This window comes from Pandoraea terrigena (assembly GCF_902459705.1).
Taxonomy (GTDB): Bacteria; Pseudomonadota; Gammaproteobacteria; order Burkholderiales; family Burkholderiaceae; genus Pandoraea; species Pandoraea terrigena.
The window spans coordinates 1-55,905 of sequence record NZ_CABPRU010000010.1 but is presented as its reverse complement, the minus strand read 5'-3'; the positions used below and the strand labels follow the sequence as shown (position 1 = coordinate 55,905).

Here is a 55,905-nt window from a genome sequence, read left to right as displayed (position 1 = left end):
TCCAGGACGGAGCGCACACGCAGGCGCTGCATGTGGCGTGCGTGCTGGACCGGGCGCTGCCTGCGTGAATGCCGTTTTTTTCGAACGCCTTTCAACGCCTTCAAAGGAATGTGATGCCCGATTCGGACAATACGCTTTCGACGTCTTCGCGCGCTGCCTCAGGGCAGCTTGCGGTGCCGCCGGTCGCCGGTGTGGGCGATTCGCTCGCTCGGGTGGCCACGCCGTCCTTGCTGCTCGATCTCGACGCCTTCGATGCGAACGTCGCCCGCATGGCGAGCGCGGCGACCGCGCGCGGGGTGGCGGTGCGTCCGCACGCCAAGGCGCACAAGTGCGTCACGATCGCCCAGGCACAGATGGCTGCGGGCGCCGTGGGCATCTGCTGCCAGAAGGTGACGGAGGCGATTCCGTTCGTCAATGCGGGCATTGGCAGCATCCACATCAGCAACGAGTTCGTTGGCGAGGCACGTGTGGCGCTGGCCGTGGCGATGGCGTCGCGCGTGACGCTCTCGGTGTGTGTGGACGACGTCCGTCAGGTGGCGCCGCTCGGCAAGGCGGCGCAGCGCGCCGGCGTGCGTATCGCCGTCCTGCCCGAGGTCGACGTCGGGCAGGGGCGTTGCGGTGTCGATTCGACGGACGCGGTCGGCAAGCTGATCGACGCGATCGATCATTACGAAGGGCTGCGCTTCGGTGGGTTGCAGGCGTATCACGGTAGCGCGCAGCACGTCGATCGCTGGGACGCGCGCCGTGACACGGCACGGCTTGCCGCCGATCGCGCGGCGGCCTATGTGCGCTTTCTGGAGGCGCGCGGCATTACGTGTCCGGTGGTGACTGGCGGCGGCACCGGCACGGCCGAGTTCGATATCGAGAGCGGCGTCTATACGGAAATTCAGCCGGGCTCGTACGTGTTTCTCGACGGTCATTACGGCGCGCTCGAATGGCGCGACGACTGGCGCTTTCGTCATGGCCTGTTTCTCGCGTCGACGGTCATGAGCACGGCGCGTGCCGGCTTCATCGTGTGCGATGCGGGACTCAAGAGCGTGGCAACCGATTCCGGGCTGCCGCGCTTCTGGTTGTCGCAACAGGCGAGCCAGCCGCATTACCGCACGGCGTCGGATGAGCATGGCGTGCTCGCGCTGGCGTCGCCCGACGAGGACGGCGCCGCTTGGCTCGGTGAATCGATCCTGCTTGTGCCGGGGCATTGCGATCCGACGGTCAATCTTTACGACCGTTATGTCGCCGTGCGCCACGGTCGGGTCGAGGCGCTGTGGCCCATCGAGGCGCGCGGACTGAGTCAGTGAAGGGTGCGTGGCGGCACGCCAGATCGGGATGGATAGCGACACGCCGCATCCGTGCAAAATATTTTGGGGCGGGGGCTTCCCAACTTTTGAAAACCACGCTATAGTCTCACTTCTTCGCCGTACGGGGGTATAGCTCAGCTGGGAGAGCGCTTGCATGGCATGCAAGAGGTCAGCGGTTCGATCCCGCTTACCTCCACCAAAACGGAAGACTTTATGTCCCCTTCGTCTAGAGGCCTAGGACATCACCCTTTCACGGTGAGTACAGGGGTTCGAATCCCCTAGGGGACGCCAGATTTGTCGGCGTGACTCTCGGAGCGTTCCGAAAGCACGACGTTCAATCGGTTGTCGACAAACGCGCTTGGCTTCACTGCCAAGCGCGTTTTGTTTTTTCTGCGACGAAATTCTCTCCTCGGCACCGCATGGCAGGCGGCATCCTGTGCCGCATATTCCCATGCATCCCGTTTAGCGCACCGGCGAACTCGCTGCTTTGCCCACGACGGTTTTCCACGGCCGCACGCGCCACGCCTTCACCAGACCATTCACGACATACGGATCGGCTTTTGCGAACGCTTCGGCCGCTGCGGGAGATTCGCCTTCGAAGAGCAATGCCGCCGCGTCTACGGGGGATTCGAGCGCGCCGGCGAGCAGCAGCTCACCGTGATCGGCAGCTTGCCAGGCGAGCGCCAAATGGGCGTCGCGGTATTGCGCGCGACGCTCGAGATAATCGTCGACGAGGTCGTAAGTGAGTAGGTAATGCATGGGGCTGCCTCCTTCGAATTCGCTGGGGTATCGACGGCGTACCGCTGCATCATCGGTAAAACGCCGACGGTGGTACGCCAAAATGCCGCTTGAACATGGCGGCAAATGCGCTCTGGCTTGCGTAGCCGTGGTCGAGCGCGACATTCACGATTTTCTCACCGCGCGCGAGCGCTTCCAGGGCCTGGAGCAGGCGAGCCTGCTGACGCCAGCGGCCGAACGTCATGCCCGTCTCCCGGGCGAAGCGTCGCTGGAAGGTTTTCGCCGACAGGCCGGCGTCGCGAGCCCAGTCGTCGATGATCGCGTCGTCGCACGGGGCCTGCATCAGGCGGTCGCATGTGCGGGCCAAACGTGTGTCGCGCGGCCACGGAAGATACAGCGGGAGAACCGGCAGGGCGATCAGTTCGTCGAGCAGCAGACGCATGAGGCGCGCATCGCGCGAGTCGTTCACGTAATCGGTCGGCACATGAATGGCCGCGAGAATCAGCTCGCGCATGAGCGGCGTGATTTCCACCACGCAACTCTCATCGGGTAAAGGTTCCGTGCCGGGCTCGACGAACACCGTGCGCATCTTGACGTTGCCGCTCATCTGCACCGTATGTTCCAGCCCGGCCGCAAGCCAGACGCCGCGCGTGGGCGGCACCACCCAGCGACCCGATGCGGACGCGATGATCATCACGCCCTCGATGGCGTAGAGCAGTTGCGCGCGGCGATGAAAATGCGATGCGATGAACTCGTTGTGCGCATAGTCGACCGCCATCGCCGCCATCGGCATGGGCGTATTTTCGAAGCGAAGGTGGTCGGTCAAGCCGGCATCCCGAGGCTGAGGGACGGTGTTCATGAGTGTCCTTTTCAAGACAGATTTGGGAATTTTAGCGTGAGACGTCCCATTGAGATATGCCCGACGATGACGTTTCCTTTTCATACTTGCGGAAAATCGTCATGGGGTACTTCCTGTATCCGCTGGGCGCCATGCTGTTGTGGGCCGGCAATGTCATCGTCTCGAAGCTCTCGGCAACGGCCATCGCGCCGTCGGCCATCACGTTCTACCGGCTGGTGCTGGCGCTTGCCGTCATGACGCCATTCGTCATTCGACCGCTGGCGCGCAACTGGGTGCACATTCGCCCTCAACTGGCCAAACTCGGCTTCCTCGGTTTCCTGAGCATGTCGTTCTATCAGAGCCTGTCGTATCTGGCGGCGCACAGCACGACGGCGACGAACATGGCCATCGTGACGGCCCTCGCGCCGCTGCTCACCTTGCTGTGGAGTGTTGTGCTGCTGCGCGAGCCGCCAACGCTGGGCATGCTCGTCGGTGGCCTGCTGTCACTGGCGGGACTGGTGTATCTGATCGGGCAGGGGCATCCGTCGCAACTGCTCGACGGCGGCGTGCATCTGGGCGATGTGCTCATGTTGATCGCGTCGGCATCCTACGGGCTGTACAGCGTGTTGCTGCGACGCTGGCATGTGGCCGTGCCGCCGGCGCAGTCGACTTACGTGCAGGCATGGGCAGCACTCGTGACGATGATTCCGATGCTTGTGCTCGTGCCCGCTGGCCAGGCACAGCTCAACACCGCCACGATGCCGCTGGTGCTGTACGCGGGGCTAGGGGCGTCGATTTTGCTGCCGATCCTCTGGATTCAGGGCATTCGGCATCTGGGGCCGAATCGGTGCAGCATGTTCATCAACGTACTGCCTGTCATGACGGCGGCGATTGCGGTGGTGTTGCTGGGTGAGCGTTTGCACACGTTCCACCTGATCGGCGGCGGTGTAGCACTTGCCGGGGTGTTCGTTGCGCAGCGCTGGCAGCGCCCGCTGCCGGGCTTCGGCACGGCCCCTGAGGCGGCGTAAGCCCGCTGCCGCGCGGCGATGCTGCGACAGCGAGGCAAGGGGGGCGTTACGACCCAGGCACCGCGATCCCGTAAGTGCTCACTATGCGATGGTCCTGCTCTGCTGCGCAGAACGCTTCCCAGAGCAGGCCGTTGCAGTCGGTGCTGCTGGAATACTCGGGGACACAGTCGTCTTCGAAACCGACGTGCCGCAGCGCTCCGGCGTGCGTGGGCGACTGGTTGATCGAGAAATTCAGCAGGTCGGTACGCCACATGGCATAGGCGCCGGGCACGACAACCGCAGGCGGTTGGCCGAGACGCGTCGAATAGTCGTGAATGGATTCATCGAGATCGCGCACGGCGAGCGCGATGTGAAAGCGTTTCATGGGGGCTCCTGACATGGGCTTGGCAATGCATCGATGCAAGGCGATGTGAGCGCCCGCTCGCGATGCGAACTATCGAAGTCGATCAGGTCGGTCAGATCGACGAGGCCTATCCTAGATGTCGTCAGGATGTTCTGCCAGACGACCGGTTATCCCGGTATCCGGCGTAACTGGCTGGCGCAGATGGCCAACCGGCTTCGCCGGAGTCGTGCTGGAATCGAGCCGGATTCGTAACAGGCGGAAGGTGTGACGCGAGCGGGTGCTTACTGGGGCCGCTCGAAGTCGTTCTCGACCCACGCGCGGGCGCTGTTGCGCGAGAGCTTGAACGTGGGCGGCACCTTGACCGACGCGAGCGTGTCGCCAAAGCGGTCGATGGCGCTCAGCATGGCGTACGGATCGTAGTCGTCGGGCACGATGTCGAGCGTGACGTCGATGTCGCCGTCGGGACCGTCGACGCTCACGCGTTTGTGCAACTGGGCGCGCAACTGCTGTTCGTGACGACGCAGCACCTCGGCGGCCGTTTTCACCAGCGTGTGGAACGCCCCCACATCGAGTGGCTTCGGGTTCTTCTTGTCGCGCCCCATGGTCCAGGGGCCGACGAGCGCCGGTTCCGATTCGCCGTCCTTGTACATGGCGACGGCCCAGCCGTCGTCTTCCTCGTTCTTGACGACCTTGGCCGTCCACCCGTCGTCGCGCCACAGGCGGGCATCGTGGACGGCGTCGTGGCTATCGGTGGGCGTGTCGGTCGGATGAAGGTCGGCGGGGATGGCAGTCACTGTCGGAGATGGGGCTTGGGAAAGGGCGGACATTTGTGCGACGCCCGTCGAAACGCACGGGCGAAGGGGGCGATTTTACCGCGTCCGACTGGGACACGGACACGCGCCCTGTGCTGCGTAGGCGAACGCGTCGTGCTGGCCTCGCCCGGTCATTCGTTGGCGAGCGCCAGCGCGACGAGCAACACCACGGGGAGCAGCACACACCAGAAGCCCGCGCCATGATACGCAAAGCCGCCGAAAACGGCCCCGACCGCGAACGCTGCCAGCGCGGGGATCATCTTGCGCAGGCGCGTTCGGGCGGCGTTATCGTCGCTGCAATGGCCGCTCGCCAGCTCGACGATGTCGATCACGATCTGCGTGGTATTGCCGGTCATGATCGTGGTGGGGGCCAGATCGGCGAGGACGAGGCGCCCCACGGCATTCTGGATGGCGAGTGCGGCCACGCCGAACATGCCCGACAGAATCGCCAGCGGCGCATCCGCCGAGACGACGGGTTGCGCGGCCAGGCCGACGACCATGAACCCGAGCAGCAGCAACGTTTGGACAACGAGTAGCGGCCGCAGCGGCCGGCGCTCGGTTCGCGAGAAGCGCTGCACCACGAGCTTCACGAGGGCGACGACGATGACGAATACGGGCAGTGCCAGCAGTTTGGCCAGTACGCCGATATGGGTGCTCGCGACCAGTTGCACGCCGATCATCACGAAGTTGCCGGTCACGTGCGCGGTGAATAGTCCGAACAGCGCGATGAAGCCCACGACGTCGATGTAGCCCGCCACGAAAGCGAGCGTCATGCCGATGGCGGCGGGTTTCGCGAAGTGGCTTACCCACGCGCGTGCGGCAGTGGCAGCCTCGGTCGGCGTGGGGATGTGGCGGGGGGTACCCATGGCAGCTCCTCTGTCGACTTGCGTGGCAGGTTTTGCGCATCCGGGGCGGCTTGCGTGGCAAGCGCAGCCGGGCTCGGGGTGCGGGTGAAGCATATCACCGCCTGATAATGGCCGGCCCCGGCGACGATCGCGGTTCCGTCAGCGTGGGGCATCGGAGTGCCCGGCGAGAATGATTCGGGGCTGATAGCATGTGTCGTCGCACGCTACGTGCATGCTCACCGTCACGCCAATCTTCGAGGAGCTTTCCGATGTCGATCTCTCTCTACCGTGCCACCGTTCCGGTCTATCTGCGCGGCCTGTCCGTCATGGCCGATTACCTTCAGACGGCGCGCGCCCATTGCGAGGCCAATTCGCTCGACCCGGCGACGATTCTCCAAGCGAAGCTCGCGCCCGATATGCTCGACTTCGTGGCGCAAGTGCAGCGCGTGAGCGACACGGCGAAGTTCGCGGTTGCGCGGATCGCCGGTGGAGAGTCGCCGAAGTTCGATGACAACGAGACGACGTTCGACCAATTGCGTGATCGCATCGCCAACACAGAGGCGTATATTGCCAGTGTTCACGAAGATCGTTTCGTCGGGGCCGAGTCGCGACCGATCACGCTGAAGTTCAAGGACCATCAGACGACGATGGACGCGGTTGACTATCTGCTGAAGTTCGCGTTGCCGAACTTCTATTTCCATGTGACGACCACGCACGATATTCTGCGCGCCCAGGGCGTGGCAGTCGGCAAGACGGATTATCTCGGCCCGTACGAGATGGAGAAAATCTGAGCGGTACTTGCGGGTCGGTGGCACCTGCGAGACATGCGTTGGCGCGGGCCATGTGAGGCTCCCGCGTCAACGCGTGGCGACGCATTGCTGCACGCGCCCCTCGCCCGTCATGGCTGGCGCGGCTCCATCATCGCGAGCACCGTGCGCGCCGCCTCGTCCGACGAGGCCGGGTTCTGGCCCGTGACCAGCCGGCCGTCGCCGACCACATGCGATTGCCAGTTGCCGCCCTTCTCGTACAGGCCCCCCAGACGCTTGAGCTCGTCTTCGACCAGGAACGGCACCACGTGGGTGAGACCGACTGCGGCCTCTTCCTCATTGGTGAATCCAGTCACACGGCGTCCCCGCACAAGCGGCTCGCCTTGCGCGTCGCGTACCTGACGCAGCACGCCCGGCGCGTGGCAGACGAAGCCGATGGGCTTGCCTGCGCGCTCGAAGGCTTCGATCAGACGGATGGAGTTCGGGTCTTGCGCCAGATCCCACAGCGGGCCATGGCCACCTGGATAGAAGACGGCGTCGTAGTCGGTGGCATCGATGTCGGCCAGCCGGAGGGTGTTCGCCAGCGCGCGCTGCGCGACCGGGTCTTCGCGGAAGCGTCGCGTCGCGTCGGTCTGCGCATCGGGTTCGTCGCTCTTCGGATCGAGCGGCGGCTGGCCGCCGGCGGGGGACGCCAGCGTGAGCACCAGTCCCTCGTCAATGAACACATAGTATGGCGAGGCGAATTCTTCGAGCCAGAAGCCGGTCTTCCTGCCCGTGTCGCCGAGGCGGTCGTGCGAGGTCAGTACCATCAGGATGTTCATGAAACGTCTCCTTGTCGAGTCGGCCATGCGGCCAATTCTACCCGTCATGCGACGCGCCCGCAGGCACCGGCTGCCGCGGGCCGCGTTCGCTCCCGAGGCAGGGGCTACGCGTCTCATGTGAGCGGAATTCACAAAAACCCATCATCGAATTCGATTTGCGCGGCGCCGGGTGTCCGCTATGCTGGTGCGGATGCGGGCATCGCCCGAAGCCATTCGATACACACACGACCCCACGACCCGGCGGCGGTGGCCGCCCTCAGGAGCAAGACATGCAATTGATTGGAATGCTGGATTCCCCCTACGTGCGTCGCACGGCAATCTGCCTGAAGTTGCTCGGACTGCCGTACGAACATCATGCGCTGTCCGTGTTTCGAACGTTTGACGCGTTCGCCGAGATCAACCCGGTCGTGAAGGCCCCGACGCTCGTGACCGACGACGGTACGGTGCTCATGGACTCCACGCTCATCCTGCAATATCTCGAGACACTGGTCGATCCGGCGCAGCGGCTCGTACCGAGTGATCCGGCCGAGCGTCTGCGCGCGTTGCGCCTCACGGGGCTGGCCTTGGCGGCGTGCGAAAAGTCGGTGCAACTGGTGTACGAGCGCGAACTGCGCCCGAGCGAAAAGCGGCACGCGCCGTGGACCGATCGCGTGCGCAAACAGGTGCATGCGGCGTTTCACGCGCTGGAGGTCGAGCTGGCGCAAGTGCCTATCGTGGCGACGCCGGACCAGATCGGTGAGCATGGCGTGGCGATTGCCGTGGCGTGGCAGTTCCATCACCTGCTGGTGCCAGAGCTCGACTTTACCGACGAGTTTCCGGAAATCGCCAGCTTTTGCGCGCAGGCCGAAGCGCTCCCGGCGTTTCTCGAGACGCCGCCGACCTGACGCGACAATGGCGCGCGCCCAGTGCCGGACGGCGCCGCGTCCGGCAGGCGAGGTCAGTTCTTGAGCCGGTAACCGGTCTTGAACATCCACGCGACGACGCCGAGGAAGACGGCGAGGAACACGAGCGTCATGCCGAGGCTCACACCGACGCTCACGTCCGCGAGTCCGTAGAAGCTCCAGCGAAAACCGCTGATGAGATACACGACCGGATTGAACAGGGTGACCGCGCGCCAGAACGGCGGCAGGATGTGCGTCGAGTAGAAGCTGCCGCCGAGAAACGTGAGCGGCGTGATGATGAGCAGCGGCACGAGTTGCAGCTTCTCGAAACCGTCGGCCCAGATGCCGATGATGAAGCCGAGCAGGCTGAACGTCACGGCGGTGAGCACCAGAAACAGCACCATCCAGATCGGATGCTCGATGCGCAGCGGCACGAACAGCGCGGCCGTGCCGAGCATGATCACACCGAGAACGATCGACTTGGTGGCTGCCGCGCCCACGTAGGCGATCACGATCTCCATGTACGACACGGGCGCGGAGAGTATTTCGTAGATCGTGCCGGTAAAGCGCGGGAAATAGATACCGAACGACGCATTCGTCACGCTCTGCGTAAGCAGCGAGAGCATGATGAGGCCCGGCACGATGAACGCGCCGTAAGGCACGCCCTCGATCTCGGGAATGCGCGAACCGATGGCCGCACCGAATACCACGAAGTACAGCGAGGTCGAGATGACCGGCGAGATGATGCTCTGCATCAGCGTGCGACGCGTGCGAGCCATCTCGAAGTTGTAGATCGCCCTGACGGCATGGAAATTCATGGCGCGGCTCATCCTTCTTTCCTGTGCACGAGCGAGACGAAGATGTCTTCGAGCGAGCTTTGCGTCGTATGTAGATCCTTCACCGAGATGCCGGCGCGTTCCATGTCGCGCAGCAGGGCGGCGATGGACGTTTGCTCGATGTTGGCGTCGTAGGTGAAGACGAGTTCGGTGCCATTGTTGTCGAGCGCGAGGCCGTAGGCGGCGAGCGCATCGGGAACGGCGGACAGCGGCTCGGCCAGTTGCAGCGCGAGTTGCTTGCTGCCCATGTGCCGCATCAATTCGGTCTTCTCCTGCACGAGGGTGATCTCGCCGCCGGTGATGATGCCCACCCGATCGGCCATCTCCTCGGCCTCTTCGATGTAGTGCGTGGTGAGGATCACGGTCACGCCGGTTTCGCGCAACGAATTCACGAGACGCCACATGTCGCGGCGCAGCTCGACATCGACGCCGGCGGTCGGCTCGTCGAGGAACAACACGCGCGGCTCGTGCGAGAGCGCCTTGGCGATCAGCACGCGTCGCTTCATGCCGCCCGAGAGCTGCATGAGGCGGCTGTCCTTCTTCTCCCACAGCGAAAGCGAACGCAGCACCTTTTCGATGTACGCCGGGTTTGCCGGCTTGCCGAACAGGCCCCGCGAGAACGAGACGGTGGCCCACACCGACTCGAAGGCGTCTGTGGTCAACTCCTGCGGGACCAGGCCGATGGCTTCACGCGCGGCACGGTAGTCCGTGACGATATCGTGACCGTCGACGGTGACCGTGCCCGAGGTGGGGCGCACGATGCCGCAAATGGTGCTGATGAGGGTCGTTTTGCCGGCGCCGTTCGGGCCGAGCAGGGCGAAGATCTCGCCGCGCCGAATTTCCAGATTGATGTTCTTGAGCGCCTGGAAACCCGTTGCGTACGTCTTCGACAGATTCTGGATTGAGATCACGGATGGCATGGCGGCGACGATAGCACAGGCGTGCTGAACTTGTTGGACACACCGCGCGGGCGCAAGACAGTGGGCACCGGATCGTCGTTGACGCCGATGCCCGCCCGCAGCCATGATGCGAGCGGCCGGACGAGCGCCCGGCGCGCCCCAATGCTTTAGTCTCCCGGCATCTCCTTCGGCACGATCACCATCCAGTTCATGCCGAAGCGATCCTTGACCATGCCAAAGGTCTTCGCGTAGAAGGTCTCGCCGAGCGGCATATTCACCTCGCCGCCATCGGCCAGCCCATGGAAAGCCTTCTCCGCCGCCGCTACCTCGGTGAAGTCGACCGACAGCGAAAAGCCGTCGAACTTGGGCTTGCCACTCACCCTGCCGTCCGAGGCCATCACCATCGATTCGCCGAGGGTGAATTCACCATGCATGATCTTGTCCTCGCTGCCAGGCGGCAGCATCCCTTCCGGGCACGGCTCCGGGCTTTCGCCGTAGCGCATGAGCATGCCGCGCTTTGCACCCAGCACTTTCTCGTAGAACGCAATGGCTTCTTCGCAACGACCTTCGAAAAACAAATAGGAATGGACTTGCATGGAACGCTCCTGTTGATTCTGGAAAAGGGGCATGACGACGCCCTGGCAGAGAAGACTTACGGCGCGAACGTCATGGGCACCGACGCGTGCTCGTGTACCACGCGCCAGCGACCTTGCGACTTGCGATAGCCCACGGTAGCCCGCACGGTGGCGCCGTGCGTCTGGCCGTCCGGGCCGGTGTTGCGAACGACATTCACGCTGTGGCTGAACGCCAGATCCCCGGCGTGCACGAGGTGCCACTGCGTGACTTCGAAATGGATCGGCCCGACCGTGTGGCCGAACCAACCCTCGAGCAGACGGCGGTATGCCTGGGTGCCGCGATGCTCGGTCGGCGGCATCACGTCGAACACGACGACCTGCGGGTCATAGTGCTCGAGCAGGGTGCCGACCGTCTTGTTGCGCACGGCGTCAAGCCACGCCGACTGGATTGCACGAATGGCGGCTTCGTCGCCGTGCGCGGGATACGTCTCAACCATAGTGCCTCCTGATGTGCAATGAGTGACTTTTGATGGGGAACGACGACAACCACAGCGACGACATGGCCATGCCGCCCGGCACATCGAGGAATGATGCGCCGCAACTTGTCTTTGTGGACAGTGTACACAAACAATAGCAGACATAATGGACACTGTCCACAAGGAGCTGTAATGACGGAACAGGCAACATCGACGGGGCCGGCGCGCGCGACATATCGACATGGCGACCTGCGCCGGGCATTGCTGGAAGCCGGGATCGCGCTGGCGCGCGAGGGCGGGCCCGATGCGGTGGTGTTGCGTGAGGCAACGCGTCGCGCCGGGGTGGTACCCAATGCGGCCTACCGGCACTTCGCGAATCGCCAGGATTTGCTCGGCGCGGTGCGCTCGGCGGCGTTGGCCGAACTGGCGGTGGCCATCGAGCATGAGCTGGCGGCGCTGGAAACGGCGACGCTCAGCGCCATCGAGCGCGCACGGGCCGGACTGCGCGCGGTCGGCATCGGTTATCTGCACTTCGCCCGCGCACAGCCGGGACTGTTCCGCACGGCCTTTTCTCCGTCGGAGAATGTGCGCTCGGCGGCCGATCCAGCCAAGGCGGGGGAGAGCGGCCTGAATCCGTTTGAGTTGCTGGGGGCGTCGCTGGACGGCATGGTCGCGGCCGGCATCATCGACGCTGCGCAACGACCTGGCGCGGAGTATCTCGCCTGGGCGGCCGTGCACGGGTTGTCGGTGCTGGTCATCGATGGCCCGCTGCGTCATCTGCCCGACGATCAGGTCGACGGGTTGGGGCAGCGGCTTGTCGGGATGGTCGAGCGGGGCCTGTCGCACGCGCGCTAGCGCCGGTGGGGCACTGGCGGCATCGGCGGCACCGACAGTCGCTGCGCGCGGGGTTGGTCGAGCGTCGTCAACCCGTCTCAACTCACCTCGTCGTCAGACGCGGCGTCATCAAATCGGCGAGCCAGTTCATGAACACCTGAGCGCGCCGGGGCAGATGACGTCGGTTCGCGTACAGCAACGTGACGGCCAGCGGCTCCGCTTGGTACTCCGGCAGTACGGCTTGCAGCGACCCGTCGGCCAGCCGCTCGCGCACGCCGCTCTCGGGTGCCTGAATCAATCCGAGTCCGGCGAGGCATGCCGCTTGATAGGCATCGGCATTGTTTACGGTCAGCACGCCCTCCATCGGCCACTGCGTATAGCGTTCGCCGTCGAAGTATTCCCAGCCCACGGGGCGAGACCCAAGCGTCGTCGTGTAGTGGATCAGTCGATGCGAGCGCAGATCGCCGAGCGAGCGCGGCACGCCGTAGCGCACCAGGTACTCCGGGCTCGCGACGTTGACCTGCCGCATGTCGCCGAGCGGTCGCGCGATCAGCGTCGAGTCGGCGATGGTGCCCACGCGCAGTACGCAGTCGAATCCCTCGCGCACGAGATCGACTCGCCGGTCGGTGCTCGACAGTTCCAAGCGCAGGGCCGGGTGTTGCGCCAGAAAGCCAGGCAATTGCGGGATGACTGTCGTACGCGCGAGCGTCGCGGGCAAATCGACGCGCAGGCGACCCGTGAGCGCTTCGTCGCGCGCAACGAACATCGTCTCCCACTCTTCCATGTCGGCGAGCAGATCCTGGCATCGCTCGAGGCACGCCTGTCCGTCCTGCGTGAGTTGTACGCGTCGCGTGGTCCGATGCAGCAGGCGCGTGCCCAGCTTGGCCTCCAGCTGTTTGATGGCGTTGGATACGCTGGCGCGAGGCAGGCCAAGACCGTCAGCGGCCTGCGTGAAACTGCCAGTCTGCGTAATACGCACGAAGATGCGCATGGCGTCGAGCTGATGCATGGTGGGAGAGGGTCGATCCAAAGGTCGATTGTTATTGGAATTTGATCAGTGTAATCAAATTAGCCTGGTTTATTGGTGAAACGCATTGCAATAACCTGTTGAACATACCGCGGCACCTAAAGCGCTCCGTCTGGGGCAGTTGGTGACGGACATCGACTGGCTCACGCGAGCGCCGGCCGCTGCGGTCCAAGGCGACCGGCGAGGTCGTCGATCGGATTCAACGGGGCATTGTCAACGGGCAGGGCCCAACGCTTTCAGGAGATACACCATGACTCGCAAGATCGTTCTCATCACCGGTGGCAGCCGCGGCCTGGGCCGCGCTTCGGCGCTCGCCGCCGCACGTCGCGGTATCGACGTCATCCTCACCTATCGGCGCCAGCGCGCGGAAGCCGACGCGGTCGTGGCCGAGATCGGCAAGCTGGGCGCCAACGCCGTCGCCCTTCCGCTCGACGTGTCGGATGCGTCGCAGTTCGGACCGTTCGCGGCGCAGATCAGGCGCGTGCTGGGCGACCTCTGGCAGCGCGACACGTTCGACTTCCTCGTCAACAACGCCGGAACGGGCTTGCATGCGTCGTTTGCCGAGACGACCGAAGCGCAGTTCGACGAACTCGTGCGGCTGCATCTGAAGGGGCCGTATTTCCTGACGCAGACCTTGCTGCCGCTGATCGCGGACGGCGGGCGCATCCTGAACGTCTCGAGCGGCCTGGCGCGTTTCTCGCTGCCTGGCGCGTCCGCCTACGCGATGATGAAGGGCGGTATCGAGGTGTTCTCGCGCTATCTGGCCAAGGAACTGGGGGCGCGCGGCATTCGGGCCAATACGGTGGCGCCGGGCGCCATCGCGACAGACTTCAACGGCGGCACGGTACGTGACAACCAGGGCGTCCATCAGATGATCGCGGCGAACACGGCGCTGGGGCGCGTGGGCGAGGCCGAGGACATCGGCGGCATGGTGGCGGCGCTGCTGGCCGACGAGACGGGCTGGATCAACGCGCAGCGCATCGAGGCGTCGGGCGGCATGTTCATCTGATGGCTTCAGCGAAGCCTTAGTGCGCGGGGCGGCGTGAGCGCATCGAACCGGACCAGGCCACGGCGCCGACGATGCACATGCCGCCCGCGGCCATCTTGAGCGTGGGCGACGTGCCGAACAGTGCCCATGCGAAGGCAATGGCATAGACGGGTTCGAGCGCGATGACCACTGCCGCCCGACTGGCCTTGACCGTGCGCAGCGCGTGGATGAACAGCGTATACGCGAGAGCGGTGCACACGACGCCGAGGCACGCCAGCCATCCCCATTGGACCACCGGGAGCGACAGCGCCTCGCGCCAGGCGAAGGGGCCGAGCACGAGCAGGATGCCGAAGCATTGCCACCAACTGGCCTGCAATGGCGACGCCTGCGCGCCCTGCACGCGATTGGACAAGGCGATGACAGCGTAAATGGCGCCGGAGAGCACCCCCCAAGCGAGGCCGACGGTTGCCCCGGCGCGCCAGTCGAACGCCGGGGTGACGAGCGCCAGTCCGATGCACACGAGCGCGATGACGCCCCCGTCGCCCAGCGTGGGCCGCTCGCGGCGCAATGGCCATTCGAGCAGGATCACGAACGCCGGGAAGCAGGCGAAGCCGAGCGTGCCGACGGCAACGCCGCCGGCTTTGATCGCCAGGAAGAACGCGAGCCAATGCGCGGCGAGGAGCACGCCCGCGACGATCAAGCGCAACGCGGCGTCGGGCGAAAGCCCCCGCCACGGTGCGCCGCCCGAGACCCGCGCGGCACTGCGCATGCCCGCCAGGCCCGCGAGGGCAATGACGCTCAGCGCAAGCCATGCGAAGAGGCCGCGACCGAAGACGATCATGGTGCTGCTCGCGGCAATGTGCTCGCCAAACAGCGCCGAGGCTCCGAACAGCATGGCCGCGACATGCAGCGCGATCTGCTGGCCGGCCCCGCCGTGCGGTGGCTGGGCGATGTCGGATGCCGCGGGTTTGCCGGTGACGGCGGCCTCAGGCATCGCTGGAGCGATCGGGCACCGGGACGGCCGTGGTGTACAGGACCTGCTTGAGCGCGAAGCTCGAACGAATGTTGCGGATGCCCGGGATGCGGGACAGACGATCGGTAATGAGCGTCTCATAGGCGCTCATGTCGCTGACCATCACGCGCAGCAGGTAATCGGCGTCGCCCGACATCAGGTAACACTCCATGACGTTCGGCAACGCGGTGACGGCCGCTTCGAAGGCGTCCAGGCCGTCGCGATGCTGGTTTTCGAGCGTGACGTGGATGAAAACGTTGATGTGCAACCCGAGCCGGGACGGGTCGAGCAGCGTGACGCGCTGGCGGATGTAGCCCGCCGCTTCGAGCGCCTTCACGCGCGCCAGGCACGGTGATGGCGAGAGGTTCACGCGCGAGGCGAGTTCCACGTTGGTGAGGCGGGCGTCGGCTTGCAGCTCCCGCAAAATCTTCAAATCAATGGCGTCGAGGTCCATACCACATTGCGCGCGCGCCCCGGATGAGGGTCGGCGTTCCAGTCGATTAGCCGCTCGGTCGGCGACAGTGCCGCAATACTAGCCTATTTGATACCGTTTCCAATGCGCTGGCCAGGCCGCCGTCCCGAAACCGCCGCCGCTTGGTTCGCCCCGCGGGTTCTTTCTGCAACATTCCTGTCATGTAAGGGACGGAAATGTTGTATTTCTGCGTTGCCGCCCGCCGCCATCTTCAACACGTGTTGACGATACGCGAACGTTTGCTAATATTCCGATTTTTGAATGAGAATGTTAACGATTCTCATTAAATATAAATATTTCAAAAATGTCACTCGGAATTTCAAGTATGACCTTCGCTCACCATCACCGCGCCTCGGGGAAGGCTGGCCGCGTTGCGGCGGGCAACACAGTCGTTCCTCGCAGCCACCTCGCGCCACTCGCGTTGGCCACGCTGTTGACCTTTGCCGTCACCCCGGCCGTCGCCCAGTCGCTGGCGGCTACGTCCACCGTGCCGGCCCCGTCGGCCGATGAGACGACAAGCGACGCTGTTGCGCAAACCACGCTCCAGGCCACGACGGTGACCCGCTCGGCCCTGCGCGAAACGCCGCAGAACCTCAAGCAGCCGGTGCAATCCGGCGCGCTCGGCTCGCGCAGCCAGCTCGATACGCCGTTCTCGACGACGGTGGTCAGTCAGGAGCAGCTCGAACAACGTCAACCCGCCAAGCTCGGCGACGTGTTCTCGACCGACGCCTCCGTGACCGACGGCAGCAACGCTTTTGACGCGTGGGCCGGTTACATCTACGTGCGCGGCATGCCGATCGATTGGCAATACGGCTTCAAGCTCGACGGCATGCCCGTGATGACCTACGGCGTGACGATGCCGTACGAGCAGTTCGAGCGCGTGGAACTGCTCAAGGGGTTGTCCGGCTTCATGTACGGCTTCGTTGCCCCGGGCGGCGTGGTGAACTACGTGACGAAGAAGCCGACGGACGAGCGCATCGCCAGCGTCGACGTGGGTTTTCATTCGGATGGCATCTGGCGCGAGCACGTCGATCTCGGCGGCCGTGCCGGGCCGAACGACATGTTCGGCGCCCGCCTGAACTACACGCATGAAGAGGGTCGCACCTATTCTGACGGCAATCTGAATCGCGACACGGTGTCGCTCGCGCTCGACGCCCGCCTCACCCCCGATCTCACGTGGAACTTCGGCGCCATGTATCAGGACCGTCGGGCGACGGGCACAACGCCCTCGCTCTCGACGGCGTCCTTCCAGGGCAATCAGTTGCCGGGGCCGATCAATGTGTCGAGCGCGAATCTCCAGACGCAGGCCACGCATCTGAACACCATCACGCAGTTCTACACGACCGGCCTGCAGTATCAGGTGAATCCGGACTGGAAGGTCTCGGCCAACTTCGCGTACAACAAGTCGACGCGCGACCGTAACGAAGCCACGCTCTACTTGCTCAACGGCGCGGGCGACTTTCGCGGCTTGAACGATCTGGGCGACGAGATCAACACGTTCCACGCGTGGCAGGTGACGGCCGAGGGCAAGGTTCGCACTGGGCCTTTCGCACATCAACTGACGTTCGGCTACGCATCGCAGTATCAGACGAACGACTACACGTATCTCTACAGTCCGGTCACCGCCAACGCGTATGTTCCGTTCTCGACATACTCCGGCAATCTGTACCAGGGCACGTCGTATCAGTTCTTCGGCGACGGCTCGACGCTCAAGGCGCAACGTTCCAGCGCCATCGAGCAACGCTCGGTCTTTGCCTCGGACACGGTGCAGATCACGGACCGTCTATCGGTGCTTGGTGGCGTGCGCTTCACGAACTACAACCAGACGAACGCGCAGGGCATCTCGACTTACTCGACGAACGGCGTGTTCACGCCAACGCTCGCCGTGATGTACAAGCTCGCAGCAAACACGACGGCGTACGCGAGCTATGTGGAAGCGCTCGAGGCCGGCGAAGTGGTAGGGTCGACCTACGCCAACGCGGGCGCGGTGCTCAATCCGTTCAAGAGCCGTCAGTACGAGGTCGGCGTGAAGACGGAACAGGACACCTGGAGTACGACGGCGGCGCTCTTCCGCATCGAGCGTGGTGCGGTGTATACGAATAGCGCCAACGCGCGCGTGTCGGACGGCCAGTCCATCTATCAGGGGATCGAGCTGGCGGGCTCGGTGAAGCTGGGGCCGCGGTGGACGCTCGGCGCCAGCGCCATGGCGCTCGATAGCTGGTACGCCCGTACGAACGGGTTCGACGGCAACCGGGTGGGCGGCGCACCGCGCTTCGTGCTCTCGGGCAACGTCGAGTACAAGGTGCCATACGTGCCGGGCCTCTCGGTTGGGGGCGACATCCGCTACAACGGCCGCACGGCGCTCAATCCGCAGAATTCGCTGACCGTCTCGGGCTACACGCTGATCAACCTCGGCGCGACCTACCGCACACGCGTCGCCGGCAAGGACGTGACACTGCGCGCGGCGGTGAGCAACCTGACCAACCGCAAGTACTGGGAGTATCAGTACGACAACTACATCAAGCCGGCCGACCCGCGCATGGTCAGCCTGAACGCGAAGATCGACTTCTGATCGACGTCGGGCATCCGGCGATATCCGGCTAGTCACGGAAACAGCGGCTCGCGAGATCCGCTGTTTTTTCGTTTGGGCGTCACACCTGGCAGGACGTGGGTTGCGCGTCGGCTATGCCCTTCATTGAAAAAATCCATCGAGCGATTCGACAGAATGGCTTGATTATCTATCTACCGATAGATAGAATGCGTTTCATGGATCACACAAACACATCGCCAACGACACCGACCGTCAAGGAGCAACTGCTCGAGCATGCGCAGCGGTTCCTGATGACGCGAGGGTATAACGGCTTTAGCTATCGAGACCTGGCTGAGCAAGTCGGCGTCAAGACGTCGAGCATTCACTATTACTTCCCGGCCAAGGAAAACCTTGTGCTTGAAGCGATCAAGGCTTACGACGCGTTGATCAATGAAGGGCTGGCCGGTATCGACGAGGCGCTGCCGCCTGCGCAGAAGCTGGCGTTGTATGCGCGAGGGTTCGGGCGCATTGCGGCCGATGGGCATCGGATCTGCCTGTGCGGCATGCTGGCGGCGGATATCGAGACGTTGCCGGAGACGGTTCGTGAAGCGGTGCAGCGTTTTTTCGCGTACCACGAAGGGTGGCTGGGACGTGTGCTGGCGCAGGGCGTGGCAGACGGCTCGCTGAGGCTGAGGTCGTCCCCCGACGCCACTGCGCGCGCGCTGTTTGCGGGGTTTCAGGGCAGCGTGATGGCTTCCCGGCTGTTTCGGGCGCCGTCGCGCCTGGAAGATGTGGTGGCGTCGGTTTGCGGCGTCGCTTGAGTTGACGCTGGCGCCATGCGCCAGCGAACGCGTGTCAGAGGGATCGTCCGGCCGGAAGGTCACGCCGTGAAGGCGTGCCGGGCCGGGACGGTCGAAGTTCGAAATGAAATTTTCTACTTACCAGGAGTTCGTCATGTCGATCGAAAAAGTGCTGTATACCGCCCATGCCACCGCCACCGGAGGCCGCGATGGCCGTGCCGTGTCGTCCGACGGCGTGCTCGACGTCAAGCTGGTCGTACCCAAGGAAATGGGCGGCCCCGGCGTTGGCGGCACGAATCCGGAGCAACTGTTTGCCGCCGGTTACTCAGCTTGCTTCCTGGGCGCGTTGAAGTTCGTGGCGGGCAAGGAAAAGGTTGCCCTGCCGGCCGACACGAAGATCGACGGTAGCGTGGGTATTGGACAGATCCCGACCGGCTTCGGCATTCAGGCCGAACTGAAGATCAGCGTGCCGGGCGTGGACCGCGCTACGGTCGAAGCGTTGGTGCAGAAGGCGCACATCGTGTGCCCGTATTCAAACGCCACGCGCGGCAACATCGACGTGACGCTGACGGTGGTCTGAGCGAGGCGACGTCCCGACCGCACGCGGGAGAACCACGCTGGATAAGACAAGGGCAGCCTTCGGGCTGCCCTTGTCGTTGTGCAACGTGCCTGGCGGCACCCGTCACTTCGTCTTCACTTCGACCTTGATGCCGTCGGGCAGCACGGTGATCGCGCCCGGCTCGACGTCGCGTCCGCCGTAGCGCAACTGTTCGGGTTTGAACGTGTAGATCGGATACTGATTGAGCACCTGCTGGGCGAGCGAGCCGCCGATCGCCGTCAATTGCTGACCGTATGCCGGGGGCATGCCGTTCACTTCCACATGCTCGACGCTCGGGTTGTCGAGCAGCACGGCACGTTTGACCGGGTCGTATTTCAGCGCGCTCGACAGGCTCAGTACGCCGGAGAGCGGCTGGCCTTGCAGCAGGACGTTCTGCAATTGCGCGTCGACCTGCGTCATGACGCGATTGGCCTGCGGGTTGAAGCCGATTTTTGGGTGCGTCAGTTCGACGGACAGCAGTTGGCCGTAGTTGAGCGTTGTCGGGAAGCGTTTGCCCAGGGCGGCTTCGATGTCCTGACGTGTCATCGTGTACTCGCCGGTCCAGATGTTGTACGCGGCGTTGGCCGGGCGCATGAGCGGGGCAAGCGTCAGGCCGAGCAAGCCTGCCGCCGCCAGGCGAAGTGCGTCGCGGCGGGAGGTCACGAAAGTGTCCGGAGCCAGGGGGATATCGGTGCGATCGGTGCGCCGGGACAAGCGATGAGCGTTCATGTTACTTAGGTCCGGGGACGGGCACGGCGTGGCCGCGCCTGCATCGTCGATGGAGATGTGACCCTGGCGCGGCAAAATCGTTCTGCGTACGGCGCAGACTGGCGCGGATGTTGTCGGTGTGGGCCCACACGCATTCATCGATGTGCCACCGAGGGACCGCTTGCCCGTTCAATAATGCGGCGGGATTTCGTGACGCGGATTGCCGTCGCTCCCGCCCTGGCCGTGCGACTGCATCTGCTGGTACAGCGCCTTGATCTGCTTTTGCAGCAAATCGAGCTGCTGCGCCTGGCGTGTGACGATGTTGTTGAGGGTTTCGAGCAGATCTTCCTGAAACGCCGTCTTGACTTCGAGATCGACGACGCGTGCTTCCAACGATTCCATGAGCTTCTCCGGTAGACGCGGCATTGTAGGCCACCCGGCGGCTCGCCAGAAGGCGCCGCCCGCGACATGACGCATCCGATGCGCGACGGGCATAATCGCACGATGAAAACCTTCCTGCTGTATGTCGTCACGGCGGTGGCGGAAATCGTCGGCTGCTATCTGCCCTGGCTGTGGCTCAAACACGGCCGCAGCGCATGGCTGCTCGTGCCGGGGGCGGTATCGCTTGCGCTTTTTGCATGGCTGCTCACGCTGCATCCGTCGGCGGCCGGCCGCGTGTATGCGGCCTACGGCGGCGTCTATATCAGTGTGGCGATCGTATGGTTGTGGCTCGTGGACGGGATGCGCCCGACGCCGTGGGACATCGCCGGCGTGGCCGTCGCGCTCGCGGGCATGAGCCTGATCGCCTTCCAGCCGCGCTAGCCGAATCCGTTGCCCATGCTGCCCGAGTTGCCGCGTTCGCCCTAGCTGCGACCGCCGCTGCCGCCCGTCTCGCGCTCGCCGGACAGCAATCCATCGAGCGCACGCCGTTCGTTCATGGTGCTGGCGTAGTGATTGCGCTTCTCTTCATACATCAACAAATCAGCCCGCTGGGTCGTGGCTTCGAGCCGCTCGCCGGCTTCGCATGTCGCCATCCCCATCGAGAATGAGAGCGCCGTGCCGGGGTAGAACGAGTTGTTCAACTCCACAAGCTGGCGAATGCTCTCGATCATGGCCGCACCGCTCGTGGCATCGGTGGAGGGCAGCAGCATGGCGAATTCATCGCCGCCGACACGCGCTGCGATCTGCGGGGCGACGACCGCTTTGCTCAACACCTCGCCCGCGCGCCGCAGCAGCGCGTCGCCGGCCGCGTGACCGAGCTGGTCGTTCACCGCCTTCAGACCATTGAGGTCGGCGACGATCACCGTCACCGGATAGGGCCCCTTGCGCTCAAGCCGGTTGAGCTCGTCGACGTAGAACGAGCGGTTGCGCAGCTTGGTCAGTACGTCGTGCTTGCCGAGAAATTCGAGATACGACTCGGCCTTCTTGCGGGCGGTGATGTCGGTGAGCGCCACGAGCACCAGGTCCCAGCACGCTTCGTGGCCGGGCAGCACCGCAAATTGCAGATGGACGTTGATTTCGTTGCCATCGAGCGCGTAGTTGACGACTTCGCGCTGCTGGAACAGCTTGTTCTCCCACAGGTCGATCAACTGTTCGCGGAAATTGTGCCGCATGTCGTCGCGGAACACCTCGGGCAGGCGGGCGAGCAGCGTGGCCTTGTCGGTCGCGACGAACATCGCCAGCGTGTGGCGGTTCACGTCGAGGACATGGATCTCGCTCATGCAGCGCTCGATGAATTCGGGGTGAACGTCGGTGAAGGTGCGAAAGTCCGTGATGCCGCGTGCGCGGGCGTCGTCGAGCAACAATTTGATGGTGCTGAAGTCCTCGACCCATAGCGAGACCGGCGAGTATTCGAACAGCCCTCGCGCGTATTGCTCGCCCATCGTCACGCGCGCGCGGGCATGTTCGAGTTCGGTCACGTCTTCGAGCGAGATCAGCACGCGCTCCAGCGTGGCCTCGTGCCCGGGCAGGACCGAGCCGTTCAGGAGCACATCGAGACGCCGGCCGTCGAGCGTGTAGTTGACTGTCTTGCTGGTGAAGTACGTGCGGCCGTCCCACAACTGGCAAAGCTCCTCGATGTGCGTCTTGAGCATGTCGTCGCGGAAGATGCGGGGCAGGCCCGCCACGAGCGCGTCGAGCGACGCGGCGTTGAACATCGACAATGTCCGTCGATTGACCTTGATGACGCGAATGCGTCGCGAGCAAGCGGCAACGTGCGCCGGGTCGGACTTGAAGTGCGCGCGCAGGTCGACGACCCCTTGCGCACGCCAGTCGTCGAACAACTGCTTCACACCGCTGAAGTCCTCGAGCCAGAGCGAAACGGGCGCGAGGTCGAACATTAGGGCGTCATCGTTGGCGGCGCTGGCCGCGAGCACGTCGGGACGCGGCGAGGAGGACGGCTGGGAAGGTACGACGGGCGTGGCGTCCGGCATGAGGCACCTGGTGTCGGCGAAGTCGATTCAGCCCGCCATTTTACGGGCAAACGCGTGCCACGCGACGGTGAGTCGGATTACAGCAACGGCGCGCCGGTATCGCGTTTGACTTCGCGCAACGACAGCATCGACTCGATCGACGAGACGCCGGGCAGGGCGCGCAGCACATCGCGCGTGAACATGCCGTAATCGTCGAGATCGGTGGCAACCACCTCCAGCAGGTAATCGGCGCTGCCGGAAATGTTGTGGCACGACACAATGCGGTCGATGGCCTGGACTTCGCGCTCGAACCGCTCGGACAGCGCACGGTCATGGACCGCGAAGCGCACGTGGACAAAGGCCGTCACGCCCAACCCCAGCGCGCGGTGTGAGAGTTCAGCCCGATACCCGGTGATATAGCCCTCGGCTTCGAGTCGTTTCAGGCGTCGCGCACACGGTGTTTCGGACAGCGACACACGTTCGGCCAGCCGGGCGTTGGAGATGCGGCCATCGCGTTGGACGATGGAGAGAATCGCCCGATCGATGGCGTCGAGTTCGTTCATTGTGAGTATCCCGCTACGAAAGCTGCTGCAAAGATGGCATTCCACCACGATCTACGGTTTCCGAAAAGTGTTGCCCTCATCTTTATGGATTAGGGGGAATGTCGCTGGAACGATTCTCGAGAACGATAAATTCAGACGTCTTTTGAATTATAATAGGGTAATAATCTAAAAATTTGCGATTCTATGAGTGAAAAGCGCCATGTATCGCTTGTAGAATGGCGAGATCATGAGGACCGTTCCGGTCGTTCCGTCCATCAGGAGAAAATCATGGTTTCGCTGCAGTTGCTCACCGTCTTTGTCGGCGCGCTGGTCGTTGTCTACGCTTTGCCGGGCCCGGACATGGCGCTCGTCATGCAAACGAGCATGACGCGAGGGGTGCGACACGGTTTGGCAACGGCGGGCGGATTGGCGTTGGCGCGCGCCGGGCATGTGACGCTCTCGGCCTGCGGCGTGGCGGCGCTGCTGCGTGCGGCGCCGTGGCTCTTCGAGACGGTGCGCGTCGCGGGCGCGATCTACCTCGCGTGGGTGGCGATCCAGATCTGGCGCTCTCCCGCGTTCGGCATCCAGGCGGCGGTGGCGCCCACCGACGCCGCACCGCCGCTGTCGCATGCCGTGCGGCGTGGTGTGCTCTCGAGCGTGCTCAATCCGAAGGCGCTGCTGTTCTGTTCGGTGCTGCTGCCGCAATTCGTGCGCACCGAAGCAGGTCCGGTGTGGACGCAGGTACTGGAACTTGGCGTGCTGCTGCTGGCCGTCGGCGCGATCTTCGACGTGACGCTTGCCTTCGGCGCTGCCCGCATCGCGGGTTGGCTGCGCCGCCGTCCGCTGGCGCAAAAAGTCCAGCGCTGGTCGTTCGGTGCGGCGCTCATGGCGTTTGCCGTGCGCCTGTCGCTGGATTGAAAGGCCAGGCGGAATACCGCCGCACGTTTCCCTGCCTCCCAACGCACCAACCCGGTGCGTTTCGCCGCGGCACGGCAAATGAAGGTGCGACACAACGTCGCACCTGTTGAAATCTAAGAACCTTCCCGAATTGCTGCATTGCACAGCGTTTACCGCCAAACAGGTGCCGATCTGCTTGGAAAACGTCGCGCGCGTATGCGTGAAGGCAGCGCGACACATTGTCGCGCCGGTGCGCGCGCGATGTCCTGCCTAATTAAACTTCGGCATAATGCCGCACCGTGATGGAAGTAAAAGACAAGAAGTCGGACAGTGACCTGAGGTCTGCGGGGCGGCAACCCGCCCCGGTTCCCGTCTTTTCGATGACACAGTCGTCGTAGTTCGGCCGGTGCAATATCGGCGCGACGACTGCTCCCGTCTCACCTTAACCCTTGCCATCCTCCTGCGACCCTGCATCAGGCCGGTAAGCCCGTGTTGCGCCGTTCGCTGGCCAACTCAACCCTGTCGTGTGACATGAAGAAACACAGAAACCCGCGATTGCTTAGGCTCCTCGCCCTGTGCTCGCCGCTGCTTTTGGCTGGCTGCGACATGGCCGTTCTCAACCCCAAGGGGCAGATCGGAGAAGAGACCAAATCCCTCATTCTCACGGCCACCTGGCTGATGCTGATCGTTGTGATTCCGGTCATCCTGATGACGCTGTGGTTTGCGTGGAAGTATCGCGCGAGCAACAAGGCGGCCCGCTACGAACCGAACTGGTCGCACTCCACGGCCATCGAGATCGTGGTCTGGCTCGTGCCGATCATCATCATTGTGATCCTCGCGCGCATCACCTGGGTCAGCACCCACGAACTCGATCCTTACAAGCCGCTGCAAAGCGACGTGAAGCCGATCACGGTCGAAGTGGTGTCGATGAACTACAAGTGGTTGTTCATCTACCCGGAGCAAGGGATTGCGTCGATCAACGAGTTGGCCGTTCCGGTCGATACCCCCGTGAATTTCAAGATCACGTCGGAATCGATCATGAACTCGTTCTTCATTCCGCAATTGGGTAGCCAGGTCTACTCGATGGCCGGCATGCAGACCAAGCTGCACTTGATCGCCAACCACGTCGGCGCCTACGACGGCATCTCGGCGAACTACAGCGGCGGCGGTTTCTCGGGCATGCGGTTCAAGACGCTGGCGATGAGCGACAACGACTTCCAGCAATGGGTGACGAAGGTGCGCGAGTCGAAGAAGGTGCTCGACCACGACGCCTATGCATCGCTTGTGCCGATGAGCGAGAACACGCCTGTCACGTACTACAGCTCGGTCGACGCGAACCTGTTCCAGTCGATCGTGCACGCCCCGATGGCGACCGGCATGGCCCAGCAGCACGAAGGCCATGAGAACCACGGTGACGTGGACATGAAGGGCATGGACATGAAGGGTGCGGGCACCGACGCCGCGACGGCACCGGCCGCCGCTGCGATCGGGCACAACGGTCAGTCGATGACCATGGCCATGGACAACGCCGGTGCGCACGCGATGCACGCCGGTGCGTCTGCGCACGCGCATAAGGAGTAAACAACAATGTCAACGCTGTTTGGCAAACTGACTCTCGAAGCCATTCCGTACCACGAGCCGATCATCGTCGGCGCGGTCGGCATGATGGTGCTGGGGGGGCTGGGCATCATTGGGCTGCTCACCTACTTCGGCAAGTGGAAGTACCTGTGGAGCGAGTGGGTGACGTCGGTCGATCACAAGAAGATCGGCGTCATGTACGTGCTCGTCGCGCTTGTCATGCTGCTGCGCGGCTTCGCCGACGCCATGATGATGCGTACGCAACTCATGGTTGCGCACAACTCGCCGGGCATTCTGCCGCCGGAGCACTACGACCAGATCTTCACCGCCCACGGCGTGATCATGATCTTCTTCGTGGCAATGCCGTTCATGACAGGTCTCGTCAACCTCGTGGTGCCCCTGCAGATCGGTGCCCGCGACGTGGCGTTCCCGTTCCTGAACACGCTCTCGTTCTGGCTGTTCGTGGCCGGCGCTGTGCTGGTGAACCTGTCGCTGGGCGTGGGTGAATTCGCACGCACGGGCTGGCTGGCGTATCCGCCGCTCTCGGGCATTCAATACAGTCCGGGCGTGGGGGTGGATTACTACATCTGGGCCTTGCAGATCTCGGGTCTGGGGACGTTGCTCACGGGTGTGAACTTCGTCGTCACGATTCTGAAGATGCGCGCGCCGGGCATGAACCTGATGAAGATGCCGGTCTTCACGTGGACCTCGCTGTGCACGATGGTGCTCGTGTGTGCTGCGTTCCCGGTGCTGACGGTGACACTGGCGCTGCTCTCGCTCGACCGCTACCTCGACTTCCATTTCTTTACGAATGAGTTGGGCGGCAACCCGATGATGTACATCAACCTGATCTGGATCTGGGGTCACCCGGAGGTGTACATCCTGATTCTGCCGGCGTTCGGCATCTTCTCGGAGATCATCGCGACGTTCTCGGGCAAGAAGCTGTTCGGCTACAAGTCGATGGTGTACGCCACGGCCGCGATCATGGTGCTGTCGTTCCTCGTGTGGGCGCACCACTTCTTCACGATGGGCTCGGGTGCCAACGTGAACGCGTTCTTCGGTATCGCGACGATGATCATCTCGATCCCGACCGGCGTGAAGATCTTCAACTGGCTGTTCACGATGTACCGCGGTCGCGTGCAAATGACCGTGCCGGTGCTGTGGACGCTGGGCTTCATCGTCACGTTCGTGATCGGTGGCATGACGGGCGTGCTGTTGGCCGTGCCGGGCGCGGACTTCGTGCTGCACAACTCCCTGTTCCTGATTGCTCACTTCCACAACGTGATCATCGGTGGCGTGCTGTTCGGCTACATCGCCGGGATGAACTACTGGTTCCCGAAGGCATTTGGCTTCAAGCTCGACGAACGTCTGGGCAAGGCCAGCTTCTGGTGCTGGCTGATCGGCTTCTACCTCGCGTTCATGCCGCTGTATGTGCTGGGCCTGATGGGGATGACCCGCCGCCTGAACCACTACGAAAACGCTGCGTGGCAGCCTTGGCTGATCGCCGCGTGGGTGGGGGCGCTGTTCATCGCCGCCGGTATCGGTTTCCAGGTGCTGCAACTGGTCGTCTCGATCAAGAACCGCAAGGCACTGGCCGACACGACGGGCGATCCCTGGAATGGCCGTACGCTGGAGTGGATGACGTCGTCGCCGCCGCAGTTCTACAACTTTGCCGAAGAGCCGCGCGTGCATGACGTCGACGAGCTGGCCTATCGCAAGGCCCACGGCATCAAGGGCGATCTGAAGACGAGCTACGCACCGATCCACATGCCGAAGAATACCGGCGCTGGTTTCATCATCAGTGCGTTCTCGGTGGTGTTCGGTTTCGCGGCCATCTGGCACATCTGGTGGCTGGCCATCGTCGGCTTCGTCGGCATGATCGTGACTTTCATCTGCCGCAGCAACGACGATTCGATCGACTACTACGTGCAGTCGCCGGAAGTGATGGCCATTGAAACGGCTCACCACCAGGCACTGGCCGCAGCAGCAAAGGCTTAATCATGACGAGCGAAGTTCTCAAACACTCTGGCGCGCATGCTGAAGCGCATGCGCACGACCACGCGCACCACGACACCGGGGGCAACACGATCTTCGGTTTCTGGGTGTACCTGATGACCGACCTGGTGCTGTTCGCCGGCCTGTTCGCCACCTTTGCGGTGTTGCGCGACTCGACGGCGGGCGGCCCGACGGGCAAGGAACTGTTCGACCTGAAGTTCGTGCTGGTCGAAACGTTCATCCTGCTGTTCTCGTCGATCACTTATGGCTTTGCCATGGTGGGCATGCACAGCGGCAGGAAGAGTACGGTGCTGGGCTGGCTGGCGATTACCTGGCTGCTGGGTGCCGGGTTTATCGCGATGGAACTGTATGAGTTCCATCACCTGATTCTCGAAGGTGCGGGCCCTAACCGTAGCGCTTCCCTGTCGTCATTCTTCGCCCTGGTGGGCACTCACGGCCTGCACGTGGCCTCGGGTCTGCTGTGGATGGCCGTTCTGATGTTCCAGATCGGCAAGAAGGGGCTGAGCTCGACCACCACCACGCGCTTGCAGTGCCTGTCGCTGTTCTGGCACTTCTTGGACGTGGTCTGGATCGGCGTGTTCACGGTCGTGTACCTGATGGGAGCGATGTAAATGAGCAATACGAAATCGGTGCAATCGCACGGCCATGACGCTGGCCACAATGCGGCCGGTGGTAGCCACGGTAGCGTGAAGTCGTACCTGATCGGCTTCGTGCTCGCGGTGATCCTGACGGTCGTGCCGTTCAAGCTTGTGATGGATGGCACGATGCCGCCGTCGACGGTGCTGCCGCTGATTCTCGGCGCTGCCCTCGTGCAGATCATCGTCCACCTGATCTACTTCCTGCATATGGACCGCTCGTCGGAACAGCGCTGGAACGTGATGGCCTTCGCGTTCACGATCCTGATCGTGTCGATCGTGCTGGTCGGCTCGCTGTGGATCATGCACAACGCCAACACGCTGATGATGCCGGGGATGTAAGACTCCAGGACTTGCCTGCGTTTCGGGCAAGCAAGAGAAAGGCGGCGCCGGTTTCCGGGCCGCCTTTTTCACATCACCCCCGCGTCCTGTCATTCCCGCCGCCCGGGCACATCTCCAGATCGTCCGGGTGCGGCGCCGACACGTGCCACGAAGGCCTATCCGTGCGACGCCGCCTTGTCATCCGGCGGCGTATCCGACGTCGGCGCGGCGAGGATCACGCCGGGTCGCACCGGCAGGTCCGGACGAATCCCCAGCAGCGGCAACGCCTGCGACGCTATCTCCGCAAACGCCGGCCCCGCCGCCTGACCGCCAAAGTGCTGCGACGCCTTCGGCTCATCCACCGACACCGCAATCACCAGGCGCGGAGCCGACAACGGCGCGATCCCCACGAACGATGCCCGATACTTCGAATGATCGTATCCATGGGCGCCCGCCTTGTAGGCCGTCCCCGTCTTGCCGCCAATGCTGTAACCGGCCACCTGCGCCGTTGTGGCCGTGCCGCCCGTATCGACCACGCCGGCCAGCATCTGGCGCATCTCTGCCGCCGTGTGCGCGTCGATCACCCGCACCCCCTCCGGCTGCACCGGCGTATCCGGCTTGATGATGGTGATGGGCACAAGCACGCCATCGTTCGCGAAGATCGTGTACGCACGCGCGAGCTGGAACAGCGACGCCGATACCCCGTAGCCATACGCCATCGTCGCCTGCTCGATCCGCCGCCACGATTTGTAAGGACGCAAACGCCCCGACACCGCGCCCGGGAAGCCCAGCTTCGGCTGCTGGCCCAGTCCGATCTCGGTGAACATGTCCCACATTTCCTCCGCCCGCAACATCGTCGACACCTTGGTCATGCCAATGTTGCTCGACTTCTGAATGACACCCGCGGCCGTCAACACCCCGTTCGCATTGTCGTCGCTGATGGTCGCGCCTTCGAAGACATAGCGCCCCGGCCCCGTGTCGATGAGCGTGGTCGGCGTGAGCCGATGCAGGTCCAACGCCAGCGCCATGGTGAACGGCTTGAGAATCGAGCCCGGCTCGAAGACGTCAGTGAACACGCGGTTGCGCAGTTGCTCGCCCGTCAAATGCGCGCGATCGTTCGGGTTGTAAGTGGGCAAGTTGGTCAACGCCAGCACCTGGCCAGACTTGGCATCGATGACGACCGCCATCGCGGCTTTCGCCCCTGTGCGTTCCAGCGCATGCTTCAAGGCCTCGTAGGCGATGTACTGCACACGCGTATCCAGCGTCAGGCGAATGTCCTTGCCATCTCGCGGCGGACTGGAATCGTCGAGGTCCTGGATGGTCCGGCCGATGCGGTCCTTGATGACGCGCCGCACCCCCGCCTTGCCTTCGAGCAAGGACTCCTCGCCCAACTCCATGCCTTCCTGGCCCTTGTCTTCGACGTTGGTGAAGCCCACGACGTGCGCCGCGACTTCGCCCTCGGGGTAGAAACGCTTGTATTCGCTGCTTTCGTAGACACCCGGTATGCCCAGGGCTTCCACCTGCTTGCCGATCTCCGGCGAGACCTGACGCTTCACATAGACGAACTTTTTCTCGCCGATGAGCTTGGTGCGCAGTTCCTTCACGGGAATGCCGAGCAGCTTGCTGGCTTTCTGCACGGCGATGTCGGACAGGTCGTCCGGCACTTCGGCCGGCACGGCCCAGATGGTGCGCATCGGCAGACTGGTCGCGAGCACGCGGCCATCGCGATCCTCGATCTTGCCGCGCACCCCTGGCATGACGATGGCGTGCTCGTAACGCTTTTCGCCCTGCGCAATGTAGAAGCTGTTGCCCGGTCCGGCAATCCAGAACGCTCGCACGACCAGTCCAATGAACGCGACGGTGATCGTGATGACGACGAACTTGGAGCGCCAGATCGACATTCGCGACTGCAATACCGGACTGGAGGCGAACGTGACGTCCTTGGGCTGGCGATTCTTTTGCATGGCGCTCGCGGGGCGGTGAGAGGCGTGAACAGCAATGAGCCCGTCGACAAACTCTGGCTCAGATTCTAGGCGAGATAGCGTAGCACGCAAGCGACTGTTGTAATAGCGCAAAAGCCCCGTCAGACGGGGCTTTCAGGGATTTATTCGGTGATATCGGTGCTGCCTGGCGAGTGGGTGTCGCCAGATAAAACACAAGGCGGGCGTCCCGGTGGCATTGCCTCCGTGGGGCGGTGCGCCGTTTGATGCGACTTTCCGGCGCGCGAAGCGGCGTCCTGTGGATTCGGCAGCGACGTAACGGCGGCGGCATCCCAGATTCCACGTGAGGCTGTCCGACAGGGGGACGGGCGAATCCTGAAGCGCCTCGCGCAGTCGTGGCGGACGATGCTGTCTTTCCCACATCCAGGAGGCAGCGACATGCCATTCGTGCCCCATGCGGCATCTCCCCCCGTGAACACCTTTCTGCGCCTGGCCAACGAGGCGGCGAACTGTCTCCATGATGGACTTCGCGGCGACTTCGCAGGTGCGGCCGCGTGTTTGCGAGACAGCGGGCTGCGCCATCTGCTCGACGGTGCGTGGCAAAGCGCGCGCCTGGGGTACCAACGGCACGGCGCAGGACTGCCCGCCGCCGCCGACGTGACATTTGCCTGTGCACTGAGCGCGGTGACCATCGGCGCCGCTTGCCGATATCTTTGGCCGGAACTGCGAGCGCTGGAACACGCCTTCGGTGCGAATTCGAGCGAGGACGCGCCACGCCAATGGGGGCTCGAGACCGATGCGCAACTCAGTCGTCGTAACGTGGCCGAAATCACTGCCATGCGCCAGTGCCTGGCGGCATTCGACGCGACACGCACGGCCGTCAATCCGCTCCCGATTTCCGCCGTTTCGGCACGGGCTGGCGCAACCACGCGCCGCAAGTTCGCGGAACTGCGCATCGCGGAATCGTTGATCCTGCACATTGCCGACGCCCCGCAAGTCAGCCTCGGGCAAAGCGACCGGGTGGTCGGGCTATGCCAACTGCTGGCGCACGGCCTGGGCTTCCGTCTGCCCGACGTTGTCCGTCAGGCGCTGCATATAAGCGACGACCGCCCCTCGTTGATCCGCGACGATGCCGCCTTCGCGCTGCTGCGCGAGCGTCTCGAACCCGATTGGCGAAGCGACGTCGAGAACGCGCCGACGTTCAGCGTCCATCCGGTAGACGTGCAACTTTTCGATCCGTCGGAGACGACGGACGATCTCTCGGACGACACGCGAAACGCGCGCGCGATGCTGACGCATCCAGAGGCCCTGCGGCGCGTCCGATCCCGCGTCGTCGCGCTGATCGCCGCCAGTGTGCGCGACGACTGCGGTGGCGTCGGCAACTGGCGAAACCTCACGGTGTGCGCGCTGAATACCGCCGCCCAGCGCGGGATGACCTGCGGGCGCGTTCTCGACGCCATAGGCCTCGCGACACGCACGCGTATCAGCGCGCGCTTCGCCTGGCGCTGGACCGACGCGCCGGTGGCGCAGGCGGGAGATGTCGTGGTACCGGCGATCCCGTCGGACGTCGCGCCATGGATTGCCCGCGTGATGATGGTGGCCGGAAAGGCCGGGCGGCGTACCCCGTGTCCGCCGCGTCTCGCGGCGTTGGCGCGCGGCGATACGCCGCCGTCACTGGTGATCGGATCCACCGACTGGATGTATCTGGTCGACGGGGTCGGCGCGTTGGGCCGTGACCACTGGCACGCGTCCTACGCCCAAGTGTGCGAGGCAGGAAGGGGCTGACGTCTGTGGTGGGGGCGGGCGTTCGCGCTACAGGTACGCCCCGCCGAGCAAGCCCGCGACGCTGCCTGCGGCAAGCCACCACAAGGGATGCACGCGCGTGCGGATCGCAAGCACGGCCACGGCTGCGGTGATGCCGGCGAGCGGCCATGAGGTTGCCGACGCTTCGGCGATCAGCGCCGCACTCGCGGTGACGAGCCCCGCCGTCATCGGCACCAGGCCGGCCTGCACGAGCCGACGCCACGGTCGATCCTTGAAACGCTCCCACAAGTGCAGCACCCCGACCGTGATGAGCGAGGACGGCCCGAACTTCGCGAGCGACGTGACGAGCATGCCTTGCCAGCCGGCCACGTGCCAGCCGACGAGCGTCACGATCATGAGGTTCGGACCGGGCGCTGCCTGTCCTAGCGCGAACAGGGCGCTGAATTCTTCCGAGGTCATCCAGTGGTGCAGATCGACGACCTGGCGCTCCATTTCCGGCAGGATCGTGTTGCCGCCGCCGAAGGCCAGCACCGATAACTGCGAGAAGATGAGCGCGAGCGAGACGAGTGTGCCGGTCATGGCGACACCCGCGACGTGGCATACAGGGAGATTGGCGTGAGCACCCCCATGGTGAGCACGAGCGGCAGGCGCAGCACCGCGATGGCGATGAAGCATGCCGCCGCCACACACGCAAGCACGAGTGACTTGCGCAGCGGCCACGACACTTTCCACGCCATCTGGATCAACAGCCCGGCAGCGGCCGCCGCGAGCCCGGCGAAAAGATGCCGCACGTGCGGGTCATGCTGAAAATGCTGATAGATCGTGCCCAGCGCGATGACCACCGCCGACGGCACGGCGATCAGGCCGAGGATCGACGCGAGCGCGCCGCGCCACCCGTGAAACCGCATGCCGAGCGCGACCGACAGATTGATGATGTTGCCGCCGGGCAGGAATTGGCACAGCCCCAGCAAATCGGTGAATTCGGCGGACGTGATCCATCGATGCCTCTCGACGATCATGCGACGCGCCAACGGCAACGCCCCGCCGAACGCGGTCATGCCGAGGCTGAGAAAACCGAGGAACAGCGCGCGAATGCTTGGGATGTCGGCAACCGGCGGCGCCGGCGTCGTTGCGGGAGCGCCAGCGTCGGCAGGCGCGGAAGGGGCCGGAAGGCTCATGGCGGGTTCGTTCTGACATCTGGACTACGGTGGGGGCCGCCCGGCACGGGCCGCCACCGAAGGACGGAGACACCGATGCCGCGCGGAACCCCTGCAGAGTAGGCGGATTGCGCTATATTGTCCAATATATGGAAGTGACTTGAATCATATCGGATCAATATGGCAAATATCGACGTACGCCTGTTGCGGTACTTCATTGCGGTGGCCGAAACGGGACACATGACGCGCGCGGCCGAGCGTCTGGGCATCGGGCAACCGCCGCTCTCGCAACAGATACGGGTACTGGAAACCCAGTTGGGCGTGACGCTCTTCGAGCGCCTGCCGCGCGGCATGGCGCTGACCGACGCCGGTCAGGCATTTCTCGGCGACGCCTACGAGGTCGTGCGCAAACTCGATCAGGCGGTCGACGACGTACGCCGTGTCGCGGCGGGCATCAAGGGCCGACTGTCGGTAGGCCTGACCAGTTCGGCGGCATTGCACCCGTTCGTGCCGACGGTGATTCGGACCTTCCGCAGCGATGCGCCCGCCGTCTCGCTGATGCTTGACGAGAGCAGTACGAGCGAGTTGCTCGACGGCCTGCGCGACGGGCACCTGGATGTCGCGTTCGTGCGTCAGCCGCAGGGGGATACCGCGCAGATCGTCTTCGTGCCGGTGCTTGAAGAACCGATGGTGCTTGCGGTGCCGTCGGCGCATCCACTCGCCCGGACCGGGCGCGCGGGCAAGGCGGCCGTGCCGATGACGGCCATTGCCACGCAGAAGCTGATTCTTTATCGACGCCGCACGGGGCAGGGGTTGTACGACACCATCATCGCGGCGTGCCACGGCGCGGGCTTCAGCCCGAATATCGAGCAGGAAGCGCCGCGTCTGCTCACCACGCTGTCGCTCGTCGCGGCGGGACTGGGCGTGTCGGTCGTGCCCGCGTCGCTCATGCGCATGCAGGTGGAAGGTATCGTCTATCGGCCGCTTGCGCCCGCGCCGCGCGCGCCGTTGTTTTGTGCCCATCGCGAAGGCGTGCTCGCCGGCCCTGCGGCCCGGCTGCTCGATCATGTGCGCGCGGCCGCGCCGTCGATGGCGGCCGGGTGACGACGGATGCCGGGGGGGGGCGTGTCGGCGGCGACGCGCGCTCAGGCTGTCGTGCCGCCCTTTTGCGTGAGTAACGCCTCGATGTGTCCATGCAAGCCCGCGTCGCTCCATTCCAGCTCGCCCATGCGCCAGAAGCGCGCGTTGCCTGCGCGATCGACGAGATAAGTGGCGGGCAGGCCGAGCGATCCGAAACGCTTGTAGACGGCACCGTCGACATCGAGCAGCACGGTGCCGTCGATGGGAAGTCTGTCGACGAACGATTTGACTGTCGCCAGCGGTTCCTTGTAGTTGACGGCGACCAGCGCGAGACCCCGCTGGCGGTATTGGCGCGCCACCTCGCCCATCGCCGGAATCTCTTCGCGGCAGGGGCCGCACCACGTGGCCCAGAAGTTGAGGATGACCACGCGCCCGCGCCATTCGGACAACGCGTGGGGGCGGCCGTCGAGGCCGTCGAGCGTGAAGGCGGGCGTGGCCCCGCGCCACGTCGAGAGTGTGCCGCCAGACGTGCCCGCGAGCGCGCTGTCATCGACTTCCGCCGCCCCGTCGACCGGCCCGGCGGCCAACGCCTGCGCGCTGGCGCCCCCGAGCGCACCGGCCGTGCCGAGGGCGCCGAGGGCATGAAGAAAATGACGGCGATGCATGGCGGTGCGCTTCAGGCGGTGATTTCGCGAGCGTCCATGCGGTAGCGGAACGTGTCCGGATCAAGGCTGTCGAGCCGGGCGTGCGCTACCTCGCCGTTCGGATACATGAGGAACGGCACCGTGTTCGGGCGTGCGTCCTGTGCCCCCGGAGCGCCCGGCAGAGTAATGTCGGCGCCGTGATTGAACGCGACCCAGTTCATTTCCCACTGGCCGAAGAGCATCGCGCGGGCGGCACGCACGCGCACGTCGTCGAGCCGCAGACCACCGGGGACTTCTTCAAGCGCGACCTTGCGTACGTCCGCCGGGTCGACCGGCACCCATCCGTAGCCGGCCGCGTAGAACTCGGCACGGCAATGCTGGGCCCGCGTGACGTCCCCCGCCTTGCCCAGGCTGTTGAAGCCGCGGCGCGACGTCGCGACCCGAACGCCATACGCATCGCGCGCGGGAATCCCGACCGAGCGTGCGAGCGCGGTGAAGAGCGCGTTGATGTCGGCGCATTTGCCCGCGAGGTCGCCGGTGGTGAGCATGTAGCGCACGTCGCCCGTGCCGCAACCGCGCACGGAACCTTCGCGCCGGCAATTCTCCACGATCCATTGGTAGATGGCACGCGCCTTTGCCACGTCGCCCGTCTTGCCGCGCGTGATCTTCTCGGCTGTCTCGCGCACGAGGCCGTCGGTCGGCTGAAGCGCCGTCGGCTGAAGGTACTGGCGCAACGCGGCCGGCGATTCGCGCGGCGCGTTGGCCGAAGGCGGTTGCGACAAGTCGACGACCCGGTCGCGCGTGGTAAAGGTATTGACCATTGTCACAGTGCGAGTGTCGCGGGCCGCTCCCTCGGGCCATGCCACCGCCAGCATCGGCACGCCGATGCCAGAGGCGCCATGCACCATGCGCAAAGCGGCACTCGCACCCGGGGCCTCCCAGTGCGTGCCGAGCGCATGCTGGTAGCCGCCGGACGGCGAAATCGCAACCGGCAGCCAGACATTGGCCGGGCCTCGCCCGGCGGCCAGGTCGACTCGCGTTGTCAGCTCGAACGTGCGCCAGCCGTCGGCCGAGCCGTGCGACATGGTATCGATCGGCGCGGCCTGCGCGGCGGCGGGAACGAGCGAAGTGGACAGCAGGGAAGCGGGCAGGGCGCAGGCGCCCAGCGAGAGGAAGCGGCGGCGTTGCATGGTGGGGTCCCCTTAAGCGTCAGCGCTCATGGCGCATGGTGGTTAGGGTGTTGCGATACTGCGGCAATGGCGTCCCCCCGATGCCGGGACGCGGTAAATCGGTCGCCTTGCGCCGTCGACCGCCATTTCGAGACAATTCGACGCGCAAAAGCTGCTTCATAATACGTCGACTTTTGGCAAACTGTCGTTATTCCGGGCGCGGCGGGTGCGAATATCTCGCCGGCGACGCGCCGATCGGGGCGCTCGCCTGCCTTGTGACGGCTTCCCGGCCACTCGCAACGAACACCAACGACCATGACCGCAATCGATGCAACCCAAGCGGGCGCCGCACTGGCCGCACCGCGTTTGACTTCGCTCTCGCACGGTGGCGGCTGCGGCTGCAAGATCGCACCGGGTGTGCTGTCCGAACTGCTCGCGCGCAACGATACGCCGCTACCGGCCCCGGCCGCGCTGCTCGTGGGCACGGAAACCTCCGACGACGCCGCGGTCTACCAGCTCAACGACGAGCAGGCCATCATCGCGACGACGGACTTTTTCATGCCGATCGTCGACGACCCGTTCGACTTTGGCCGCATCGCCGCGACCAACGCCCTGTCCGACATCTATGCGATGGGCGGCAAGCCGATCTTTGCGCTGGCCATCGTCGGCATGCCGATCAACGTGCTGCCGCACGAGACGATCCGCGCGATCCTGCGCGGCGGCGAATCGATCTGTACCGAGGCGGGCATTCCGATTGCGGGCGGGCACAGCATCGATTCGGTCGAGCCGATCTACGGACTCGCCGCGCTCGGGGTGGTGCATCCCAAGCGCCTGAAGCGCAACGCCGATGCGCAGGCGGGCGATGTGCTCGTCCTCGGCAAGCCGCTCGGCGTGGGCGTGATGTCGGCGGCGCTCAAGAAGAATCAGTTGGACGAGGCGGGCTATCGCCGCATGATCGACGCCACGACGCGCCTGAACCGCGTCGGCCCGGCGCTCGCGGCGTTGCCCGGCGTGCACGCGCTCACGGATGTCACGGGCTTCGGTCTGCTCGGCCACACGCTCGAAATGTGCCGCGGTGCGCATCTGGCGGCGTATCTGCGCATGTCCGACGTGCCGCTGTTCGACGGCGTGCGCGAATTGGCCGACCAGGGATGCATCACCGGCGCGTCCGGCCGGAACTGGGCGTCCTACGGCGCGTCGGTCGAGTTGGGGGAGCGGTTGACGACGCGTGATCGCGATCTGTTGTGCGATCCGCAGACGGCAGGCGGGCTGCTGGTGTCGTGCGCGCCCGGCGCGGTCGACGACGTGCTCGCGGTGTTCCGCGCCGACGGCTTCGACGCCGCCGGCATCATTGGCGCCATGCGTCCGGGCACGCCCGGTGTGCGGGTGATCTGACGGATCTCGTTGCCACGGGCGGCCCCCTCGGCGGGAGCACGCCCGCCACGTCAGGCGGCCTGGCGGTTCGCCGAAGGGTGATGACGGCCAATGAACGCGACGATGGCCTCGCCCAGTGGCACGGGCGCATCGCGATGCGGTGAATGTCCACACGCCGGCAGTTTCACCACTGTCGCATGCGCCACATGCGCGGCAATGCTGTCCATCTGTGCCATCGTGCCGTACTCGTCGTCCTCGCCCTGGATCGCGAGCAGCGGCTTCGAGATGCTGGCCACCGCGCCCACCAGGTTCCACTCGCGAAACGCGGGGTCCAGCCAGATATCGTTCCAACCCCAGAACGCGGAATCGACATCGTCGTGATAGCGGCCGAGCTTGGTGCGCAGATCCGTCGTCTCGTACACCGTTTTCGTTTTCGCGATGCTTTGCACCGACAGATCCTCGACAAACAGGTGCGGCGCGAGCACCACCGCGCCAGCGAGCCGGTCGGGGAACGCCGCGCTGAACAGCAGCGAGATCGAGCCGCCGTCGCTATGGCCGACGAGCCACACACGCTCGGCCTGCTCGGGGCCAATGCCTACCGCATCGAGAAACGCGGGCAACACTTCGCGCGCCTGACGGTGCATGAAGTCGACCGGCCACTTCTCGCCATGCGGGCGCGGCGTGGAGCGGCCATAGCCGTTGCGCGAATACACGAGGCCGCGAAATCCGCCTGCGTCGCACAACTGCTGCGGCCAGTCTTTCCACATGGCGACAGAGCCCAGCCCCTCATGCAGGAAGACCAGCAGCGGGGCATCGGCAAGCTCGGGGTTGAGCCATCGGTATTCCAGCGAGAGCGGGCCGTGCGAGGCCGTCTCGATCCGGGCGAACTGTACGTCCGACATCGTCTTGTCATCTCCTAAAGCAACTCGCGCAGCTTGAAGCGCTGCACCTTGCCCGTCGCCGTCTTCGGCAGATCGTCGACGAAAACCAACTCGCGAGGGTATTTGTGCGGGGCGAGGCGCGCCTTGACGAACGCCTTCAGTTCGGTGGCCATCTCGTCGGTCGCGGCAACGCCTGGCTTGAGCACGACAAAGGCTTGCGTCTTGGTCAGGCCATTGTCGTCGCGTCCGACGACGCCCGCCTCGAGCACCGCGTCGTGCTGCATCAGCACCATCTCGACTTCGATGGGCGAGACGTACTGGCCGCTGACCTTGAGCATGTCGTCACTGCGTCCCGCGTAGACGTAATGCCCATCGGGGAGGCGCTGGTACTTGTCGCCGCTCTTGAGCCACTGGCCGAGGAACGTCGCGCGCGATTTCTCGCGATTGCACCAATACATGAGCGCCGCACTCGGCCCCTTGATATACAGATCGCCGATCTCGCCGTCGGGTACGGGATGGCCGTCTTCGTCGCGCAACTCGACGGCGTAGCCCGGTACCGGTTTGCCCGTGGTCCCGTAGGCGACCTGACCGGCACGATTCGACAGGAAGATGTGCAGCATCTCGGTCGAGCCGATGCCGTCGAGAATCTCCGCACCGAAATGCGCCGTGAACCGCTCGCCGATTTCGCGCGGCAGCGCCTCGCCCGCCGACGTGCACAGGCGCAACGCCACATCGTCACGGGCAGGCAGGTGTGGTGAGGCGAGCAGATTGGCGTAGAGCGTCGGCACGCCATAAAAGATCGTCGGGCGATGTTCGCGAAGCCGTTTTGCCACGGCTTGCGCCGTCGGGCGCTCGGCCATCAGCACGACGGTCGCACCGACCGAGAGCGGGAACGTCAACGCATTGCCCAACCCGTAGGCGAAGAAGAGCTTCGCGGCGGAAAAGGCGATGTCGTCCTCGCGAATGCCGAGCACGTGGCGGCCGTACGTCTCGGCCGTCCAGTAGAGGTTGGCGTGCGTGTGCACCGTGCCCTTGGGCTTGCCGGTCGAGCCCGACGAGTACAGCCAGAACGCGATGTCATCGCCGTCGGTGGCGGCGGGCAGTGCGCTCGGGGGGCCGTCGACGAGGGCGTCGAAGGTTGGCAGGGCGCTGGCGGCGCCTGCCTCGGTCGCAATCGGTTGCGAGACGACGCACGGCGGTGGCGTGGCCCCCTCGGCCACCTTGTCGAGCGCGGCCTGCACGGTCGGCATGAGCGCGCCGGACGCGATCACGAGCTGCGCCTTGCTGTGCAAGATCATGTACGCGTAGTCGTCGGCCGTGAGCAACGTGTTGACGACGACAGGCACCACGCCGGCGTACAAGGCGCCGAGGAAGGCGACCGGCAGGTCGACGGTGTCGAGCATGATGAGCAGGATGCGCTCTTCACGATGGATGCCCGCGCGCGTGAGCCCGGTCGCGAAACGTCGGCTTTGCTCGGCCAGTTCGCCATAGGTGAGGGTGCGCGTGTCGTCGAGATAGGCCGTCTTGGCAGCACGAGCGCGGTTGAGCGCCTCCAGATGCGCGGCGAAGTTGAAGCTCGCCGGCGGTGGGGTGAGTACGGCTTCCATGTTGTCTCCGGTGGATCACCGCGCGACGCACACGTGAGACGGGTGGACGCGCGGCGTGAGGACTTGCCGGCGCTCTGGCGGCGCCTGGATGAATCACCTTGACTGCGACGGCTTGCGGCGACGCATGACGAATAGGTTACGCCTTCGGGAGTTCGGCGGCATCTTGCGTGATCGCTTCGATCAGCGCGGCGGGGCCTTGCACGGCCGAGCGCACGTGATAGAAGCGCAACGCGCGCAGGCCGCCGAGTTCCTCGCCGCCGCCGGCGCGGCCCGGGCCGCCATGCAGCGATTGCGGCATGACGTTGCCGTGCCCCGTCTGTGTCTTCGCGACCGACGGATCGACCGCGTGCACGCGACCGTGCGCGTCGGCCAACGCGAGGGCGGGCGCGCGCATGGCAACGGCGTCGTTGCTGTACAGCGAGACGACGAGCGAGCCCTGCCCACGCTTGGCCAGTGCGAGCGCTTCATCGAGATCGCGATAGCCGACGAGCGTCGCTACGGGGCCGAAGACTTCGGTGTCGTGCACCCGTTGCCCGCGCGCGCCATCGCGCAGGCCGAGCAGCACGGGAGCCACGCAAGCACTGTCGGCACCGGCGTCGACGAAGGTGGTCTTGCGATCGCCGTCGAGGTTCCCGTCGTAGAGGGTTTCGGCTTCCGCCTGCAAATGGGCGATGCCGTCGAGCACGGCACGTTGTTGCGCCAGACTCACGAGCGAGCCCATCGTCACGGTCTCATTGCGCGGATTGCCGACGACCGTCTTGGCCAGGCGCCCGGCAATGGCCGACGCCACCGCGTCGAAGTGCTCGACGGGGATCATCGCGCGACGAATGGCCGTGCACTTCTGGCCCGCCTTGACGGTCATCTCGCGTGCCACCTCGCGCACGAACTGATCGAACGCGGTAGTGCCGGGGGCGGCGTCGGGCAGCAGGACGGCACTGTTCAGGCTGTCGGCCTCCACGTTGATGCGCGCTGAGCGTTCGGTGAACGCCGGATGCGCGCGCAGCGTGGCGGCAGTGTCCGCCGAGCCGGTGAAGGAGACCACGTCGAACGGCCCGATCCGGTCGAGCAGACCGGCGGCGCTGCCGCAGATCACCGACAGGCTGCCCGGCGGCAGAAGGCCTGCGGCGACGACATCGGCCACCATGCGCTGCGTGAGCCATGCGGTCGAGGTCGCAGGCTTGACGATCACTGGCACGCCCGCGAGCAACGCGCCGGCCGCCTTCTCCCATAATCCCCAGGCGGGGAAGTTGAATGCGTTGATGAACAGCGCCACGCCGGGTGTCGGCCGGAACACGTGACGCACGGCGAACGACCCATCCTTGGCCAGCGGCATGGCGACGCCGTCGAGCAGCGTATGCGTGTCGCCCAGCGTCGCGCCGAGCTTGGCATATGTCGATAGCGTGTAGATCGCTCCGTCGATGTCGACCGCGGAGTCGGTGGCGACCGTGCCCGAGTTGGCCGTGGCGATCGCGTAGTAGTCGTCGCGGTTCGCCTGCAGGGTGGTGACGATCTGCGAGAGTCGCTTGGCGCGTTCACCGTACGACAAGGCGCGCAGCGCCGGTCCGGCGACGTCTCGCGCGAAGGTGAACGCGGCGTCGAGATCCAGGCCGGCGCTCGACACGAAGGCGAGTGTCTCGCCCGTCACGGGATCGGTGAGTGCGGTGGGCGCGCCGCCGCCGGCCACCCATTGGCCAGCGACGTAATTTTCCAGCAAGGCAGGGGAACGCATGAGCATGAACCGAGGGATATCAGGGAGGGGGCGCCGGATCAGGCGCTGCGCGTGAATTCGATGGCGCCGTCGGGCAACAGGTACAGCACGAGGGCGCGCCCGCTGGCAACTGTCGGCCGATGCGCCGTGCCGGGACCGTAGACGCACCAGCCCGCCGGATGTCCGTCGAACGTTGCGCCGGGGGTGAGCGGCATGATCAGATCGATTTCACCGTTGGGATGCGTATGGTGTGGCCCAGCCAGATCGGCCATGTCCACCACGTCGACGGAAAAGCCATGCGTATCGGGGGTGGGCTTGATGACGCGTCCGTAACGGATGCCACCGCCTTCGCGGTTGCACAGCCAGCCTTCGGCAACGCCGGTGCGGCAAGCGTCGGCAAGCGCTTCGTAACCCGGCGAGCCGGCGCCGTAATGCGCGTTGAGCCAGTCGGCAAGGGGGGCGTCGAGGGCGCGGCCATCGAGTTGGCGTGTCAGGTCGGCAATCAGCGCCTGGAATTGGGGCACATCCATCCATGTCTCCTGGGGACGTCGCAGTGGCGACTCCGGTCGCGGCGGCAGCACGAAGGCCCGGGGAAGTCCGGACGGGCATTGCCTGGGCAATGGGCTGTCGATCGCGCACCACGGTTGGCGCACTGTCTGTTGATATGACGCCGATCAACGGCACGACTCGGAATTTCCGGTCCGCGTTTGCTTTTTTATCGGCGCATGGTGAAAATTAGAGCATGCAATTTTGGCTGTCAAGCAATATATTACATGTTACCTGTTTTGAGGATCTCATCAGATGAATAAGAGTGCGCAAGCCGATGGGGTGCCAACGGCGCGAGGCGCCAGTGAGAAAGACCCTTTCCTGGTCGCGCTGGGCGAGCGCGTGCGCACGCTGCGCGCCCGGCGCGGCCTGACGCGCAAGGCGCTGGCGCTGGATGCCGGTGTCTCCGAGCGCCACGTGGCCAATCTGGAGTCGGGCGTCGGTAACGCGTCTGTGCTGTTCCTGCGTCAGCTCGCACAGGCACTAAATTGCACTTTGGCAGAAATCGTGGGTGACGAGACGACATCGTCGGCCGAGTGGTTGCTCATTCGTGAAATCCTGCATGGCCGTGACGGCGAGGCGCTCACGCGCGCGCGTCAGGCGCTCAGCGAGTTGTTTGCCGGTAGCGAGCGCGACCCGGACCGGCGCGGCCGTATCGCGCTGATCGGGCTGCGTGGCGCGGGCAAGTCGACGCTGGGCCGCATGCTCGCCGACGACTTGCACGTGCCGTTCGTCGAACTCAATCGCGTGATCGAGCAGCTAGCCGGCTGTCCGCCGTCGGAGATCTATTCGCTGTATGGCGCCAGCGCTTACCGCCGCTATGAATTGCGTGCGCTCGAAGCCGTCGTGGCCGAGCACCCGCGCGCCGTGATCGCCTCGCCGGGCGGTATCGTGAGCGACGCCGCGACGTTCAACTTCCTGCTCACCCACTGCTATACGGTGTGGCTGCAGGCCGCGCCCGAAGAGCACATGAAGCGGGTGGTGGCGCAGGGTGATTTGCGTCCGATGTCGGGCAACGCGGAAGCGATGGACGACCTGAAGCGCATCCTGGTCGGCCGGCAGGACTTCTATGCCAAGGCGGATATGAGCTTCGACACCAGTGGGCGCGTGCTGGCCGATGCCTATCTACAATTGCGTGGACGTCTCGCCGTGCAATTGTCGTCAGATTGACCGTCATGGGAATGCAAAATAATTCATTTTTATATGGAAAATTAGTTGACGCTGTCTTTGTGCTGCACTATATTGCAATCCAACAAGATCATTATTCGTGTTGGAGGCAATCATGTTCGGCAAACCCCGCGTCGACTATCGTACGGATCCCACGCAGTACAAGCACTGGAAGTTGAGCTTCGAAGGCTCGGTGGCGACGCTCGCGATCGATATTTCGGAAGACGGTGGCATTCGCGAAGGCTACAAGCTCAAGCTCAATTCGTACGATCTCGGGGTGGACATCGAACTGCACGATGCCGTTCAGCGCATCCGCTTCGAGCACCCGGAAGTCAAGACGGTGGTCGTCACCAGCGCCAAGGATCGCGTGTTCTGCTCGGGCGCGAACATCTTCATGCTCGGTCTGTCCACGCATGCGTGGAAGGTCAACTTCTGCAAGTTCACCAATGAAACGCGTAACGGTCTGGAGGATGCCAGCCGTCATTCCGGCCTGAAGTTCCTCGCCGCCGTGAACGGCGCGTGCGCAGGCGGCGGCTATGAGCTCGCGCTGGCCTGCGACGAGATTTATCTGGTCGACGACCGCTCGTCGTCGGTCGCGCTGCCGGAAGTCCCGCTGCTGGGCGTGCTGCCGGGCACCGGCGGCCTCACCCGGCTGACCGACAAGCGTCACGTGCGCAACGACCGCGCCGACATCTTCTGCACCATCGTCGAGGGCATTCGTGGCGAGCGCGCCAAGCAATGGCGCCTGGTCGACGAGGTGGTCAAGCCCGCACAATTTGCACAAACGGTGTCGGCTCGCGCGCTGGCGCTGGCGCAAGGCAGCAACCGCCCAGGCGGCAAGGGCGTGACGCTCACGCGCATTGAGCGCACCGACGAGCCGGACGCCATCCGTTACGAATTCGTCGATGTGGAAATTGACCGCGCCAACCGGACTGCCAGCCTCACCGTGAAGGCGCCGACGTCCGAGCCGCCCGCGGACATCGCCGGTATCGAGGCCGCAGGCGTGAACTGGTGGCCGCTGAAAATGGCGCGCGAACTCGACGACGCCATCCTCAATCTGCGCACGAACGAACTTGATATCGGCACGTGGCTGCTGCGCACCGAGGGCGAAGCGAAACATGTGCTGGCCGCCGATGCGTCGCTGCTGGCGCATCAGGATCATTGGTTCGTCCGCGAGACCATCGGCATGTTGCGCCGTACGTTTGCGCGTATCGACGTGTCGTCACGTTCGCTCTTCGCCCTGATCGAACCGGATTCGTGTTTCGCCGGCACGCTGGCCGAATTCGCCTTCGCGGCCGACCGCACGTACATGGCGTCGCTGCCCGCCAGCGAGGAAGACGAACCCGCGATCACGCTCACCGACGTCAATTTCGGCCTGTTGCCGATGGTCACCGATCAATCGCGACTGGCACGGCGGTTTTACGAAGATGCGGCGGAACTCGACGCCGCGCGCGCCACCATCGGCCGCCAGGTGCGCCCCGATGAGGCGGAGCGTCTCGGACTGGTCACCGCCGCTGTCGACGACCTCGACTGGCCGGACGAAATCCGTATCGCGATCGAGGAGCGTGCGGCCATGTCGCCCGACGCGCTCACCGGCATGGAAGCGAACCTGCGCTTCAACGGGAAGGAGACGATGAATACCCGCATCTTCGGCCGTCTGTCGGCGTGGCAGAACTGGATCTTCATCCGTCCGAACGCCGTGGGCGAGAAGGGCGCGCTCAAGGTCTACGGCAAGGGCAACAAGGCGCAGTTCGACCTGAACCGCGTCTGACGAATGAGCGGTGCCGCGCCTGGCGACGAACGCCGGGCGGCGGCACCTGACGAGACGTTTTATACAGAATACGTACGAGACACGAGGATTCCCACGATGGCTTCGATCAACTACAGCGAGAAGATCCCTAACAACGTCAACCTGTCGGACGACCGCACACTACAACGTGCGCTGGAACAGTGGCAGCCGAACTTCCTGTCCTGGTGGGGCGACATGGGCCCGGAAGGCTCGCACGGCTTCGACGTCTATCTGCGCACGGCGGTCAGCGTGGATCCGAGCGGCTGGGCGCACTTCGATCACGTGAAGATGCCGGACTATCGCTGGGGCATCTTCCTCACGCCGGGTGACGCCGATCGCAAGATCCACTTCGGCGAGCACAAGGGCGAAGCCGCGTGGCAGGACGTGCCGGGCGAGCACCGCGCGAACCTGCGCCGCATCATCGTCACGCAAGGTGACACGGAACCCGCCTCGGTCGAGCAACAGCGTCACCTCGGACTGACGGCGCCGTCGATGTACGATTTGCGCAACCTGTTCCAAGTGAACGTGGAAGAAGGCCGCCACTTGTGGGCGATGGTCTACCTGCTGCATCGCTACTTCGGCCGCGATGGCCGCGAAGAAGCCGAAGCGCTGCTCGGCCGCCGCTCGGGCGACGAAGACAATCCGCGCATTCTCGGCGCGTTCAACGAAAAGACGCCGGACTGGCTGGCGTTCTACATGTTCACGTATTTCACCGATCGCGATGGCAAGTTCCAGCTCTCGGCACTGGCCGAGTCGGGCTTCGATCCGCTCGCGCGGACCACGAAGTTCATGCTGACTGAAGAGGCGCACCACATGTTCGTGGGCGAATCGGGCGTCTCGCGCGTGATCGCTCGCACGGCGCAGGTGATGAACGAGCTGAAGACCGACGATGTCGCCAAGCTGCGCGCCGCCGGCGTGATCGACCTGCCGACGATCCAGCGCTACGTCAACTTCCACTATTCCGTGACGATCGACCTGTTCGGTGCCGATCAGTCGTCGAACGCGGCCATCTTCTACAGCTCGGGCCTGAAGGGCCGCTATGAAGAGGGCAAGCGCGACGACGACCATCAACTCAACGGCCAGATGTACCGGCTGCTGGACGTGGACAACGGCCGGCTCGTCGAGCGCGAAGTGCCGATGCTCAACGCGATGAACGAAGTGCTGCGCGACGACTACATCAAGGACTCGGTCGCGGGCGTGAATCGCTGGAACAAGGTGCTGGAGAAGGCCGGGATCGACTTCCGCCTGACCGTGCCGCACAAGGCGTTCAATCGCCAGATCGGCACGTTCGCGGGGGTGCGCGTGTCGCCGGACGGCCGTGTGGTGAGCGAGGCCGAATGGGCCGCGCACGAGCGCGAATGGCTGCCGTCGGCGGAGGATCGCGCGTATGTGGCGTCGCTCATGGGCCGCGTGACCGAGCCGGGCAAGTTCGCCAACTGGATCGCGCCGCCCCCGCTCGGCATCAACCGTCAGCCGATCGACTTCGAGTACGTGCGTTTCAACTAAGGCCAGCGAGAGCCCAGGCGCGAGCCATCCCACAAGGAGACAGCATCATGAACGGCCCCGTTCCGGTCGAAGTCCTGAAGCAGCATCTGATCGATCCGGAGATCTGCATTCGCTGCAACACCTGCGAGGAGACGTGTCCGATCGACGCGATTACGCACGACGAGAACAACTACGTGGTGCGCGCGGACACGTGCAATGGGTGCATGGCGTGTATCTCGCCGTGCCCGACGGGGGCCATCGATAACTGGCGCGACGTGCTCAAGGCCGACGCGTACGCTGTCGAGGACCAACTCACGTGGGACGAGTTGCCCGTGCAGGAAGATGCGCTTGCCGGTCAGGGCACGATTGGCGAGGCGGCACCGGGCACACCTGGTGGTGCGTCGTCCGACACACCCGAGCCCGTCATCGCCGGCTCGGACTTCGTGCGTGGCTCGGTGGTGCCGCCGTGGTCCGCCGCGAAGCCCTACGTGAATCTGTACAACCACAAGGCGCCGGTACAGGCCACCGTGGTCGGCAACTATCGCCTGACCGATGCGAGCACCGAGAGCGACATCCATCACATCGTGCTCGACTTCGGCAAGCAGCCGTTCCCTGTGCTCGAAGGACAGTCGATCGGCATCATCGCGCCGGGCACCACGAGCGACGGCCGGGCGCATCATGCGCGCCAGTACTCGATTGCCTCGCCGCGCGACGGCGAGCGCCCCGGCTACAACAACCTGGCGCTCACGGTCAAACGCGTGACGAAGGATCACCATGACCAGGCGGTCGGCGGGGTGTGCTCGAACTACCTGTGCGATTTGAAGAAGGGCGACGTGGTGAACGTGATGGGCCCGTTCGGCAGCACGTTCCTGATGCCGAACCATGCGGATTCGCATCTGCTGATGATCTGCACCGGCACCGGGGCGGCCCCGATGCGGGCGATGACGGAGTATCGCCGCCGTCGCCGACTCAAGGGGGCGACCGGCAAGCTCATGCTGTTCTTTGGTGCGCGCACGCAGGGTGAACTGCCGTACTTCGGCCCCTTGCTCAACTTGCCGAAAGACTTCATCGACACGAATCTCGCCTTTTCCCGCACGCCGGGGCAGCCCAAGCGCTACGTGCAGGACGCCATGCGCGAGCGCGCGGCTGATGTGGCGGCGCTGCTGCGTCACGACCACACCTACATTTACGTGTGCGGGCTCAAGGGCATGGAAGACGGCGTGTTGCAAGCGCTGCAGACGATTGCGGGCGATGCCGGGCTCGACTGGCAGGCCCTCTGGCAACAGATGAAGTCGGAAGGACGCCTGCATCTCGAAACCTATTGACGACAAAGGATATCGGCGCGCGCCGTCCCGGACTGACGGTGTGGCGCGCGCCTCGGCTTGACCGACGGCGTTTTGCGCCGGCTTGACACCGCGTGCTTCGGCACGCGGTTTTTTTTCGTCTGTCGTTCATTTGTCGAGCGAGACGGGGCGTCGACCGCTGTCCCGGCGACGTCATCGGAATTGAGTAACATGGAGGGGCGGTTTCCCTTCCATCTTTTCTCTGAACGGAGAGTCACATGGGCAAGAAGCGGATTCTGGTACTGGCAGGCGACTATGTCGAAGACTACGAGTTGATGGTGCCCGTACAGGCACTCATGGCGGTGGGGCACCGGGTGGAGGTCGTCTGCCCCGGCAAGAAGGCGGGCGACAAGGTGCGCACTGCGATTCACGACTTCGAAGGCGATCAGACGTACAGCGAGAAGCGCGGTCACGACTTCACGCTCAATGCGACGTTCGACGGGCTTTCCCCCGCCGACTTCGACGCGCTGGTGATTCCCGGCGGCCGCGCGCCGGAGTATCTGCGCCTGAACGACGAGGTCATCGCGATCGTCAGACATTTTGCCGAGAGCGACAAGCCGATAGCGGCGATCTGTCACGGTGCGCAGTTGCTGGCGGCGGCCGACGTCATCGAAGGGCGGGAGTGTTCGGCGTATCCGGCCTGCGCGCCGGAGGTGCGGCTGGCTGGCGGGACGTACGTGGAGATCGGGATCGACGAGGCGCATACCGATGGAAACCTGGTGAGCGCCCCTGCCTGGCCTGCGCATCCGGCGTGGATCGCGCAGTTCCTCGCCGTGCTGGGAACGAAGATCGAGCTTTGACGTCCGGTTGCGCCGACCATCTGGCGGTCGGCGCAAAGGCATTATCGGGGGCATGTCAGGTACGTGTCCGGGTGCAATGCCGGGCGTGTGCCGGGCGTGTGCCGGGCGTGCGCGATGGCGTGTAGCGCGTCGTGGAAGCGTGCGCGGGCGTGTCGACGTGCGCATCGCGTGCGACGCGCGACGGATTTGTCCGAACTTGCCTCGTTTTCGAAAGCTTGACGTCCGGCGGCGCAGCAACATCGGCCGATCTCAACCGGGTCGGTCGGCAGGCGCTGCGCGCGCCGGAGCCCGCCATACGACGAAGGAGAGTCGTGATGGACGTCAACGCTTATCCCATCGGGGGCCATGCCGTCAGTTCCCCTGCCAACGCCACGGCCGCTCGGCCGAAACGGGCCGACGTGTTGCCGGAGGCCGATGCTTTCGGAACGTTCGGGGCGGTCACCGGACACGACGGTAGCGGGGCGCCGCTGCCTCCCATCGGGCCATGCGATTTCTCTGCCGCGCGGCGCGTACATGACGCGCTCCCAGCCGGTGACTCCGGCGTGGCCGTTCGACTGTCGTTCGACGCGGATGCGCAGGCGCCGCAGTACGTGGTGACGGCGTTCCCGAGCGCTGCGCATGCCACGCGGACGTGGCTGGCCTCGCGTCTGTTCGGCGCGTTGGGCCTGGCGACACCGACGGCAATGCTGGTTCGGGGATGCTCGTTGGCGTTCGACGGCACCCGGGCGCCCGACAGGATCTACCTGGCGACGACGTACCTCCCGATGTACCGGCCCCTCGGCCAATGGCTGGAGGGGGAAGCCGCGCGGCGCGCGATCGAGGGGGCCGACGGTGCGCAACTCTCGCTGCGTGCGCACGACGCTCAGGGCGATGCGTCCTCGCGTGCCCGCGACGGCGCCCGCGAGGCAGGGCGGCAAATGGCACGCGTGCTTGTGCGGTCCGGCGGTTCACCGACCGGCGCGCTCGCGGGGGACGCGGCACAGACCTACGCCGACGCCGCACGCAAACGTAACGAGATGCGCGGCGTGCTCTGCGGTTGTCTCCCCGACGTCTATCAATGTGCATTGGCGCGTCAGTATGTCGCGGCGCTGTGGCTGGGCAACCGGGATCTTTGCAACGACGTCATGGAAAACGTCGGTGTCTGGCGCGACAAGAACGACTTGCCCTATATGATGACGGTCGATTTCCGAGCCTGCCTCGATTCGGGTTTTCAGGGCACGCTTTCCGATATGACACCGTTTCGTTGCGGCGAACCCTTCACGGCGTTCATCCGGCGGCTGACCGGGTTGTCGCAAACCGTCGACAGCAAGACCGTGCTCGACGAACTGAAGAACCCGACCGGTGCGCGGGCGCTGGCGGCCGAGATGGCCTTCCGTCTCGGGCGAATCTCGGCGCATCACGTCGTGCCTTGGATAGACGCGGAACATGAGGTCGTCTGCGCGACATCTCGCGTTGCCGGTGCGACCTCGGTGGCCGAAGACCTGGGCGAATTCGTGAACCGCCTGCTGGCGCGGCGCGATTCTCTCGTGACACGACTGGGCGGTGCATGGGCCGCCCAGGCGTGGGCGCAGTTGTATCCCATGCGCGCCCGCGCCATCGAGACCCATCAGGCGCCTTTTCTGGGGCCGGTCGGCGCCGCTCGCGATCGCTCGTGAGTGCGTCGGTTCGGCCCGTTCGACTGCCTGCCCGGCGGCCCCGGTGTGTTGCACCAATTTGGTGCATTTGGGTTAATTGAGGCGCGTCGCCGCGGGTTGCCTAACATCGCAAGCTCGCATAAACTATCGACGCCACAAACCCCGCGTGACTGGCGATTAGGGTGCACAGCCTTGTGTGCCCGAGGTGGAGCAACCCACCGGGAAGCGCCGGGGTCTTATTTGCCGTTCGCCTGGGCAGCCGTGATGGTTGGTGCTGCCCTGTCTATCGTCTTCCGAAGCACAAAGGAAGATGCGCTGCGCCATCCCCTCCCGGAAAACCTGTTCAATTCAACGGAAACGCCATGTTCGACAAATCGAAATCCACCGTTGCCTCCGTCGATCCCGACGTCTGGGCCGCGATTCAGAAAGAAAACCAGCGTCAGGAAGACCACATCGAGCTGATCGCATCGGAAAACTACACCAGCCCGGCCGTGATGGAAGCGCAGGGCTCGCAACTGACCAACAAGTATGCGGAAGGGTATCCGGGCAAGCGTTACTACGGTGGTTGCGAGTATGTCGACATCGTGGAACAACTGGCCATTGACCGTGTGAAGGCGCTGTTCGGCGCGGAAGCCGCGAACGTGCAGCCGAACTCGGGCTCGCAGGCTAACCAGGGCGTGTACTTCGCCATGCTCAAGCCGGGCGACACGATCATGGGCATGAGCCTGGCGCACGGGGGCCACCTCACGCACGGCTCGCCGGTCAACATGTCGGGCAAGTGGTTCAACGTGGTGAGCTACGGCCTGAACGAGAAGGAAGACATCGACTACGACGCTGCCGAGAAGCTCGCGCAGCAACACAAGCCGAAGTTGATCGTGGCGGGCGCCTCGGCCTTCGCCTTGAAGATCGACTTCGAGCGTATGTCGCAGATCGCCAAGTCGGTCGGCGCGTACTTCATGGTCGACATGGCGCACTATGCCGGTCTGATCGCCGCCGGTGTGTACCCGAACCCGGTGCCGCACGCCGACTTCGTGACCACGACCACGCACAAGAGCCTGCGCGGCCCGCGCGGCGGCGTGATCCTGATGAAGGCCGAGTTCGAGAAGCCGATCAACTCGGCCATCTTCCCGGGTATCCAGGGTGGCCCGCTCATGCACGTGATCGCCGGCAAGGCTGTCGCGTTCAAGGAAGCCGCATCGCCGGAATTCAAGGCGTATCAGGAACAAGTCGTGAAGAACGCCCGCGTGCTGGCCGAGACGCTGGTCAAGCGCGGCCTGCGCATCGTGTCGGGCAGGACCGAATCGCACGTGATGCTGGTTGACCTGCGTGCCAAGAACATCACTGGCAAGGCGGCGGAAGCTGCACTGGGCGAAGCGCACATTACCGTGAACAAGAACGCCATTCCGAACGATCCGGAAAAGCCGTTCGTGACGAGCGGTGTGCGTCTGGGCTCGCCGGCCATGACGACGCGCGGTTTCAAGGAAGCCGAGGCGGAACGCGTCGGCAACCTGATCGCCGACGTGCTGGAGAATCCGGAAGATGCCGAGAACCTGGCCCGTGTGCGTGCGCAAGTGGCCGAGTTGACCCAGCGTTTCCCGGTCTACGGCTAAGCCCCGGACGCCGCCCGCATGCGCTGCCCGTTCTGCCGTCACGATGACACGCAAGTCATCGACTCGCGTGAAGCGGAAGACGGCGCCGCCATCCGGCGGCGCCGGAAATGCCCGTCGTGCGACAAGCGTTTCACCACGTACGAGCGTGTCGAGCTGGCGATGCCGGCGGTCGTCAAGAAAGACGGCAGCCGCGCTGAGTACGACCGCGCGAAGGTGCGCGCCAGTATGCAATTGGCGATTCGCAAGCGCCCCGTGAGTGCCGAAGCAATGGATGCCGCGATTGCGCGCATCGAATACAAGCTGCTGGCCGGTGCGGAGCGCGAGGTGATGAGTCAGCGTATTGGCGAGTTGGTGATGCGCGAGTTGAAGCGGCTCGACAAGATTGCGTACATTCGCTTTGCGTCGGTGTACCGCAGCTTCGAGGACATTGCCGAGTTTCGCGATGTGCTCGAGGAAATCGACAGCACCGATGTCAAGCCCAGGCGTAAGCCGGTGGCCTGAGTCGACGGCGGTGCGAGAGCGCGTGTGAGCTTGCGCAGGCGACCGTAAGGCCCGTTTGCTGTAAAGAAGGACGGAAAACCCGTCGTGCCCGAAAGGGCACGGCGGGTTTTTTTATGGCGTTCCCGGTGCCTTAGGGAAGGGCGAAGCGCCTGGATGGGCGATAGCCCAAATGCGTTGTGGGCGCCGCTATTTGCGGTGGCCGGATGAAGTTTCTTCGCGCTAATTGCGTCACTAAATTCATGCTATTCGCGTTATTTTTAATATTAATTCCGATTGATTTGTGTGATTTTTCCTAAAAATTATAAAAAATGATTTGGATTAGGAAAAAATACTAATTCGATCGTCATTAAATGAAGATTTGATAGTTCGTCTCCTAGAATCGCTCCCTTTCGTTGACGACCGCTATGCCGCTATCGAATAGACCGTGGCCGACGTCGTCGATTCTTTTGAAAGAAACCAAGGGAGCATCAGATGCCAGGAAAGCCCCAAAGGGTTGGCGCGTTGCGTCAGACGACGATTCATATGGCGGTGGCGGCGATGGTGGCGGCCACGGCGTTTCCCACTGTCGCCGCGGCGCAAGTCGAGACGGCTGATGCCATCGTGCAGCGGAGTAAGGCGCATATTGCAAACGCGTTGGCGTCTCAAATCAAAAAGATTGCGCTTGCGAATGAAGAGAAGATCGATGAGTACAATCGAGCAACAATGTGGCGCGCTACCGCCGAAAAAATTCAGGGGATTCTGGAGATTGATGTCCTGGAAATGCAAAATCGACAGCTTGAGGAAATTGTGTCGATAGCCGACAACATGCTCGAATTGGCCGAAATTGGAAAAGACGGAAAGCCTCTGGCTTATATCGATTTCACGAGCGTCGAGGATCTCAAGAAAATCAAGGAAAGTGCGAACTCGGTTGTCGCTGCGAGCGACGAGGCGCGAGCCGAGGAAATTGGCAAGTTCTCGGCATTCTTGTCTCGTGATACCCGGATCAACGCGATCAAGGCCGATTCGCTTGCGCTTTCGGAGAAGATGGGACGTGTCAAAGAGACGCTGGAGGCGCTGAATAATGCTAATGGTCAGCCCTTGCACGAACTCATTAACCGGTTCGAGTTGAAGGCCGAGATGGAGAGCGGAAACGCCAAGGAAATCGGTTCGTGGGCCGTCGATAACTTGAGCGGTACTTTTTCCGACCTCCAGAAGGAGAACCGCGGCGACCTTATCAATGAGAAAACCATTCTCGAGCTTACGCAGCGTTCTGGGGAAGCCTCGAACCCGTTCATAGGGTTGGCGCATCCGCGGCGAAACGTCGGTACGTTACGCCTCTCAGGAGAAGCGGATCACCGCTTGGACGTCAAGGACGGTCAACTGAACATCTTCCAGGGCATCGAGGGCTCCGGAAAACTGGATATCGCTGTCGACGCAAACGGGGCGCTGGTATTTGAGAAAGGGGGGGGCGGGATCCGAAACGACGCTGGCAACGTGTCCATCATGGTCGGGGTTGACGCCAGGACGCCAGGCGCGAGTGGTCTCGTTGCGTTCGAAGCGGGCACGAGTTCAGGCAATGCCTGGCTTTTCGCTCATCAGAGTGGCCGCGTGGCGTTTAAGGAAGGTTCCGACGCCGGTGCCAGCACGATCTCGATCTTGAAAGGTGGCGCCGTCGATTTCCGGGCGGCGAGTGCCAAGCAATCGGCGATCATCAATTCAGGGAAGCTCGATTTCATTTCGTCATCCGCGGGCGATGCCAACATCGCCAACAACGTAGCCGGTGAGGTGCTTTTCTCGGAATCGTCACTGGAAAGGGCGCGCGTAGCGAATAGCGGTTATGTAGACCTGTGGGCAACGTCGGGCGGCGAGTCGAATATCGATAATTCGGTGAAAGGCACCATTGTCGCCAACGGCGCGTCTCTCGAAAAACTCAAGCTCGACAATGAGGGCGCAGTTTTTATCGCCAACGCATTCGGTGGAAATGCGCTCGTCAACAATCGCGCCTCGGGAGAGGTAACGTTTTTCGACACGACGCTTGAAAACATCCATTTGTCCAATGAGGGTTCGATCGGCCTGGCCGGCAAGACCACTGCGGACAACGCTATCGTCAAGATGAGCGGTGGCATGCTGGATGTCTCATACGTTGGGGACCTTGTCGACGATTCCTTCGCGGTAAAGACGGGCACCCACAAGGCCATCACGATTGGTTCACTTTCAGGCACGGGGAATGTCGTCACCGGGGCGACGGAGGTGACGTTGGGTTCGGCCAATCAGGACGACGCGTTCGGCGGCCGTTTCGTGAAAACGGTGGCTGGCATCGAACCTCGGGTCGAGGGTAAAGTGACGGCGGAGACGACTGAGTTGGCCGCACTGAGGACTCCGGCTGTCGCGCAGACGACCCAGGGCGTTCAACTGACCAAGATCGGCACCGGCAATCTCACGTTGTCCGGCGATCAAAGCGACATCGATCGTCTGAGCGTTCAAGGCGGCACGTTGACGGCGACCCATGCGAACGCCTTGGGCTCGGGCACCGTGAGCGTTGCCAGTGCGGGTACGGTTGCGCTGGGCGCAGACGTCAGCGGTGTGACCGACATCACGAATGCCGGGACGATTGAACTCGGTACGAACAAGCTGGCCGTGCGCAAGTACGCGTCGAGCGAGGGGGCGAAGCTGAACTCGCGTGTTGCGAAGCAAGGTGAAGACCTGGCGTTCGGCGCGATTCAAGTCTCGGAAAGCAGCGATTTCCGCGCGACCAAGATCAACGTCGCCGTGGATGACGGCATCGAAGTCACCGATCTGCTCAAGCAGCAAGTGACGGTCGTGGATGCGCCGGGCGACGCCGAAGTGCAGATCGGTGAAGTCGAATTCGGCAGCATCTCGACTGGCGATGGTACCGATGGCGGCACCGATGGCAATAGCGGCGGTCGAGTGACCATCACCGAAACCAGCGCAGTGAATTTCCTCGGGGCAGACGGCGGTTACAACGCCAACGAGCAAGCGGCGCTGGCCTCGGTCGACGGCGTGGCGTTGGGCGATCTGGCCTCGGGCAAGATCGGGGGCAGCGTGCTGTCGGCCATGGCGTTGCAAACGGCGGGTTCGGAAGAGCAACGTCGCTCGGCGCGTCTGCTCTCGGGTGAGTCGCTGGTGAACAACGCGACGACGGCGCAAGGGGCGGCCACGTCGTTCCAGCGCGGCATGCAA

General features: G+C 64.1%; 55 protein-coding genes, 2 tRNA genes and 1 riboswitch (1 of these 58 only partly in view). Of the genes, 30 read left to right on the top strand and 27 right to left on the bottom strand.

The features are described from left to right. The 4 genes from PTE31013_RS18285 to PTE31013_RS18270 all read left to right on the top strand — a co-directional run. Positions 1–68: the 3' end of an FAD-binding and (Fe-S)-binding domain-containing protein gene (locus PTE31013_RS18285; protein ID WP_150614200.1), read on the top strand. It extends 2,995 nt beyond the left edge of the window; 68 of the gene's 3,063 nt are visible here — the last part of the coding sequence; its start codon lies beyond the left edge, outside the window; its stop codon occupies positions 66–68. Between the two features lie 45 nt (positions 69–113). Next, positions 114–1,298, top strand: a complete 1,185-nt coding sequence (locus PTE31013_RS18280; RefSeq protein ID WP_150614199.1) for a DSD1 family PLP-dependent enzyme — start codon at positions 114–116, stop codon at positions 1,296–1,298. A 123-nt stretch (positions 1,299–1,421) separates the two neighbouring features. Next, a tRNA-Ala gene (locus PTE31013_RS18275) sits at positions 1,422–1,497 on the top strand. Between the two features lie 16 nt (positions 1,498–1,513). Next, positions 1,514–1,589, top strand: a tRNA-Glu gene (locus PTE31013_RS18270). 171 nt (positions 1,590–1,760) lie between these two features. Here PTE31013_RS18270 and PTE31013_RS18265 read toward each other — a convergent pair. Both PTE31013_RS18265 and PTE31013_RS18260 read right to left on the bottom strand, forming a co-directional pair. Next, complete coding sequence (locus PTE31013_RS18265) at positions 1,761–2,057, bottom strand: YciI-like protein (RefSeq protein WP_150614198.1); 297 nt, start codon at positions 2,055–2,057, stop codon at positions 1,761–1,763. A gap of 49 nt (positions 2,058–2,106) precedes the next feature. After that, entirely contained in the window at positions 2,107–2,925 is an 819-nt protein-coding gene (locus PTE31013_RS18260; protein WP_425495578.1) for an AraC family transcriptional regulator, read from the bottom strand. Positions 2,926–2,996: 71 nt separating this feature from the next. Between PTE31013_RS18260 and PTE31013_RS18255 the strand changes: the two genes are divergently transcribed. Next, on the top strand, positions 2,997–3,902 hold the full coding sequence (locus PTE31013_RS18255; RefSeq protein WP_150614197.1) for a DMT family transporter: 906 nt from the start codon (positions 2,997–2,999) through the stop codon (positions 3,900–3,902). 46 nt (positions 3,903–3,948) lie between these two features. Here the strand turns inward: PTE31013_RS18255 and PTE31013_RS18250 are convergent, their stop codons facing one another. The 3 genes from PTE31013_RS18250 to PTE31013_RS18240 form a co-directional block, all read right to left on the bottom strand. Further along, positions 3,949–4,266 (bottom strand): VOC family protein, encoded by a 318-nt coding sequence (locus tag PTE31013_RS18250; RefSeq protein WP_150614196.1) that lies wholly within the window; start codon positions 4,264–4,266, stop codon positions 3,949–3,951. Positions 4,267–4,526: 260 nt separating this feature from the next. Continuing rightward, the gene (locus PTE31013_RS18245) at positions 4,527–5,072 is read right to left on the bottom strand and encodes a hypothetical protein (RefSeq protein ID WP_246174683.1); all 546 of its coding nucleotides are present in this window, start codon (positions 5,070–5,072) and stop codon (positions 4,527–4,529) included. 116 nt (positions 5,073–5,188) lie between these two features. Next, a complete protein-coding gene (locus PTE31013_RS18240; protein WP_150614195.1) occupies positions 5,189–5,923 on the bottom strand; it encodes a YoaK family protein in 735 nt (244 codons plus the stop codon). Positions 5,924–6,171: 248 nt separating this feature from the next. On the opposite strand from PTE31013_RS18240, the gene PTE31013_RS18235 reads away from it, so the two are divergent. After that, entirely contained in the window at positions 6,172–6,693 is a 522-nt protein-coding gene (locus PTE31013_RS18235) for a DUF1993 domain-containing protein (protein WP_150614194.1), read from the top strand. Between the two features lie 107 nt (positions 6,694–6,800). On the opposite strand, the gene PTE31013_RS18230 is transcribed toward PTE31013_RS18235, so the two are convergent. Next, on the bottom strand, positions 6,801–7,490 hold the full coding sequence (locus PTE31013_RS18230; protein ID WP_150614193.1) for a type 1 glutamine amidotransferase domain-containing protein: 690 nt from the start codon (positions 7,488–7,490) through the stop codon (positions 6,801–6,803). 269 nt (positions 7,491–7,759) lie between these two features. On the opposite strand from PTE31013_RS18230, the gene PTE31013_RS18225 reads away from it, so the two are divergent. After that, complete coding sequence (locus PTE31013_RS18225; RefSeq protein ID WP_150614192.1) at positions 7,760–8,374, top strand: glutathione S-transferase family protein; 615 nt, start codon at positions 7,760–7,762, stop codon at positions 8,372–8,374. 53 nt (positions 8,375–8,427) lie between these two features. Here PTE31013_RS18225 and PTE31013_RS18220 read toward each other — a convergent pair whose 3' ends face one another. The 4 genes from PTE31013_RS18220 to PTE31013_RS18205 all read right to left on the bottom strand — a co-directional run bounded on the left by PTE31013_RS18220 (position 8,428) and on the right by PTE31013_RS18205 (position 11,178). Next, positions 8,428–9,189, bottom strand: coding sequence for an ABC transporter permease (locus PTE31013_RS18220; protein WP_150614305.1), 762 nt, complete (start codon positions 9,187–9,189; stop codon positions 8,428–8,430). 8 nt (positions 9,190–9,197) lie between these two features. Then, a complete protein-coding gene (locus PTE31013_RS18215; RefSeq protein ID WP_150614191.1) occupies positions 9,198–10,127 on the bottom strand; it encodes an ABC transporter ATP-binding protein in 930 nt (309 codons plus the stop codon). Between the two features lie 146 nt (positions 10,128–10,273). Beyond that, positions 10,274–10,702, bottom strand: a complete 429-nt coding sequence (locus tag PTE31013_RS18210; protein ID WP_150614190.1) for a VOC family protein — start codon at positions 10,700–10,702, stop codon at positions 10,274–10,276. 56 nt (positions 10,703–10,758) lie between these two features. Beyond that, the gene (locus tag PTE31013_RS18205; RefSeq protein ID WP_150614189.1) at positions 10,759–11,178 is read right to left on the bottom strand and encodes a YybH family protein; all 420 of its coding nucleotides are present in this window, start codon (positions 11,176–11,178) and stop codon (positions 10,759–10,761) included. A gap of 171 nt (positions 11,179–11,349) precedes the next feature. Here PTE31013_RS18205 and PTE31013_RS18200 point away from each other — a divergent pair, with 171 nt between their 5' ends. Continuing rightward, positions 11,350–12,012 carry a TetR/AcrR family transcriptional regulator gene (locus PTE31013_RS18200; RefSeq protein WP_150614188.1) on the top strand — a complete coding sequence of 221 codons (663 nt, stop codon included), beginning with the start codon at positions 11,350–11,352 and terminating at the stop codon, positions 12,010–12,012. Between the two features lie 82 nt (positions 12,013–12,094). Here PTE31013_RS18200 and PTE31013_RS18195 read toward each other — a convergent pair whose 3' ends face one another. After that, positions 12,095–13,000: a LysR family transcriptional regulator gene (locus PTE31013_RS18195; RefSeq protein ID WP_150614187.1), complete on the bottom strand. Its 906-nt coding sequence runs from the start codon at positions 12,998–13,000 to the stop codon at positions 12,095–12,097. A gap of 268 nt (positions 13,001–13,268) precedes the next feature. Between PTE31013_RS18195 and PTE31013_RS18190 the strand changes: the two genes are divergently transcribed. Further along, entirely contained in the window at positions 13,269–14,027 is a 759-nt protein-coding gene (locus tag PTE31013_RS18190) for an SDR family NAD(P)-dependent oxidoreductase (protein WP_150614186.1), read from the top strand. A gap of 16 nt (positions 14,028–14,043) precedes the next feature. Here PTE31013_RS18190 and PTE31013_RS18185 read toward each other — a convergent pair whose 3' ends face one another. Both PTE31013_RS18185 and PTE31013_RS18180 read right to left on the bottom strand, forming a co-directional pair. After that, a complete protein-coding gene (locus PTE31013_RS18185) occupies positions 14,044–15,000 on the bottom strand; it encodes a DMT family transporter (protein ID WP_150614185.1) in 957 nt (318 codons plus the stop codon). Continuing rightward, a complete protein-coding gene (locus tag PTE31013_RS18180) occupies positions 14,993–15,472 on the bottom strand; it encodes an Lrp/AsnC family transcriptional regulator (RefSeq protein ID WP_150614184.1) in 480 nt (159 codons plus the stop codon). Before PTE31013_RS18180 ends, PTE31013_RS18185 begins: the two co-directional genes overlap by 8 nt. Before the next feature lie 343 nt (positions 15,473–15,815). On the opposite strand from PTE31013_RS18180, the gene PTE31013_RS18175 reads away from it, so the two are divergent. The 3 genes from PTE31013_RS18175 to PTE31013_RS18165 all read left to right on the top strand — a co-directional run bounded on the left by PTE31013_RS18175 (position 15,816) and on the right by PTE31013_RS18165 (position 19,400). Beyond that, a complete protein-coding gene (locus PTE31013_RS18175; protein ID WP_150614183.1) occupies positions 15,816–18,062 on the top strand; it encodes a TonB-dependent siderophore receptor in 2,247 nt (748 codons plus the stop codon). A gap of 194 nt (positions 18,063–18,256) precedes the next feature. Further along, positions 18,257–18,841 carry a TetR/AcrR family transcriptional regulator gene (locus PTE31013_RS18170; protein WP_150614182.1) on the top strand — a complete coding sequence of 195 codons (585 nt, stop codon included), beginning with the start codon at positions 18,257–18,259 and terminating at the stop codon, positions 18,839–18,841. A 133-nt stretch (positions 18,842–18,974) separates the two neighbouring features. Next, complete coding sequence (locus PTE31013_RS18165; protein WP_010808601.1) at positions 18,975–19,400, top strand: organic hydroperoxide resistance protein; 426 nt, start codon at positions 18,975–18,977, stop codon at positions 19,398–19,400. A 102-nt stretch (positions 19,401–19,502) separates the two neighbouring features. Here PTE31013_RS18165 and PTE31013_RS18160 read toward each other — a convergent pair whose 3' ends face one another. Continuing rightward, complete coding sequence (locus PTE31013_RS18160; RefSeq protein ID WP_150614181.1) at positions 19,503–20,081, bottom strand: DUF1439 domain-containing protein; 579 nt, start codon at positions 20,079–20,081, stop codon at positions 19,503–19,505. A 234-nt stretch (positions 20,082–20,315) separates the two neighbouring features. Next, positions 20,316–20,528 carry a SlyX family protein gene (locus PTE31013_RS18155; RefSeq protein WP_150614180.1) on the bottom strand — a complete coding sequence of 71 codons (213 nt, stop codon included), beginning with the start codon at positions 20,526–20,528 and terminating at the stop codon, positions 20,316–20,318. 102 nt (positions 20,529–20,630) lie between these two features. On the opposite strand from PTE31013_RS18155, the gene PTE31013_RS18150 reads away from it, so the two are divergent. Continuing rightward, positions 20,631–20,948, top strand: coding sequence for a YnfA family protein (locus tag PTE31013_RS18150; protein ID WP_150614304.1), 318 nt, complete (start codon positions 20,631–20,633; stop codon positions 20,946–20,948). A 41-nt stretch (positions 20,949–20,989) separates the two neighbouring features. Here PTE31013_RS18150 and PTE31013_RS18145 read toward each other — a convergent pair whose 3' ends face one another. Then, entirely contained in the window at positions 20,990–22,465 is a 1,476-nt protein-coding gene (locus PTE31013_RS18145) for a sensor domain-containing diguanylate cyclase (RefSeq protein WP_246174718.1), read from the bottom strand. Positions 22,466–22,635: 170 nt separating this feature from the next. Continuing rightward, complete coding sequence (locus PTE31013_RS18140; protein ID WP_150614178.1) at positions 22,636–23,100, bottom strand: Lrp/AsnC family transcriptional regulator; 465 nt, start codon at positions 23,098–23,100, stop codon at positions 22,636–22,638. 267 nt (positions 23,101–23,367) lie between these two features. On the opposite strand from PTE31013_RS18140, the gene PTE31013_RS18135 reads away from it, so the two are divergent. From PTE31013_RS18135 to PTE31013_RS24850, 5 genes are all read left to right on the top strand, one after another. Next, entirely contained in the window at positions 23,368–23,997 is a 630-nt protein-coding gene (locus PTE31013_RS18135) for a LysE family translocator (RefSeq protein WP_150614177.1), read from the top strand. Between the two features lie 510 nt (positions 23,998–24,507). Beyond that, entirely contained in the window at positions 24,508–25,557 is a 1,050-nt protein-coding gene (gene cyoA, locus PTE31013_RS18130; RefSeq protein ID WP_150614176.1) for a ubiquinol oxidase subunit II, read from the top strand. A 15-nt stretch (positions 25,558–25,572) separates the two neighbouring features. Then, on the top strand, positions 25,573–27,552 hold the full coding sequence (gene cyoB, locus PTE31013_RS18125; RefSeq protein WP_150614303.1) for a cytochrome o ubiquinol oxidase subunit I: 1,980 nt from the start codon (positions 25,573–25,575) through the stop codon (positions 27,550–27,552). Between the two features lie 2 nt (positions 27,553–27,554). After that, complete coding sequence (locus PTE31013_RS24855) at positions 27,555–28,181, top strand: cytochrome o ubiquinol oxidase subunit III (RefSeq protein WP_174978624.1); 627 nt, start codon at positions 27,555–27,557, stop codon at positions 28,179–28,181. Further along, positions 28,182–28,547 (top strand): cytochrome o ubiquinol oxidase subunit IV, encoded by a 366-nt coding sequence (locus PTE31013_RS24850; RefSeq protein ID WP_017234269.1) that lies wholly within the window; start codon positions 28,182–28,184, stop codon positions 28,545–28,547. A gap of 155 nt (positions 28,548–28,702) precedes the next feature. Here the strand turns inward: PTE31013_RS24850 and PTE31013_RS18115 are convergent, their stop codons facing one another. Further along, complete coding sequence (locus PTE31013_RS18115; protein ID WP_150614175.1) at positions 28,703–30,490, bottom strand: peptidoglycan D,D-transpeptidase FtsI family protein; 1,788 nt, start codon at positions 30,488–30,490, stop codon at positions 28,703–28,705. Between the two features lie 414 nt (positions 30,491–30,904). Between PTE31013_RS18115 and PTE31013_RS18110 the strand changes: the two genes are divergently transcribed. Beyond that, positions 30,905–32,251, top strand: coding sequence for a hypothetical protein (locus tag PTE31013_RS18110; protein WP_150614174.1), 1,347 nt, complete (start codon positions 30,905–30,907; stop codon positions 32,249–32,251). 27 nt (positions 32,252–32,278) lie between these two features. Here PTE31013_RS18110 and PTE31013_RS18105 read toward each other — a convergent pair whose 3' ends face one another. Both PTE31013_RS18105 and PTE31013_RS18100 read right to left on the bottom strand, forming a co-directional pair. Continuing rightward, positions 32,279–32,809: a chromate transporter gene (locus tag PTE31013_RS18105; RefSeq protein WP_150614173.1), complete on the bottom strand. Its 531-nt coding sequence runs from the start codon at positions 32,807–32,809 to the stop codon at positions 32,279–32,281. Continuing rightward, entirely contained in the window at positions 32,806–33,408 is a 603-nt protein-coding gene (locus tag PTE31013_RS18100) for a chromate transporter (RefSeq protein WP_174978623.1), read from the bottom strand. The genes PTE31013_RS18105 and PTE31013_RS18100 overlap by 4 nt, the downstream gene beginning before the upstream one ends. Before the next feature lie 159 nt (positions 33,409–33,567). Between PTE31013_RS18100 and PTE31013_RS18095 the strand changes: the two genes are divergently transcribed. Next, on the top strand, positions 33,568–34,491 hold the full coding sequence (locus PTE31013_RS18095; protein ID WP_150614172.1) for a LysR family transcriptional regulator: 924 nt from the start codon (positions 33,568–33,570) through the stop codon (positions 34,489–34,491). 41 nt (positions 34,492–34,532) lie between these two features. On the opposite strand, the gene PTE31013_RS18090 is transcribed toward PTE31013_RS18095, so the two are convergent. Further along, on the bottom strand, positions 34,533–35,132 hold the full coding sequence (locus PTE31013_RS18090) for a TlpA family protein disulfide reductase (protein WP_150614171.1): 600 nt from the start codon (positions 35,130–35,132) through the stop codon (positions 34,533–34,535). Positions 35,133–35,143: 11 nt separating this feature from the next. Beyond that, positions 35,144–36,301: a transglutaminase-like domain-containing protein gene (locus PTE31013_RS18085; protein WP_150614170.1), complete on the bottom strand. Its 1,158-nt coding sequence runs from the start codon at positions 36,299–36,301 to the stop codon at positions 35,144–35,146. A gap of 294 nt (positions 36,302–36,595) precedes the next feature. Here PTE31013_RS18085 and selD point away from each other — a divergent pair, with 294 nt between their 5' ends. Next, positions 36,596–37,675, top strand: a complete 1,080-nt coding sequence (gene selD, locus PTE31013_RS18080; protein WP_150614169.1) for a selenide, water dikinase SelD — start codon at positions 36,596–36,598, stop codon at positions 37,673–37,675. 50 nt (positions 37,676–37,725) lie between these two features. Here selD and PTE31013_RS18075 read toward each other — a convergent pair whose 3' ends face one another. From PTE31013_RS18075 to PTE31013_RS18060, 4 genes are all read right to left on the bottom strand, one after another. After that, positions 37,726–38,556 (bottom strand): alpha/beta fold hydrolase, encoded by an 831-nt coding sequence (locus PTE31013_RS18075; protein WP_150614168.1) that lies wholly within the window; start codon positions 38,554–38,556, stop codon positions 37,726–37,728. Between the two features lie 14 nt (positions 38,557–38,570). Continuing rightward, positions 38,571–40,142, bottom strand: coding sequence for a benzoate-CoA ligase family protein (locus tag PTE31013_RS18070; RefSeq protein ID WP_150614167.1), 1,572 nt, complete (start codon positions 40,140–40,142; stop codon positions 38,571–38,573). Between the two features lie 136 nt (positions 40,143–40,278). Beyond that, positions 40,279–41,877, bottom strand: a complete 1,599-nt coding sequence (locus PTE31013_RS18065; RefSeq protein WP_150614166.1) for a 3,4-dehydroadipyl-CoA semialdehyde dehydrogenase — start codon at positions 41,875–41,877, stop codon at positions 40,279–40,281. A gap of 32 nt (positions 41,878–41,909) precedes the next feature. Then, positions 41,910–42,380 (bottom strand): DUF4863 family protein, encoded by a 471-nt coding sequence (locus PTE31013_RS18060; protein ID WP_150614165.1) that lies wholly within the window; start codon positions 42,378–42,380, stop codon positions 41,910–41,912. 271 nt (positions 42,381–42,651) lie between these two features. On the opposite strand from PTE31013_RS18060, the gene PTE31013_RS18055 reads away from it, so the two are divergent. The 8 genes from PTE31013_RS18055 to nrdR all read left to right on the top strand — a co-directional run bounded on the left by PTE31013_RS18055 (position 42,652) and on the right by nrdR (position 52,725). Then, positions 42,652–43,566, top strand: coding sequence for a helix-turn-helix transcriptional regulator (locus PTE31013_RS18055; protein ID WP_150614164.1), 915 nt, complete (start codon positions 42,652–42,654; stop codon positions 43,564–43,566). Between the two features lie 112 nt (positions 43,567–43,678). Then, the gene (gene boxC / locus PTE31013_RS18050) at positions 43,679–45,334 is read left to right on the top strand and encodes a 2,3-epoxybenzoyl-CoA dihydrolase (RefSeq protein WP_150614163.1); all 1,656 of its coding nucleotides are present in this window, start codon (positions 43,679–43,681) and stop codon (positions 45,332–45,334) included. Between the two features lie 96 nt (positions 45,335–45,430). Further along, entirely contained in the window at positions 45,431–46,858 is a 1,428-nt protein-coding gene (gene boxB, locus PTE31013_RS18045) for a benzoyl-CoA 2,3-epoxidase subunit BoxB (RefSeq protein ID WP_150614162.1), read from the top strand. 47 nt (positions 46,859–46,905) lie between these two features. Further along, positions 46,906–48,162, top strand: coding sequence for a benzoyl-CoA 2,3-epoxidase subunit BoxA (gene boxA, locus PTE31013_RS18040; RefSeq protein ID WP_150614161.1), 1,257 nt, complete (start codon positions 46,906–46,908; stop codon positions 48,160–48,162). 236 nt (positions 48,163–48,398) lie between these two features. Next, complete coding sequence (locus tag PTE31013_RS18035; RefSeq protein ID WP_150614160.1) at positions 48,399–48,980, top strand: DJ-1/PfpI family protein; 582 nt, start codon at positions 48,399–48,401, stop codon at positions 48,978–48,980. 314 nt (positions 48,981–49,294) lie between these two features. Further along, positions 49,295–50,635, top strand: coding sequence for a hypothetical protein (locus tag PTE31013_RS18030; RefSeq protein WP_150614159.1), 1,341 nt, complete (start codon positions 49,295–49,297; stop codon positions 50,633–50,635). Between the two features lie 135 nt (positions 50,636–50,770). Further along, positions 50,771–50,878, top strand: a riboswitch (ZMP/ZTP riboswitch). 98 nt (positions 50,879–50,976) lie between these two features. Then, the gene (gene glyA, locus PTE31013_RS18025) at positions 50,977–52,224 is read left to right on the top strand and encodes a serine hydroxymethyltransferase (RefSeq protein WP_150614158.1); all 1,248 of its coding nucleotides are present in this window, start codon (positions 50,977–50,979) and stop codon (positions 52,222–52,224) included. Positions 52,225–52,242: 18 nt separating this feature from the next. Continuing rightward, positions 52,243–52,725 (top strand): transcriptional regulator NrdR, encoded by a 483-nt coding sequence (gene nrdR / locus PTE31013_RS18020; protein WP_150614157.1) that lies wholly within the window; start codon positions 52,243–52,245, stop codon positions 52,723–52,725. A gap of 402 nt (positions 52,726–53,127) precedes the next feature. Here the strand turns inward: nrdR and PTE31013_RS18015 are convergent, their stop codons facing one another. Continuing rightward, positions 53,128–54,012 (bottom strand): hypothetical protein, encoded by an 885-nt coding sequence (locus PTE31013_RS18015; protein WP_150614156.1) that lies wholly within the window; start codon positions 54,010–54,012, stop codon positions 53,128–53,130. 51 nt (positions 54,013–54,063) lie between these two features. Here PTE31013_RS18015 and PTE31013_RS18010 point away from each other — a divergent pair. Then, positions 54,064–55,905 (top strand): hypothetical protein (locus PTE31013_RS18010; RefSeq protein WP_150614155.1); only part of this gene is annotated, 1,842 nt, incomplete at its 3' end.

Coding starts and splice junctions, on each gene's coding strand:
- PTE31013_RS18280 (WP_150614199.1), top strand. CDS start 114: ATGCCCGATTCGGACAATACGCTTTCGACGTCTTCGCGCGCTGCCTCA.
- PTE31013_RS18265 (WP_150614198.1), bottom strand. CDS start 2,057: ATGCATTACCTACTCACTTACGACCTCGTCGACGATTATCTCGAGCGT.
- PTE31013_RS18255 (WP_150614197.1), top strand. CDS start 2,997: ATGGGGTACTTCCTGTATCCGCTGGGCGCCATGCTGTTGTGGGCCGGC.
- PTE31013_RS18250 (WP_150614196.1), bottom strand. CDS start 4,266: ATGAAACGCTTTCACATCGCGCTCGCCGTGCGCGATCTCGATGAATCC.
- PTE31013_RS18245 (WP_246174683.1), bottom strand. CDS start 5,072: ATGTCCGCCCTTTCCCAAGCCCCATCTCCGACAGTGACTGCCATCCCC.
- PTE31013_RS18240 (WP_150614195.1), bottom strand. CDS start 5,923: ATGGGTACCCCCCGCCACATCCCCACGCCGACCGAGGCTGCCACTGCC.
- PTE31013_RS18235 (WP_150614194.1), top strand. CDS start 6,172: ATGTCGATCTCTCTCTACCGTGCCACCGTTCCGGTCTATCTGCGCGGC.
- PTE31013_RS18230 (WP_150614193.1), bottom strand. CDS start 7,490: ATGAACATCCTGATGGTACTGACCTCGCACGACCGCCTCGGCGACACG.
- PTE31013_RS18225 (WP_150614192.1), top strand. CDS start 7,760: ATGCAATTGATTGGAATGCTGGATTCCCCCTACGTGCGTCGCACGGCA.
- PTE31013_RS18220 (WP_150614305.1), bottom strand. CDS start 9,189: ATGAATTTCCATGCCGTCAGGGCGATCTACAACTTCGAGATGGCTCGC.
- PTE31013_RS18215 (WP_150614191.1), bottom strand. CDS start 10,127: ATGCCATCCGTGATCTCAATCCAGAATCTGTCGAAGACGTACGCAACG.
- PTE31013_RS18210 (WP_150614190.1), bottom strand. CDS start 10,702: ATGCAAGTCCATTCCTATTTGTTTTTCGAAGGTCGTTGCGAAGAAGCC.
- PTE31013_RS18205 (WP_150614189.1), bottom strand. CDS start 11,178: ATGGTTGAGACGTATCCCGCGCACGGCGACGAAGCCGCCATTCGTGCA.
- PTE31013_RS18200 (WP_150614188.1), top strand. CDS start 11,350: ATGACGGAACAGGCAACATCGACGGGGCCGGCGCGCGCGACATATCGA.
- PTE31013_RS18195 (WP_150614187.1), bottom strand. CDS start 13,000: ATGCATCAGCTCGACGCCATGCGCATCTTCGTGCGTATTACGCAGACT.
- PTE31013_RS18190 (WP_150614186.1), top strand. CDS start 13,269: ATGACTCGCAAGATCGTTCTCATCACCGGTGGCAGCCGCGGCCTGGGC.
- PTE31013_RS18185 (WP_150614185.1), bottom strand. CDS start 15,000: ATGCCTGAGGCCGCCGTCACCGGCAAACCCGCGGCATCCGACATCGCC.
- PTE31013_RS18180 (WP_150614184.1), bottom strand. CDS start 15,472: ATGGACCTCGACGCCATTGATTTGAAGATTTTGCGGGAGCTGCAAGCC.
- PTE31013_RS18175 (WP_150614183.1), top strand. CDS start 15,816: ATGACCTTCGCTCACCATCACCGCGCCTCGGGGAAGGCTGGCCGCGTT.
- PTE31013_RS18170 (WP_150614182.1), top strand. CDS start 18,257: ATGGATCACACAAACACATCGCCAACGACACCGACCGTCAAGGAGCAA.
- PTE31013_RS18165 (WP_010808601.1), top strand. CDS start 18,975: ATGTCGATCGAAAAAGTGCTGTATACCGCCCATGCCACCGCCACCGGA.
- PTE31013_RS18155 (WP_150614180.1), bottom strand. CDS start 20,528: ATGGAATCGTTGGAAGCACGCGTCGTCGATCTCGAAGTCAAGACGGCG.
- PTE31013_RS18150 (WP_150614304.1), top strand. CDS start 20,631: ATGAAAACCTTCCTGCTGTATGTCGTCACGGCGGTGGCGGAAATCGTC.
- PTE31013_RS18145 (WP_246174718.1), bottom strand. CDS start 22,465: ATGTTCGACCTCGCGCCCGTTTCGCTCTGGCTCGAGGACTTCAGCGGT.
- PTE31013_RS18140 (WP_150614178.1), bottom strand. CDS start 23,100: ATGAACGAACTCGACGCCATCGATCGGGCGATTCTCTCCATCGTCCAA.
- PTE31013_RS18135 (WP_150614177.1), top strand. CDS start 23,368: ATGGTTTCGCTGCAGTTGCTCACCGTCTTTGTCGGCGCGCTGGTCGTT.
- cyoA (WP_150614176.1), top strand. CDS start 24,508: ATGAAGAAACACAGAAACCCGCGATTGCTTAGGCTCCTCGCCCTGTGC.
- PTE31013_RS24855 (WP_174978624.1), top strand. CDS start 27,555: ATGACGAGCGAAGTTCTCAAACACTCTGGCGCGCATGCTGAAGCGCAT.
- PTE31013_RS24850 (WP_017234269.1), top strand. CDS start 28,182: ATGAGCAATACGAAATCGGTGCAATCGCACGGCCATGACGCTGGCCAC.
- PTE31013_RS18115 (WP_150614175.1), bottom strand. CDS start 30,490: ATGCAAAAGAATCGCCAGCCCAAGGACGTCACGTTCGCCTCCAGTCCG.
- PTE31013_RS18110 (WP_150614174.1), top strand. CDS start 30,905: ATGCCATTCGTGCCCCATGCGGCATCTCCCCCCGTGAACACCTTTCTG.
- PTE31013_RS18105 (WP_150614173.1), bottom strand. CDS start 32,809: ATGACCGGCACACTCGTCTCGCTCGCGCTCATCTTCTCGCAGTTATCG.
- PTE31013_RS18100 (WP_174978623.1), bottom strand. CDS start 33,408: ATGAGCCTTCCGGCCCCTTCCGCGCCTGCCGACGCTGGCGCTCCCGCA.
- PTE31013_RS18095 (WP_150614172.1), top strand. CDS start 33,568: ATGGCAAATATCGACGTACGCCTGTTGCGGTACTTCATTGCGGTGGCC.
- PTE31013_RS18090 (WP_150614171.1), bottom strand. CDS start 35,132: ATGCATCGCCGTCATTTTCTTCATGCCCTCGGCGCCCTCGGCACGGCC.
- PTE31013_RS18085 (WP_150614170.1), bottom strand. CDS start 36,301: ATGCAACGCCGCCGCTTCCTCTCGCTGGGCGCCTGCGCCCTGCCCGCT.
- selD (WP_150614169.1), top strand. CDS start 36,596: ATGACCGCAATCGATGCAACCCAAGCGGGCGCCGCACTGGCCGCACCG.
- PTE31013_RS18075 (WP_150614168.1), bottom strand. CDS start 38,556: ATGTCGGACGTACAGTTCGCCCGGATCGAGACGGCCTCGCACGGCCCG.
- PTE31013_RS18070 (WP_150614167.1), bottom strand. CDS start 40,142: ATGGAAGCCGTACTCACCCCACCGCCGGCGAGCTTCAACTTCGCCGCG.
- PTE31013_RS18065 (WP_150614166.1), bottom strand. CDS start 41,877: ATGCTCATGCGTTCCCCTGCCTTGCTGGAAAATTACGTCGCTGGCCAA.
- PTE31013_RS18060 (WP_150614165.1), bottom strand. CDS start 42,380: ATGGATGTGCCCCAATTCCAGGCGCTGATTGCCGACCTGACACGCCAA.
- PTE31013_RS18055 (WP_150614164.1), top strand. CDS start 42,652: ATGAATAAGAGTGCGCAAGCCGATGGGGTGCCAACGGCGCGAGGCGCC.
- boxC (WP_150614163.1), top strand. CDS start 43,679: ATGTTCGGCAAACCCCGCGTCGACTATCGTACGGATCCCACGCAGTAC.
- boxB (WP_150614162.1), top strand. CDS start 45,431: ATGGCTTCGATCAACTACAGCGAGAAGATCCCTAACAACGTCAACCTG.
- boxA (WP_150614161.1), top strand. CDS start 46,906: ATGAACGGCCCCGTTCCGGTCGAAGTCCTGAAGCAGCATCTGATCGAT.
- PTE31013_RS18035 (WP_150614160.1), top strand. CDS start 48,399: ATGGGCAAGAAGCGGATTCTGGTACTGGCAGGCGACTATGTCGAAGAC.
- PTE31013_RS18030 (WP_150614159.1), top strand. CDS start 49,295: ATGGACGTCAACGCTTATCCCATCGGGGGCCATGCCGTCAGTTCCCCT.
- glyA (WP_150614158.1), top strand. CDS start 50,977: ATGTTCGACAAATCGAAATCCACCGTTGCCTCCGTCGATCCCGACGTC.
- nrdR (WP_150614157.1), top strand. CDS start 52,243: ATGCGCTGCCCGTTCTGCCGTCACGATGACACGCAAGTCATCGACTCG.
- PTE31013_RS18015 (WP_150614156.1), bottom strand. CDS start 54,012: ATGCGCCAACCCTATGAACGGGTTCGAGGCTTCCCCAGAACGCTGCGT.